The following is a 57,671-nucleotide window of genomic DNA, read 5'->3' on the forward strand; positions in this document are numbered from 1 at the left end:
GGTCTGTCTTGTTAAGAATCAGCACGGATGCGCAGCGGATTTGCTCCTGCATCAGCCGGTAAGTGGCTCCCTGCTGTGAGCGGTACAGTTCAAGCAGATGCGCCGCATCGACTACTGTAATCAGCCCCTTCAGCTCCACCTGCTGATACAGCGAGGTTTCCGTCACCGCATCGACAATTTCCAGCGGATTAGCAGCGCCTGTGGCTTCGATGATCACCACATCCGGCTGCTCTTTTTTGACTAATGTGGTCAGCTCTGTACTGAGATCACCGCGGCTCGTACAGCAGATGCACCCGCCCAGCATTTCGGCCATCGGGACCTCCTGCTCCACCAGCAGCCCGTCCAGATTCACTTCACCAAGCTCATTCATAATAACCGCAGGACGCAGACCCTGGCCTTTCCAGTGGTCCAGCAGCCGCTGCAGCAGCGTTGTTTTGCCGCTCCCGAGAAATCCTGACAATATGTACACCGGCAACGCCTGTTCCATGTTTCATCGCTCCCCCAAAAATCCGTATGGTAGCGAGTGTACTACAGTCTGCGTGCACAAGCAAGATGCATGGGGGTAAGGGCCAGCAGCCCGCAGCAGGCAGGTTTATTTTTTATTGCATTTACAACAATATTAATATTGTATATACTTTGTAAATGATTTTAAGATCAGAAAGGTTGGATAACAATGAACGTACAGGCTATTACGCTGCCGGAGGATTTGGAAGCTGCTTTTTCAATCAGAAAAAAAGTATTCGTTGAGGAGCAGGGAGTTCCGCTGGCGGATGAATTTGATGCGTTCGATGCACTGGATAGCCAGTGCCGGCATATTCTCGCCTACTATGACGGACAGCCGGTGGGAACAGGCCGGATTCGCGCTTTTGACGGAAAAGGCAAGCTGGAGCGGATCTGTATTCTGGCACCCTACCGCAAATTCGGAATCGGCAAGCTGATTATTTCCAGCCTTGAAGAACTAGCTGCCGAGAGAGGTTTTACCGCAGTCAAACTGCACGGGCAGACACAGGCAAAGGGATTCTATGAAAAGCTTGGCTATCAGCCTGCATCGGCGGAATTTATGGAAGACGGCATCCCGCATATCGTAATGAGTAAAGAGCTTGCTGCTGTGCCAAAATGACAAGCTCCCGCCTGAGGACTGCCCTCCTGTTCATTTGCGGTATTTTTATACTGACTCTTGGTATTTGTCTGACCATACAATCCGGACTTGGCGCGTCCCCTTTTGACGCAACTTTAGTCGGCCTCTCCGGCAATGTCGGTCTAACTGTGGGCAGCTGGGAAATTCTGATCGCCATCCTGCTGACCTTATGTAATGCTGCTTTAACCAGACGCAGACCGGAAATGTTGGGCCTGGCGACTGCTTTTATAACAGGCATTGGAATCGATGTATGGTTATTCTGGCTTAGCGATCTTGTTGAGCCGCGGCTGTGGATCAGCAGACTTGGCTGCTTCGCTGCAGGCATAGTTGTGACGGGCTTAGGAACGGCCGTATACCTGCAGGCCAACTTCGCCCCCGCCCCTTTAGACCGGATGACACTGGTTCTGCAAAAGCTTACGGGCCGCAGCATCTTTTTTACCCGTACGATCCTTTATTTTGTGTTCCTGCTGGCAGCTTTAATCTTTAACGGACCTATCGGAATCGGCACTCTGCTGACCGTTTGCCTGGGCGGATTCATCCTTAATTACTTCATGCTGCTTATCGGGAAGGCGGTAAACCGCTTTTCACTGGAACAGACCTTATAAAGACTGGTATTATGGGTAAATAAGAGAATAGGGATTTGATTTGGACTCTAGGAGTGGATTATATGTCATCTGTCGAAGAACACCGCAAGCAAGCGCCGCAGACCGTGGCCTGTTATGTTATTACAGTTTCGGATACACGCACGATGGAAACGGACACCGGAGGACAATTGCTGGCGTCAATGCTGGAGGAAGCCGGATATCAGGTCATGGGCCGCACTATTGTGAAAGACGATTATGAGGAAATCCGTGAGCTGGTCTATAAAAGCTCCGTCCACTCCGGAATCGAAGCCGTGCTGCTGACCGGCGGTACGGGGATTTCGCCCCGCGATACCACTTATGAGGCTGTTGCATCACTGCTCGACAAGTCGCTGCCTGGCTTCGGCGAGATTTTCCGGCTGCTCAGCTTTACCGAGGATATCGGCTCAGCAGCGATTCTCAGCCGGGCTATCGCCGGCACGATCGGCAATACAGCGGTCTTCTCGATGCCCGGCTCGACAGGGGCAATCAAGCTGGCCATGAGCCGGCTGATCGTTCCCGAGCTGCGTCATGTGATGCGGGAGATTTATAAGAAGGAGTAGCAAGACATATAAAGAGGCCGGGAACGCATCTGTAGATGCAGTTGCCGGCCTGTTTATTGTGCGAATCGTCCTGTATGCGGCTAATGTGCGGCATGCAGCCCGCCTAGCAATTGCTCCAGCAGTGCTTTAACCTTGTCAGTGTATTTGCCCTTCTCTTTCTCTAAAGAGGTGTAGAGTCTCGCAGCAGGAGCCTCTGAAGCCTGTGCTATGCCTTTAGTGGGCTTAATATATGCTTGCTGATTGTTATCTGTACCTGCTAGGTCTGCTATTCCGGCAGCCAGTACAGCCGCCAGCAGTATGACCGCGACTCTCATCGAATCTTCCTCTCAGCGTGATCTTTATAGGTTTAGCATGGCTGAGAGAAACGATAATTATTCAAAGGGCCTTTAAGGGGAAACACACTTTAAGGGAATTAACAGCCAATGCAGCTATTCCCCTGGAGGCTCCTCATGAACATCTGTATCGGGCGCTGTTGTGACCCAGCTTGTAAACGCCACCCTCAGTCCGGGTCTGGTCGGCGCACAGAGCATCGGGCCTGCCTGTACATCTGACTCATAAGGAAAACGGGCGACACGGATCGTCCGCCATGGATGCACACCGGTTCTGGCTCTGAGGATAACGGCATCCTTGAGGCGTGAGGCGCGGATGGTTACGATCTGTCCGGCCCATTCCGGCACAGGTGACAGGGACCAATCGGAGTACTGATCCGTGACCACTGCACCTATGTGCGGCACACCGTCATTGATTTCGATTCCGGCCTTGATCCACTGCAGCTGGCTGTGCCACAGCATGATTCCCGCCTGGTCATACAGCTCGGTAAGGCTTCCTGCCTCAAAGCTCACCTCCACCGCAGTCTGCTTCTCCCAGCCCGCAAGCAGCGCATGCCCGTTATCATGCTGAAAGCCGTACATGGTTTTCTGCCAATAGTCACTGCCCTCCACAGCCTGAACGATCAGCCTGCCCTCCTGCTCTGCCACGGAATGGGGCTCAACACTCCAGATTCCGTCCTGCCAGTTCATCTTTTTCATCGCCAGCACACTCCTTTACCGGATTTCAGTTGAATGAATTGCCGAAGCTTAACTGTACCCCCTATTAATGCTACTCTATCAAATTCGGCTGAAAATGCAGCTTTCCTTCATCTGCGCAAGTGAAAAATAAGTCCGCAGGCAAAAACACAGCCTGACAGAGCTCTGTCAGGCTGTGAATGATTATGCTATAGGATTGCGGTGCTGCTTACAAATCAGGGTGCTCGTGCTTAGCGACGAGCTTGCTCCAGCGGCGCTGAACCTCGCCCTCGAAGCTGCGCAGCGCAGGTTCGTTCTCCGGCTTGAGCAGATGGCGGGTTTTACCCATCGTCTTCAGCCAGGCGGACACTTCAACCCGTTTGTTCTTGTCTTCCGGATTGTAGGTAATATTGGTGACGCCCTGCTCTACCTCATACAGCGGGAAGAAGCAGGATTCCACAGCCAGGGAGACGATATTCGTCCCTTCCTTGTCCTCGCTCATCCAGTTCAGCGGGCAGGCAATCAGAATTTTACCATAGACCAGGCCTTCATTCTGGGCGTACCATTGGGCTTTTGCCGCTTTCTTCAGCAGATCCTGCGGATAAGCTTCACAGCCGGTGAACACATAAGGAATATTGGTGGCAGCCATAATCTGCGCCGTATCCTTGTGCTGGGTAACCTTACCCTGCTGTGTTTTGCCGATGCTCGATGTGGATGTGCGGTGACCGAGCGGAGTCGAATACGACTGCTGTGCACCAGTGTTCATATAGCCTTCGTTATCGTACTCGACGATTATCATTTTGTGGCCGCGCAGGGCGGCGCCGATGGCAGGTCCCATTCCGATGTCCATCCCGCCGTCGCCGGTAACCATCACGAAAGTAAAGTCTTCCTTGAGGCCCAGGCCGTCCAGCTCGCCGCGGCGTTTGCGTTCCCAGAACATCTCTACTACACCGGACAGCGTAGCGGCACCGTTCTGGAACAGGTTATGAATAAACGTTGATTTGTGGGAGGAATACGGATAACCGGTTGTAGTTACCATCGCGCAGCCTGTGTGATACAACGCGACGATATCTCCTTCAATCCCTCTGAAGAACAGCTCAAGTCCTGAGAAAATACCGCAGCCAGGACACGCGCCGTGACCCGGCGACAAGCGTCTCGGCTTTTTCATCAGACTGCGTACTGGCGGTACCTTAACAGCCAGCCGGCCGGTTTCTTCATTCTTGGTAACCGTGATCAGCCCGGACTTCAGGGAATCGAAATCCATAGGCTTCAGCAGACGCTTAGGCGCTTTGTCCGCTTCACCCGGATTGTGGCCGTAATAATCGAACGGCACTTCAACACGGTCAGCGACTACAGCATCAATAGCCAGCTGGAAGAAATGATGTCCGTCTTCTGCATAGAAGTCTTTGCCGCCCAGCCCGTAAATCCGGCTGATGACTTTGGTTGTGGTGTTGCCGTAAGTGAACAGGGCAGCCTTGATTTCATTAACCATATTGCCGCCGTGTCCGCCGACGGAATCTGCACGGTCACCAACGGTAATGGCCTTAACATTCTTCAAAGCATCCGCAATCTGCTTCTGCGGGAACGGGCGGATCATGTTCGGCGAGATTGCTCCGGCTTTGATGCCCTGCAGGCGCAGCTGGTCGACAACATCCTTGATAATCTCGGACGCGGAGTTCATCAGGAAGACCGCTACATCGGCGTCATCCATCCGGTACTGCTCAATCACCTCATAGTGGCGGCCGGTCAGCTCGGCAAACTCCTGGGCGATCTCTTCGAACACTTCTCCGGCATTGTACATCGCTACCGACTGCTGATAGCGGTTGTTGATATAATCCGGCTCATTCATGTAAGGACCAACTGTAACCGGATTGTTGCGGTCCAGCGTATCAGTGAAGCCCGTAGGCGGCTGTTCGCCTACAAAGTTATGAACATCCTGACGGTGGGCAAAAGCCTGTACACGGCGCTTCTGGTGGGACGTGAAATACCCGTCAGATGCAACCATGACCGGAAGACGGACCTTCGCATGTTCAGCCAGCTTAAGTGCCATCAGATTCATGTCGTAGACCGATTGCGGGTCACGGCACATCAGGATAGGCCAGCCGGTATTGAGTGCAAAATACAAATCGGAGTGATCGCCGTGAATGTTCAGGGGACCTGAGATCGAGCGGCAGATCAGATTCATAACCATAGGCATACGCGTACCTGCTTGTACAGGCAGCTGCTCCAGCATGAACATGTAGCCCTGCGCACTTGTTGCGTTGAATACACGTCCGCCAGCAGTGGATGCCCCGTAACAGATCCCTGCCGAGCTGTGTTCACCGTCTGACGGTACGAGCATAATATCATGCTGTCCGCTTGCTTTCATCGAATCAAGGAACTGGGCTACCTCGGTCGACGGCGAGATCGGGAAATATCCCATAACGTGATAGTTGATCTGATGAGCCGCATAGGCCGCCATCTCATTGCCTGATTCATAGAGGAATTTCTGCTCTACTTTGGCAGAACCTACTTCTTTTTCATAATCAATAGCCATTGTTCATTCCGCCCTTCTTACCGGATTTATAATTGCGAGACCAAATCAAATGTATGCTTCACAGTGTGGCTGTCGGCATAGCCTTCCTTCTCAAGGATGCTGGACAGGGCCGAGGTCGGGCAGGCGCCTACGCATTTCAGGCAGCCTTTACAGTACTGGTAGTCGATGCCAAGCAGGAACATCTGCGAGCGGCCCTTGCGGTCAAGCCGTTCCTCCCAGACGAAGCACTGGTCCGGACAGACGGTATCACACTGTGCACAGTTGATGCAGGACTCCTCCTCATAAGCCGGAATCATGCCGGAACGGGAAATGCTCAGATTCTTCAGGAAGCTGTTGCCGGGATTCACAATCGATCCGCCCATCGGCTGGGTTTCGTAGCCAAGCGCCGAAATGTCGGAGCGGACGTATTCAGGCATGCGCTCCCCTGCCGGCAGCTCAAAGTGCATAAACTTCACTTCATTGTAGCCGCGTTCAAAGGTAGTAATAGCAGACTGCACAGCCTGCGGATATTTCTTGCCGAGTGATTTCTCGATAACACCCTTCATCGTCTCTGTGTCGAGGAACGGACAGAGACGGAACAATGCACCCAGCATCGCCATGTTGACACGGTTTTTCTCTTTCAGTGCAATGCTCGTTGCATCGATCACAGCAATAGTACCAGCTTTCATTTTCAGCAGTTCTTTGAGTTCTTCCGGCGTCTTGGCCGAGTTCACAAGAACGGTGCTGTCTTCGCCGATCCCGCTGGTTACATTGATAGTCTTGGCAAGCGCTTCATGAAATACGCCGACCACATGCGGACGCTCTACCGGAGAGGTATCCCGGATATGCGTATCCAGATCACAGAACCGGATGTGGGCCTTTACAGCCGACCCCTTCTTCTCCGATCCGTAAGATGAGAAGCTGACGCCGTTAAGCCCTGCTCCAACAACGCCCGCTTCCGCGAGCATTTTACCGGCAAGGTTAGCTCCCAGTCCTCCAATGGACTCCAGCCGGATTTCAAAGAATCCCAGACTGTTTACTTTTGGTAGTTGTACCACCGACATAACCCCTTTCTGAGTGTCAAGAATAAAACAATCCTTTTGACTTTTTTGAAAATTGTAACTTGATATTGCTAATACGCATGTGATAAATCTTGCATTTCCACGGTTTCGGGAATCACAATAATTTATAGATTTTGATCGATTTCTTTATACGCGACAGTGCCGCGTTACCTGAGGAGAAGATAACCTGCCATAGAAATTGCAAAATGTGAAATTTGTGTGTAATCCGTCATTTTAAAAAGCTCCGTGGATACAAGGTCCTTCTTAATTTAGCAATAAAATTAAAAATTAAGATGTTAAATTCATCACATTTTTCGACTGAGAACGCATATCAATGACAGCGGCGTCAATGATCTTTATAGCTTTTGGCAGGGGATTTTTTTACATGCAGTGAGTCTATGTATCCGCTTTCAGTCTTGATAACTACTCTTTTAACACATGCAAAAAGCTGCCCTGCACGCATGACTTGATTGCGGAAGGACAGCTTCATTTAAAAGTATTTGGTTGATAGTAAATCTTCTATTCGTTATCCAGCTGCATGTGCTCGGCGATCAGCTGCTGCTTGCGGTTCCATACCTGCTCACTTAGGTTAACACGGTATACTTCGGGATTCAGCTTACGCAGGTATTCCGGCCAGAACAAATCGAGCTGCTGCTCATGATAACGGCGGATTTCCTCAAGCGGCGGCAGGGAGTAGACCTGGAACCCGTTCACAAAAATAGGCTCCAGCATCAGCAGCGCCTCATACTTGTCGACATTCTTGCGCAGGTACGGATGAAGCGGATTAAACAGCTTGATCCGGGCACCGTTACGCGGGGCCGGCTCGTCAGGGTGATTAATGTAGTCGGCCATCGCTTTGCCGTTTGTACCGACAATGCGGAATACATCCTTTTTGCCGGGCGTGGATACCTTCTCCGGATTGGAGGAGATCTTGATGGTCGGGATCATTTCGCCGGTTGCCGACTCAATCTCCACCAGCTTGTACACCCCGCCCAGTGACGGCTGATCGGCTGCGGTAATAAGCTGCGTACCTACACCCCAGGTATCAATCGCCGCTCCCTGCAGCTTCAGGTCCATAATCGTGTTCTCGTCCAGATCATTGGAGGCTACAATTTTCACGTAGTCCAGACCGGCCTCGTCCAGCATTTTGCGCGCTTGAATGGACAGATAGGCCAAGTCCCCGCTGTCGAGACGGATGGCATTCATTTTCTTGCCCGCAGCTTCCAGCTTCTTCGCGGTATTAATCGCATGCGGCACACCGCTGCGCAGTGTATCGAAGGTATCAACAAGCAGCGTAACGCCGTCCGGCAATACCTTGGCATAAGCGTCGAAGGCTTCCTGCTCGCTGCTGAAGCTCTGCACCCAGGAGTGGGCATGCGTGCCTTTGGTCGGGATGCCAAACATCCGGCCGGCCAGCATGTTGGAGGTAGCGTGGAATCCGCCGATAAAGGCAGCCCGTGCGCCCCATACCGCCGCATCCGCCTCCTGCGCCCTGCGGGTACCAAACTCCAGCAGGATGTCGTTAGGAGCCACCTGCTTGATCCGTGAAGCCTTGGTAGCGATCAGCGTCTGATAGTTCATAAAGTTCAGGATCGCCGTTTCAACGAGCTGAGCCTCCATAATCGTGCCTTCAACACGTACCAGCGGCTCATCCGGAAAGACAAGCGCCCCTTCCTTCATTGCATGAATGTTTCCTTTGAAGTGAAACTGCAGCAGCTCCTCAAGAAAAGCCGGCGCATAGTTCTCCTCCTGCTCTGACAGATAACGGATATCGTCTTCCGTGAACCGCAGGTCTCTGATATATTGGGCAATCCGCTCCAGTCCGGCAAAAACGGCAAAACCGTTCCCGAACGGCAGCTTGCGGAAGTACGCCTCAAATACCGCCTTGCGCTTATGGGTACCGTTCACCCAGTGGGCGTACATCATGTTTATCTGATACTTGTCTGTATGTAGAGCAAGCTCTCTTCTCAAATCCTCATCTCCTAGACCTGTCTTATTCTGCATCGGCACGCACCACCTGTGCTCCGAGGCTGCCCCGGAAATGACCGAGCGCCCATGCATGCCCGTCTGCATTAAAGCTCGCCACCGCATCCTCGTGGATCACAATGCCAAATCCTTTATTGTAGGCATCGACCGCAGTATGCAGCACACAAATATCAGTACAGACTCCGATCAGATGCAATTCCTGTATTCCCCGCTCACGCAGCTTCAGCTCCAGATCGGTGCCGCAAAAGGCGCTGTAGCGTGTTTTGTCCATCCAATAGACAGATCCCTTGTTTTCTTCATAAACGGCCTTGAGGCCGCCGTACAGCTCCCGTCCGGACGTATCCCGCAGGTTATGCGGAGGAAACAGCCTGCTCTCGGGATGATACGGATCTGCCGCCTCATGCAGGTCAACCGCCATGACTACGTAATCGCCGCTGTTCACAAACTGTTCCGTCAATTCATTGACTCTGGGTGCAATATCAATTCCCGGCTGCCCGACAGGCAGACTGCCGTCAACAAAATCATTGGTGAAATCTATCACGATCAATGCCTTCATTGGATAAGCCTCCTTTAGTATGGTAGGACGGTGGTTAAAATACTATATCATGTATAAATAGATAATAAAGGCTCATGGTCAGTGAACATATAGAGCTGCGCAGGCCGCTGGGAGTACTGGTTCGAGCTGACCGGATTGCCCGCTTCATCACGCACTTCCTTTAATATACCCTGTCTGCTGCGTGTTGAAGTGATTTTGCGGATAAAATTAGGCTCCTTGAACTCCGGTACTACGGTCTGAATGACCTGATAAAGCTCACTCAGCGTAAAATGCCGGGGCAAAAACTGCCGCGCAATTGTCGTCTGCAGCATCTGCTGCTGAATCCGCAGATAAGCATCTGTAATAATATCATGATGGTCAAACGCCAGCTCCAGCTCTTCCAGCGCTTCCTGCAGCGTAAACAGCCCGACCTCGCCGGCATCATCCGAGGCTTGTCTCTGCTCCAGCATCCACTCCTCCACCAGCGCAAAAAAAGCATGGCTGATAATCCAGCCGCGCGGATCACGTCCGGGAGTGCTGTATACACCGAGATACTCCAGATGTCCGCCGTCAACCCCGGTTTCCTCTTTCAGCTCCCGCTTGGCCGCATCATAGATGGACTCATCCTCCTGGCAAAAGCCTCCGGGCAGCGCCCACATGCCGGCACACGGCCATTTTTTGCGCCGGATCAGCATTACCTTCAGCTCGCGCAGGGGAAGGGTCTTCGTAACCGTCTTCCGTTCCCGCTTCGTCAAAGTGAACATCACAATGTCGGCCGGAACTCCATCCGGGGTGCGATACTTTTTAGCGTTGTAGGTTTGTTCCACGTTCTCGCTCACTTTAGATCATCCTTTACCGCTGTCATTGTTAACTGTCCGTATCTTTTAATGTACCAAACCTGCTCTTCTAAAATCAACAAATCCGGCACATTCAGATGTAGATAAAGGGACGGATCTGCATCCGCCCCCCTCTATAACCTAAATCAGTCTCCGCAGGTAGACGGCGGCGCATCCGTGCCGGCCTCCACATTGATTTTCTCCGAGACGGTGTCCCGGATGACCGAAACGACCAGCTGCAGCAGGTAGTTGATATCGCTCTGGCTCTGCTGGAACTCATTTACCACCGGAATGCCGTCGATCTCATCCTGCAGGTCTTCGATTTCCTGTTCAATCTTCGCTACCATTGTTTTATTCCCGAAGCTTTCAAAGGCGACAATCTCCTTCTGCTTCTTCTTAATAGTAGCAATTAGCCCCTGCACCCGTTCGTGATTCTGGATTTTGAGCTCTGCCTGCTGAAAATGCTGCACCTCTTCACTGGTCGAAATCAGCGCTGCAAGCTCCTTCGCTTTGCCCATAATATCCTCACGCACAATCAGATCACGGGTATCGAAACTCTGCATGCCGTATTTATTCACATTCGGACTGTCCTGGCTCACGCTCATCGCCCCATTTCTCTATAAATTTAGAGGACTACTGCTGCTTCCGCTACATAATCCCCTTTAATATACCAGGTTTTGGTATCGGTAATTCTAACCTGCACAAAGCTGCCGATCAGCTCCTTGGGACCTTCAAAATGAACAAGCTTGTTGGCACGGGAGCGTCCGGAGAGTACACTTGCATTATTCTTGCTCTCCCCCTCCACCAGCACCTCCACCAGTTCACCCAGCATCCGGTCGTTGCTGACGCGGCTCTGTTCCTTAATCAGATCGTTCAGGCGCTTCAGCCGCCCGTTCTTCACTTCAAGCGGAACATTATCCTCCATTGCTGCAGCCGGCGTACCCTCACGCGGCGAGTAAATAAAGGTATATGCCATATCATAACCTACTTCACGGACAAGGGATAGCGTCTCTTCGAACTGCTCCTCGGTTTCGCCGGGGAAGCCGACAATAATATCCGTGGTCAGCACCGCATCCGGCACACTGGCTTTTAGCTTATAGACCAGCTCCAGATAGGCCTCACGCGTATATTTACGGCTCATTTTCTTGAGCACCGCTGTGCTTCCCGACTGTACCGGCAGATGGATATGCTCCGTCAGATTGCCGCCTTTGCCCAGCACCTCAATTAATTTATCGTCAAAATCGCGGGGATGTGAAGTCATGAAGCGGATGCGCGGAATATCAATCTTACGCATATCATCCATCAGATCCCCGAATGTATAGTCTAAATCGGTAAAATCTTTACCGTATGCGTTCACATTTTGTCCGAGCAGCGTTACTTCCTTGAAGCCCAGGCGGGCCAGTTCACGCACTTCGGTGATCACGTCCTCCGGACGGCGGCTGCGCTCTTTCCCGCGGGTGAACGGTACGATGCAGTAGGTACAGAACTTGTCACAGCCATACATGATGTTCACCCAGGCGCGCATGCCTTCCCGCTTTTTGGGAAGATTCTCAATAATGTCGCCTTCCTTGGACCACACCTCAACGACAAGCTCCTTGCTGAACAATGACTCCTTGATGATCTGCGGCAGACGGTGAATATTATGGGTACCGAAGATCATATCAACGAAGCCATGTTTCGCCATGATCCGGTTGACAACGCCCTCTTCCTGGGACATACAGCCGCAGACGCCCAGCAGCAGACCCGGCTTCTCCAGCTTCAGCGTTTTGAGGTGGCCCAGCTCACCGAAGACTTTATCTTCGGCATTTTCACGGATAGCGCAGGTGTTCAGCAGAATAATATCCGCCTCATTCCGGTCTTCCACCGGCTGATAGCCCATTTCCTCCAGCATGCCCTTCATCGTCTCGGTATCATGCTCGTTCATCTGGCAGCCATAGGTGGCAATAAAATAGTACTGCTGCTTAAGGCTGTTCATTTCACGGAATTGCTCCATAATCCGGATCGTTTCAGCATCTTCAAAGTTAATGACCTCGATCTCCTGCTTGCCCCGGCGCTTGCCTTCCTTGTAATCCGGGTTGGAGTTGATCTGCACGGTCCGGCCTTTGATTCTGTAAGTGGTTTTGCCCTCTTCTTCACTGATGACTTTGGCATCAGAAAAATCAAAATACTTCGAGTAATCCTTCGAACCGCCCTGGCCGGATTTTAAGTCCGGTGAGTTATTCCCCATTGTCATGTTTTCACGTCCTTTATAATGAAAGCTTCAGTAATCAAATACATTTATTTTATTATCGCCAATAAAAAATTATAGCATAAATAATGGAGGCGTATCCATCCGGCAGTGCAGACATACGAATAAACCTCCCCGCGGAGTCAGCAGGAAGGCTCTGAGTTATATATAAAGTGAGCGGAGCACCTTCATTTGCGGCGGATATACATCCTTAAGTACACCATTTCAAGCTTGGACTTCTTGACACAGATAAAAAACATCTTCATTTCAGCAAATCATCTCCCCGTGAATATAGTTTTACTTCAGTCTAACAGGATACCGTTACAGTAACGTTACACTTTTCTACAATAAACCGCATATTATGATAAAATACCAGCTTTTTTTGAATACATAGATACATAGATGAAGCGGCCAGACAGAGGAGCACAGAAATGAAGCATACTTTGGAGAGCGGTTTACAATTGCATTACGAATATAAAACGGCTAAACAGGCTCGCGACAATACTCGTACGCTTGTCCTGATTCACGGGATGGGCTTCGACTTGACCTCCTGGGACCGGATTATTCCTTATATGGAGGATGAATTCCACCTTCTGAGATATGATTTCCGCGGACACGGGCTGAGCGGCACAGACAGCATCGATCTTTCCGGGCTCGCCTGGATCTACGTTGAGCATCTGGACAGCCTGGTGTGCCGGCTCGGAATTGAAAGCTTTGATATTGTCTCCCATGGTGCAGGCTGCATTATTGGTCTCTACTATACTAAAGTGTATCCTGCAAAAGTAAGCAGTAATGTCATGCTGTCACTGCCGCTGTTTAATTCAAGCAGTACAGCCAGCAAGTATGCGGACTATCGTAAAAATCTGCTGAAGCATCAGTCCATGAGTGCTTTGGCCGGCCACGTCATCCCGAACGCTACTCTTTTTCAGCCGGGAACACCGGAAATGGACAAGCTGTATGCAGCTTTTTCCAAAGTAACCTTTGACAGCTATATAGAGCTGCTGGATTTCTTTGCCGGGGCCCATGACGAGATTATGGAGATGTTCAAGGCGCATACAGGCTCACTGCTGCTGCTGACAGGAGAACGCGATCCGATGTACCCGCCGTACCTGTCCGGCCTGATTGCCTCGGCGAATCCGAACTGCCGGTTTATGACCGTCTACAACGCATCGAACATGCTGTTTTACGATCAGCCCGGGGAGACTTATAAGCAGATCAGGATGTTTTTTGACAGTGAGAAAAGCTCCCGCTTACCGCTTGACCCATATTTGTCTGAGCTGCATGCTGACTTTATCGGTCTGGTGAACGGGGATGTACAGCCTCAGACTTTGCCCCTGCAGCCTGTTAGGACTGCAGACTATGCAGAAGACTCTGCTGACTCCGCTGTTCCGTCTGTCCGGCTGAAGGTATCGCTGCTGACATCTTTTCAGGTCTTCGTCGATGAGACGCAGGTGCTTAGCGGCTGGGGCAGGAGACGTGCCAAGGAGCTGCTGATTTATCTGCTGCTGCATCCGTCTGCTGCCCGGGATCAGCTGTGCGAGGACCTGTGGAAGGACATGGAGCAGACCAAGGCCCGGAACCAGCTGCGTGTCTGCCTCAATCACCTGAAGCAGCTGCTTAATAATGAAGAAACGCAGCTGCTTTACAGCGACAACCAGCAGATTATGCTGCAGGGTCCGCTAGAATGTGACTTGCTGGACCTGCTTGAGAATACCAGGCTGGCGGTTAAAGAAACTGACCTTGTGCGCAAGAATGATCTGATCCAGAATATTTTCCCGCATATTGATGATCCTCTTTTCCGGCATCTGGACCAGGACTGGAATCTGAATTTGCGCACCCGGCTCGAAATAGATCTGGTTGCTCTGGCTCATTATCAGGCGGATATGCTGGCTAAGCTCGGTAAATACACAAGCGCAATCGCCTGTCTAAAATATGTCATCCTGTTCAATCCGGAAGAATATGATACCTACGAGCGGATTGCCGCACTTTATGAGCTGAACCGGCAGAAGCGGGAGGCCAAAGCCTGGCGCGCCAAATGGGCAGAGCTGCAGCCTGCCAAGGAGCCGACCGCCAAATAGGCCGGGCGTTTTACTCCAAATACATACGGGCATTTTTCCCGCCATAAAGGGAACATTAAAAAGAAAACATTAAAAAGAGCTTCCGCCGTTTGTACCCGGGATCTGGCTGACCAGAATCTCCAGCAAACGGTTGAAGCTCTTTTGTGCGCAGGATGTATTACATTACTCGCTATAAGGAAAAGAAATTAGATTAACGTTTGGGTTGCCGCCGGAGTAAACGGCATAATCGCCTCATTGCGCCCGCTCTGCACTTTGGCCGGCCATTCTGGATCACTGAGCAGTGCCCTGCCTACTGCCACGAGATCAAATTCCCCCTTCTCCAGCCGCTCCAGCAGCCGGTCGAGATTATCCTCCTCGTGCTGGTCAGCCCCACCGCCGGTAAATTCACTATTAAGTCCTACAGAGCCAACCGTAATGACCGGTTTGCCTGTAATTTGCTTCGTCCAGCCGGCCAGATTCAGCTCCGAGCCTTCGAACTCAGGCAGCCAGAAGCGGCGGGTGGAGCAGTGGAAAATGTCTACACCGGCATTGCTCAACGGTGTCAGGAACCGGGCAAGCTCGTCCGGTGTACGGGCCAGCTTGGCCGTATAGTCCCCCATCTTCCACTGGGAGAACCGCAGCACAATCGGGAAATCCGGGCCTACAGCACGGCGGCAGGCATCTATAATCTCAACGGCAAAGGTCGTACGGGCTTCCAGGTCACCGCCGTACTCATCCGTGCGCTGGTTGGTCTTTTCCCAGAAAAACTGGTCGATCAGATAGCCATGGGCAGCATGCAGCTCGATTCCGTCAAAGCCGATCCGCTTGGCATCCGCTGCGGCTTGCGCGAAGGCTGAAACAATTCCGTCAATCTGCTGCTTGGTCATCGGCTCTGTAACCGGCTCGCCGGAGAGGCTGAGCCCGGACGGCCCGATCGGCAGCGCCTCCGCATTCGGCAAATCACCGATGGAGCGTGCCATGCCGACATGCCAGAGCTGCGGAATGATTTTGCCTCCGGCTGCGTGTACTTCCCTGACTACCTCCGCCCAGCCTTCCAGCGCGGCTTCACCGTGGATATTCGGGATGTTCGGGTGGCTGACGGCTGCAGGGTGATTGATAGCCGTACCTTCGGTAACAATTAGTCCGACTCCGCCCTCCGCCCGTTTGCGGTAATAAGCAGCCACATCAGGACCAGCCACGCCTTCCGGCGAAAAAGCGCGGGTCATCGGTGCCATAACAATCCGGTTATTAAGCGACAGCGAGCCTGTCTGAAAAGGAGTAAACAATAGATTTGTATTCATATCGGGCCTCCATTACATAATATGATTACTTAAAGTAAGTATATTATGCAGGTTGCGGAGAGTAAAAGCAAATGACACTGCCAGATCCGGGTCTGAAGCGCATTTTACTTAGCTGCTAAACCAGCAGAGCAGCTTACCGGGCTGGGGCAAGCCTGAATGGGCCCGAATCAAAGGCATTTTTGCCTTTGATTTGGACGATTCGGCCTGCGGGGCTCGAATCAAAGGCATTTTTGCCTTTGATTTGGACGTTTCGGCCTGCGGGGCTCGAATCAAAGGCATTTTTGCCTTTGATTTGGACATTTCGGCCTGCGGAGCCGGATTCAAAGGCATTTTTGCCTTTGATTTGGACGATTCGGCCTGCGGGGCCGGATTCAAAGGCATTTTTGCCTTTGATTTGGACGGTTCGGCCTGCGGAGCTGGAATCAAAGGCATTTTTGCCTTTGATTTGGACGATTCGGCCTGCGGGGCCTGAATCAAACTTTGACGGCTCCGGCACGACAAGCAGACAAAAAACCGGACACCCGCAGAAACTCTGCGAATGTCCGGTTTTACTATTATAAATGATATCCTACAAGTCCAGAACGCCTGCTTTAGGTGTTACGCGGAAGGCTGCGGCCAGGTCAGCCAGCTGCTGGTCGGTAATCGTTTGTTTGATTTCTCTGCCGCCGATCAGGTTGTAGATGATCGCTGCTTTTTCAATCGTTTCTACCAGGCCGAAGGTAGCGTCCATAGTGGCACCTGTCACGAAAATACCGTGCTGCGGCCAGATGACTACGCGGTAGTCCTTCATCTTGGCGGCTGTTGCCCGGCCGATGTCGCTGCTGCCCGGAACCATCCAAGGGATAACGCCGATGCCGTCAGGGAAGACAACCAGACATTCTGTGCACATTTCCCAGAGCGTCTTGGTGAATTTCAGCTCATCCAGCTCATGGGTGAACGTCATAGCAATCACATTGGTAGCGTGTGTGTGCAGAACAATGCGGTGCGTAGGATCAACCTTCAGGCGTTCAATGTGGCTCATGAAGTGGGAAGCCAGCTCGCTTGTCGGTACAGCGTTGTTGCGCAGACCCCATAGAACTTCAACACTCTCACCTGTAGCGGACACGCGCAGCACGCCAAGGTTCGCTTCCGGGTCTTTAATCACGTTGCGGAAATATTTGCCCGAACCTGTAACGATAAAGTATTTGCCTGCAAGCTCAGTTACAGGGAAAGTAAGCTGAATGGTGCGCAGCGGCTCACGGATATTAATGTACTTGGCCACTTCTTCTTCGTCCAGCAGATAGCTGATGTTACCGCCGTTCAGCTCATCCCAGCCCAGGGACCACATGTGGTGGGTAATTTCGGACATTTCCTGGATAAAAGGGGCTTCGGTACCCGCGATGTAGCCTTTCGTTTCAATAACGGACGTACTCATATATAATCTCTCCTTTGAATGCAGATCTGTTGGTAGTAGATATGACAACCATTCAAAAACTCAATTTATTATTGTTTGATATATAAATAGCCTTATCTTGCAGACAGTACTTCTTTCTCGTAAGCCTTCACATCAGCCAGCCAGCCTTCACGGACAGGTGTGTTCTGGGAAGCACAGTAGTAATCCCAGATTGCGCCGAACGGATAGGACTTGAATTCTTCTACCAATGCCAGACGGGAAGTATAGTCGCCTTCGAGTTCGATCTTCTTCAGTTCAGCAATCGGCTCCAGCATAGCGCGCAGCAGGGCTTTGATTGTGTTGCGGGTACCAATTACCCAAGCTGCTACGTGGTTGATACTGCCGTCGAAGAAGTCCAGGCCGATGTTCGTGCGCGGCAGCAGATCTCCGCGAACCAGCTCACGGGCGATTTCCAGCAGCTCGTCATCCATCGTTACTACGTGATCACTATCCCAGCGGACCGGTCTGCTCACATGCAGCAGCAGCTGCTCGCTGAACATCAGGATCGAGGACAATTTGTTTGAAATAACTTCAGTCGGGTGGAAGTGTCCGGCGTCAAGGCAAATGGCTTTGCCGCGGGTCAGACCATAACCCATATAGAATTCATGCGATCCGACAACATAGCTCTCGGAGCCGATGCCGAACAGCTTGCTCTCAACAGCATCAATGTTGTATTGCGGGTCAATCTCTTCACTGAATACTTCATCCAGCGCATCACGCAGGCGTGCACGCGGCGCCAGGCGGTCAACCGGAGTATCCTTGTAGCCGTCCGGTACCCAGAAGTTAGTTACGCAAGGCTGTCCCAGCTCGCGGCCGAAGGACTCGGCGATTTTGCGGGAAGCTTTGCAGTGCTTGATCCAGAAGTTACGGATCTCTTCGTCCGAGTGGCTCAACGTGAAGCCGTCAGCAGCCTTTGGATGGGAGAAGCAGGTCGGGTTAAAATCAAGACCCAGCCCCTGTTCTTTAGCCCACTCTACCCAGTTCGCGAAGTGGCGCGGCTCCAGCTCATCCAGATCCACCTTCTCGTCAGTGTCGGCATAGATCGCATGCAGGTTGACTTTGTGCTTGCCCGGAATCAGCGACAATGCCTTTTCCAGATCCTTGCGCAGCTCATCCGGCGTACCGGCACGGCCAGGGTAGCTGCCGGTTACGGCGATACCACCGCTCAGCTCCTTATCCTTGAACAGGAAGCCCTGTACATCGTCACCCTGCCAGCAGTGGAGGGAAATCTTGATCTCTGCCAGCTTCTCCAAGACTTCATCCACGTTGATGCCGTGGGCTGCGTATAATTTCTTAGCTTCGTTATAACTGTTGATGATGCTCTGATCCATGTTGGGGTCCTCCTAAAAGTTTTGTGTGAGCATCTGCTCCATTGATTTTGCTTCGGACAAAACTGACTTCGAAAGCATCTGCTTAGTTTTGTGTGAGCATCTGCTCCATATGTCTTTATTTATTGACTGCCGCCTGCAGCGGATACTGCATGCAGGGCGTCCCAGCGGGCCAGCAGGCCCTCAAGCTGCGGAAGCGGGCGCGGCAGGTATGACTGTATTTTAAAGGACTTGCCGATGATCGTCCGGGCTTCGCGGATATCCGCAACTTCGCCGGTATGAATCAGCTGGATTGCGAGATTACCAAGCGCTGTCGATTCAGTAGGACCCGCCAGTACTTCCCGGCCGATAATATCGGCTGTCAGCTGGCACAGCAGCGTGTTGTTCGCGCCGCCGCCGACGATCTGCAGCACTTCCACCGGTCTGCCGGTCAGCTGTTCCAGCTCACCCAGATAACTGCGGTACGAGAGTGCCAGGCTGTCGAAGATGCAGCGGGCCAGCTCGCCCGGCGTTACCGGTACAGGCTGTCCGCTCTCCTGACAGGCCAGGCGGATCTCTTCGATCATGTTGTCCGGGTTCAGGAACCGCGGATCGTTGCACGGAATCAGACTGCGGCAGCCTTCAGCAGCTGCTGCCAGCTCAGCCAGTTCGGCGAAGCTGTAACGTTCCCCGTCCAGTCTGCGGACCTCCTGAATCAGCCAAAGTCCCATAATGTTCTTAAGGAAACGGTAGGTTCCATAAGCGCCCCACTCGTTAGTATAATTCGCCTGCATCGCCGCATCGGTATTGACCGGATGATCCAGCTCAACACCAAGCAGTGACCATGTGCCGCTGCTGATATAAGCAGCAGACCGGTCATCCTGCACAGGCACACCCAGTACGGCTGAAGCCGTATCATGCGTAGCAGCGCAGATGAGTTCACAGTCCGGCAGGTCATATTGCTGTTTCAGCTCATCTTTGATGCTGCCAAGCACTTCGCCGGGCTCAGTAAGCGGGGCGAACTGCTCTCTTCTCAGATGAAGCAGGGACAGCAGCTCTGCATCGTATTCGCGTTCTGCAAGATTAAGCAGCTGCGTCGTCGAAGCATTGGTAACTTCGTTAATCTTGCGTCCGGATAATCTATAGTAGAGATAATCCGGCACAAGCAGAATCTGGTCAGCTGCCGCCAGTTCTTCTGCGTCATGTGCGTACAGCTGGTATAACGTATTAAAGGTTAATTGCTGGATACCCGTCTTGGCGTATACCTTATCCGGTGAAATCAGCTTGGCTACTTCCTCCATCACCCCGTCTGTCCGGCGGTCACGGTAGGCGTAAACCTCCTGCAGACGGTTCCCCTCAGCATCCAGCAGCACATAATCCACAGCCCAGGTATCAATCCCCAGCGTGCATTTACTGATGCCGGCTGCCTTGGCTTTTTGCAGTCCGCGCAGGATTTCTTCAAACAAATAATCAATGTCCCAGAAGCAGGAGCCGTCACGTTCGGTAAACCCGTTGCTGAAACGGTGAATTTCCTCCAGCGAGAGACTTCCGTCTGCAATGGTGCCGAGCACAAGCCGCCCGCTGGAGGCGCCGATATCGACGGCGATATGATAGTTCATAGGGAATCTCCTTATCTTGAGATTAATTTAGAGAATTTTGCGGAACAAGGCGATAACTTCTTCTTTGGTTGGAATAAAAGGGTTACCAGGCGCACAGGCGTCTTTCATTGCATTTTCGGCGAGCAGATCAAGATCTACCTCGTCAACCCCAAGCTCAGACAGCTTGGCCGGGATGCCGACTTCCTTGGACAGCTCCTTGATCGACTCAATAACAAAATCTGCGCACTCCTTGTCAGATTTACCTTCTACCTGGAGGCCGATTGCCTTGGCGATTGCCCGGAACTTCTCAGGCACATATTTGGCATTCTCTTCTTCCACATAAGGCAGCAGCATCGCATTACATACGCCGTGCGGCAGATCATACACACCGCCAAGCTGATGCGCCATTGCATGAACGTAGCCGAGTCCGGCATTGTTGAACGCCAGTCCGCCCAGGAAAATCGCGTAAACCATCTGTTCGCGCGCTTCAATGTCATGGCCGTTCTTCACGGTCCGTGCCAGGTTACCGAAGATCAGTTCAACAGCTGCCAGTGCTGTAGCATCTGTAACCGGATAAGCTCCCGGTGTAACCAGCGCTTCAATCGCATGGGTTAAAGCATCCATACCGGTTGCCGCTGTCAGCGCAGCAGGTTTATCGACCATCAGCTCAGGATCATTTACGGAAAGGGTGGCGATGCTGTTCTTATCGACCATTACCATCTTCACCTTGCGTTCTTCGTCAGTAATAACATAGTTAATGGTAACTTCACTGGACGTTCCGGCAGTTGTGTTCACCGCAACGATGGGCAGCGATTTGTTCTTGGACTTGTGAACTCCCTCGTACTCCGCAATATGTCCGCCGTTGGTAGCAACGATGCCAATCGCCTTGGCTGTATCCTGCGGTGAACCTCCGCCGATCGAAATCAGGTAATCACAATCATGCGATTTCAGGAAATCAACGCCGTCGTGAACATTTTTACAGGTTGGATTCGGCTTTACTTCATCGTATACCACATATTCAATACCTGCTGATTCCAGTACTGCCAGCAGTTTACCGGCGATTCCGCTCTGCATCAGGAACTTGTCGGTAACGACCAATGCCTTCTTCAGATTCAGCTCTTGAATGTATGGAGCGATTTCCTGCAGACAGCCTTTGCCCATAATGTTAATAGAAGGAACATAATAAACATGAGTACTCATTAATTGACCAGCCTCCCGATAATGTTGTTGCACAGTTGGTTATCTTCTTCTCTGTAAGGGTTATCCCGGCTGCGGCACCTCAGGCTGGTCTCTGTAGGATTCGCAGCGGACCTTGCTCAGGCGCTTAATCTTATGAAGCATGCGCTTTCAAAGAGAAAATGAACACTCTTATCGTAGCTTTATAATTCTGTGTTGTCAACAAATAAAATATTATTTATGTTGTTTTTATTTGTTTACTGTTTGTAACACGCAGATTATAATGAATATTATAATAAATTTTGTGTGGTTTTCGTCTGTTTCATTGCAAAACACAGATATTTAGGTCTATATTTATAGATAACTATTGAGATTGAAGAGAATAGCTCCGGAAAGGTGATTACAAATGCTGGCTGCCGAAAGACGCAACAGAATTATAGATCTAGTGCATCAGGATAAACGGGTACTGGTTTCCGACCTGAGCCGCATGTTTGAGGTAACAGAAGAAACGATCCGCAGGGATCTGGAGAAGCTGGAGAAGGACGGGATTGTCAGCCGGACTTACGGCGGGGCCATGCTCAACAGGCACACCAACGAGGACCTTCCATTCGTAACCCGCAATGCGCTTAATACCGACATCAAACGCAACATCGCGCTGAAGGCGCTTGATCTTATTAATGACGGGGATACCCTGATGGTTGACCCCAGCTCTACCTCTTTTGAATTTCTTAAATTGCTAGGTAATAAAAACAACCTGACGCTCATCACCAACTCGATCAATATTTTGCAGGAGTTCGCGAATTCCGGCATGAACATCATTTCCACCGGCGGCGCCCTGCGTCACCGTTCCCTTTCGCTGGTCGGTCCGGTCGCCCATGATACGATTCAGCGCTACAATGTGGACACGGCCGTCATCAGCTGCAAGGGGATTGATATGGACCGGGGAATTACCGATTCCAACGAGCCGGAATGCGAGCTCAAGAAGTATATGCTGCGTCAGGCAGAGAAGGTTGTGCTGCTGGCGGATCATACGAAGTTTGATAAGACCGCTTTTACAAAGCTGGTGGAGCTGAACCGGATTGATGTGCTGATCACTGACCGCAAACCGTCTGAGGCATGGCTCAAGCGGCTGGCCAAAGAGAATATTGAGGTTCTCTGCTAGGGCAGCGATTGTGTTTCTTCTATTATATGTGTATCCAAAAAAAGGACATTCCCCCTCTTCCCGGGAAATGTCCTTTTTAAGCTGTACTATAGCCTGCTGTATCAGGCTTTGGACAGCATAATATTCAGAATCGTCTCATCGGTAGCGGCAAGCCCTTCCTGGACGAGCCGTTCCATGTTGGCAATCGTATCCTCTACCTTTTCAAAAATAACTCCGTCATTGTCTGACGGCGAAATATTATTCATCGCCAGCGTAGCCGCCTGGATTGCCGCATTGGTGGCGGTGGAAATTTTGAGCGCACAGGTGGATTTGGCCCCGTCGCAGATCATGCCGGACAAGGAAGCAATGGTATTCTGGATGCCATGCTTAATCTGATCCAGGCTCCCGCCCATCAGATAGATAATCCCGCTGTTCGCCCCGACACCGCCGGCAATCCCTGAACCGCACAGCGGCGAGAGCCGGCCGATATAATGCTTGACATGGACGGTGACCAGATTGCTGAGGGCGATGGCCCGGGCCAGCAGCTCATCATTTTTGCCCATAAGCTCGGCCAGTTTAATGACAGGCAGCGTAGCTGCGATTCCCTGATTGCCGCTGCCGGCCGTCGTCATTACCGGCATGGCACTGCCGTCCATCCGCGCATCAGAAGCTGCAGCCGTTGCGGCGATCACGGAATTGGCAACATCGTTGCCGAACAGGTTGACCGCTGAGCGCTGACTCATTTTTTTGCCGACCTGAAGTCCGTAATCTCCCCGCAGTCCCTCATCTGAAATGGCCTTGTTCATTCTGGCGCCCTCCAGCAGAAACTCCAGATCAGCGAAGTCTGTATTACAGACGAACTCATAGATCCCTTCCAGAGAAACGGCGTAGTCTTCGGGACTTAGCTGCTCGTCCTCCCCGCAATCCCCTTTATCCTTATGGATATCAATCGGGACTCCATCCTTTTCCAGCAGCACGATATTAGTATGTTCCTTGGCAACAACCGCTGTCGCCCGGTGATTCGCACTCTGTACTCTGGCTTCTATATACAGCTTCTCCGGGGTATCCTTTAATTCTACCGTCAGGAGCTTCCGGTCGATAATCGCATTCGCCTGGACCAGCTCATCTGCTGTCAGTCCGGAGAGAATCTCCAGCTTCCTGTGGGAACGATGGATTACCGCGCCAAGTGCCGCTGCAATCGGCAGTCCGGTCTGTCCTGTACCGGGAATACCGACACCCATCGCATTTTTAACAATATTACCGCTGAGGAACAGCTGAATTCCTGTAAGGTCCTCCTGAAGCAGCTCTGCCGCCAAAGAGACCGCATAGGCTACGGCAATCGGCTCCGTGCAGCCTTCTGCCGGAACGATCTCCTTCTTCAATACTTCAAGTAAGTTAACCATATATGGTCCCCCCTTTTTTCTCTGGTTGTCTGTCTGAGCTATCTCTATATACTACATCAGACTGAAGGCCGAGGGAACCGTTTATTCAGCGGGATGGCTGGAAGTTACTGTGTGCTCAAGCCCATTATCTGGCCGCCTCAAGCCGATAACCTAGCCCGCGGACGGTTTCAATGCGGAAGCCGGCCGATTCCGCAAACCGCTCACGCAGGCGTTTAATATGTACATCCACCGTGCGGTCATCCCCGGTGTAATCCATTCCCCAGATCTGCTCAATCAGCTGGCCGCGCGTAAAGACCTGACCCGGAGTGGAGGCAAGCTTATACAGCAGTTCGAACTCTTTTAGCGGCAGGGTTAAAGCTTCTGTCCCCCAAGTCACTTTATAAGTCAGCCGGTCCAGAACAACATGGCCAAGTGAAATCGACTGTGTGGTGCCGATTTTATAACGCTTCAGCAAGGCCCTCACCCGGACGGTCAGCTCTAGCGGATCAAAGGGCTTAGTCAGATAATCATCTGTGCCAAGCTCGAAGCCTTTAACCTTTTCCCAGGTCTCCCCTCTCGCCGTCAGTATAAGCAGGGGCAGGTCCGGGCTAGTCTTTCTCAGCTCCTTGCATAAGGTCCACCCGTCCATCACCGGCATCATAATGTCCAGAATGACCAGATCAACCGGCACCGAAGCATAAACGTCCAGCGCTTCTTTTCCATCGGCCGCCTCAACAGCAGTAAATCCGTCATTGCGCAAAAACAGACAGACAAGTTCGCGTATGTTCACATCGTCGTCTGCAACCAGTATAGTAGCCATCCGATTCCTCCTCTTCCCCTCAAAGTAATCATTATACTATAAGAGCTTGCTTTTCAGATAACCCCTCCCCGGAATATCAAAAAGCGCCAAACTCCAATTCCCGCTCAGGGCATTGAGATTTGACGCTTTGTATATTACACAGGCAAGGCCTGTATTAGTTCTTTTCCACCGCATGTCCGCCGAATTCATTACGCAGAGCAGCAACTACCTTACCGGTAAAAGTATCTGTCTCCAGCGAACGGTAACGCATCAGCAGCGACATCGCAATAACCGGTGTGGCCGCCTGCAGGTCAAACGCTGTTTCCAGTGTCCATCTGCCTTCACCGGAGGAATGCATAACGCCCTTGATGTCATCCAGCTTGGCATCCTTCGAGAAGGCGCGCTCTACCAGCTCCATCAGCCAGGAACGGATGACCGACCCGTTGTTCCACACGCGGGCAACCTGCTCGAAATCGAAGTCGTAGCCGCTTTTTTCCAGAACCTCAAAGCCCTCACCGATGGCAGCCATCATGCCGTATTCAATCCCGTTATGAACCATCTTAAGGAAGTGGCCGCTGCCGGATTTGCCGGCATACAGGTAGCCATTCTCCACAGAAGTATCACGGAACAGCGGCTCAGCCACAGCCCAGGCCTCCTCGTCTCCGCCAATCATGTAGCAGGCGCCATTGCGGGCACCTTCCATACCGCCCGAAGTCCCGGCATCCAGATAGTAGATCCCTGATTGTTCCAGCTCGCCGTGGCGGCGGATCGATTCCTTATAATGCGAGTTCCCCGCTTCAATAACAATGTCACCTTTGGACAAGAGCGGAGTCAGTTCGGCAATTACAGAATCAACAAACTGATGCGACACCATAATCCAGGCAACCCGCGGGGCATCGAGCTTGCCCACCAGCTCTGCCAGGCTTGCTGCCCCGGCAGCCCCTTTGGCGCCCAGTTCGGCAACTGCAGCAGTATTAACGTCATATGCCACAACCTCATGTCCATGCTCCAGCAGATTCTGGCCAAGATTGAAGCCCATTTTACCCAGTCCGATTAGTCCGACTTTCATTAGATATCCCTCCGGTATTTTTTCAAATGTTTGTAATGCCAGTTACGGTCAACTTATGCTCCTGCCTGGAGCGCCTGCTCATCCGGTCCGGCGGATGCTTCAACGTCTTCCTCCGGCTCATCCAGCCACCAGTGGTCTTCGCCCAGCAGCTCATCTGCTGCATCTGGACCGTTAGAACCGGCGGCATACGTATGAAGCGGAAGCTTGCCTTCCTCAACAGCCTCAATAATCGGCTGCACCCATTGCCAGCTCAGCTCTACCTCTTCCCAGTGAGCGAAGAAAGTAGCATCACCGAGAAGCGCATCATAGATCAGATTCTCATAAGCTTCCGGCAGATCGGGATTGGCCGAATTATGGCGAATGCTTACAGGTTCAAGCGCTCCATGCTGACGCGGATTTTTGGTATTCAGCTGCAATGAAATGCCTTCCCCGGGGCCGATCTCAATGACCAGCAGATTCGGATCAAGCGGAAGCTTGTCTCTGTTTACGTTATGAGAGTCATTAAACGGTTCTTTGAACTCAATAACGATTCGGGTTGATTTCTCTTTCATGCGTTTGCCGGTGCGGATATAGAATGGCACGTCACTCCACATCGGATCATCGATCCGCAGCCGTGCGGCAATATACGTTTCATTCTGTGAGGAGGCCTCGATGCCCGGCTCACTAAGGTAGGCCGGGACCGCTTTACCCTTAATCCGGCCTGCACCGTATTGCCCGCGTACCACATGCTGCGACAACTCTTCCTTCAGCAGCGGACGCACAGAGCGGATAACATGGCGTTTCTTGCTGCGGACGTCGTCGGGACTGCTGTCTTTTGGCAGCTGCATGGCCATCATCATCAGCAGCTGCAGCATATGGTTCTGGAACATGTCACGCAGCGCACCTGATTTGTCATAATAGCCTGCCCGTTCTTCAACCCCTACAGTCTCTGCGGCTGTAATTTGAACGTTAGCAATGTAACGGTTTTGCCATAAGGCCCGGAGCACCGGATTAGAGTACTTAAGCACTTCCAGGTTCTGCACCATCGGTTTGCCCAGGAAGTGGTCGATCCGGAAAATCTCTTCTTCGCGGAACGCTGCATTCAGGCTCGCATTAAGCTCACGTGCGGACTGCAGATCCCGGCCGAACGGCTTCTCGATAATCAGGCGTTTCCAGCCCGTTGTGTCGCCCAGACCGCTGTCATGAATACCCGCGGCAATCGGACCGAAGAACTCAGGACCAACCGACAAATAGAACATCCGGTTACCCGCTATATCCAGCTCCGCTTCCCGCCGCTGCACATGAGCCAGCAGCTTCGTATAATCCTCCTTACGTCCAACATCCAGCACACTATATTCAAAAGCCAGCAAAAAACGCTGCAGCCCGGCCGAATCCGTTACAGGACGGCGGGAAAAGGTACGCAGCGAGTCCAGCACCTGCGCCTGAAACGTTTCATTGCTAAGCTCTCTTCTGCCCAGGCCAATTACGGAGAGAGGACCCGAAAGCTTGCCATCGGCAAACAGATTATATAGAGCCGGATAGATTTTGCGTTTCGCCAGATCCCCGGTAGCACCAAACAGCACAAATGTAGATGATTCCACTTTCATTCCTCCCGTTATTATATAAATTTTATTAGGTTACTATTAATTACTCATAAACTCGACAAAATTCATCATACGCCTGCAAAATCCATTCGTCAACCTCATTTCGACATTTACGAAAAGTACTTATTTTCACGAAGTTTTTGCTATGGTATAGTTAGTGGGGTATTAATAATAACTGCTAAGGACGGATGTGCGATGGATCAGGAAATCAGGCCGTTACTTGCCAAAGTAGAGCATGCTTATCATATCGTCGGGAAAAAATGGGTTAATTTCATCTTTCATGTACTAATGGAAGGCCCCAAACGGTTCAGCGAGCTGCACACCCTCATTCCGGATCTGAGCAAACGCATATTGAACGAGCGGCTGAAGGAGCTGGAGGGCTGCGGCCTGCTTACCCGCACCGTAATCCCGGACCGGCCGGTCCGGACGGAATATTCGCTGACACCAAAGGGACAGGAGCTTGGGGCAGCGCTCAGCCATGTGGAGAAGTGGGCGGTTAAATGGCTGTGAGGGTCCCGTCTGCACGGGATCAGCTTTATAAAAATACAAAAAAGGAGCAGGACATCGCGTCCCGCTCCTTCTCTTTTTAGAACCCTCTGCCTGCTGCCTAAAGATCTGCCGATTGGTACTCTGCCAGCACCACTTCCGGTGTAAGCACATTGTTATAAATCTTCAGCTCGTCGATCAGCCCCTTATATGGAGCATCCCAATAATTCACTCCAAGCGTGAAGACCCCGTTGTTGTTCTTAAAAGTATCCGGGAATCCGCTGCCCGAGTACTTTTCCTCCCCGTTAATGTACAGTTTAACAGTCCCGTTATTGACCGTGAAGGTGACATGTGTCCAGGTTCCGGCAGGGATCACGTAGCCCGCGGTTGCCTCATAGACTGCGTCTGACCAGAGTATGGTGGCATCCGATGGTCCCTTTGGAACCAGACTGATCCAGCTGCTGGTGGAGCTCGCCCCGAAAAAGGCAGTCGTATAGGTTGTTAACTGTTCAGGTTTCAGCCACATCGAGACGGAATAGGAGTTGCTGTGAATCAGTCCGTCCGGCAGCCTGATTCCGGAAGCCCCGTCAAATAGTGCTGCCTGGCCCATTATCCCATCCCCGTAAGTAATACTGCCGACAGTAGCACTGCCGACCAGCGAACCTGTTACTTTCCCTTCGTCTGAGAGCTGTAGAGAATCCTTAAGGTTTCCGTCAAAAGAGTACACTGCAACCCGGCCGTCCGTAACCTTAACCGTATAACTGGCCGTTACATTGCTTCCGTCTGTGGAAGCTGCGGTAATGATTGCATCCCCTGCCTGCTTTGCCGTCACCGCTCCGGATGCACCATCAACCTCGGCAATCCCCGGCGCGCTCGAGGTCCAGGAAAGAGTCTTGTTCCCGGCATTGGCCGGCAGGATGGAGACCACTGGAGCAAAGGTATTGCCGGCAGCTATGCTTGTAGCAGCATCAGCAAAAGCAACCGCGTTCACCTTCACATTGGCGTCAGGTTCCCCGTTCACAAGCCAGCCAATGGCTTCAGGCGTGAGCGCTTTTTCATAGACGCGGAACTTATCAATCATTCCTTTGTATGGTGTATCCCAATAGTTGACGCCGAGTGCAAATACACTATCTTCACCGTCAAACAGGTCAGTAAAGGACGTTCCTGAATATTTCAGCACTCCGTTCAGGTATAGCTTAACTGTTCCATCATCGAAGGTAAACGCAATATGCGACCATTTGCCGGTCGGGATCTGCAGGCCGGCATCCGCATCCAGCCAGGTTTCACTGCCGAACCACACCCGGGTCGTTGCCCCGCCGTTGCCGTAAGGCAGCAGGCTCATCCAGTTATTCGTGCTTTTGGCTCCAAAAAAGGCTGCCGTGAACGCTGTCAGCTCCTGCGGATTCAGCCACATGCTGAACGTATAGGCGCTGCCGTTAATCAAACCGTCCGGCAGCCGGACACCGGAGCTCCCGGTAAGCTTGAGCGCCTGTCCGTCCTGGCCGGCTGCATAGTCTACGGTCCCATCCGTTGTATTCAGCAGCTTGCCGGTTGCGCTGCCGTCAGGCTGACGCCCTGTGCTCTCCGCCAGACTGTCTTCAAAGTCATACGCTGCCACCAGTCCGTCCTCCAGCAGCGTGCTGCCAAGCTGAATGACGACTACCGTAAACGACTTCGTGACCAAGGTATCACCGAGCTTAATCGTTGCCGTAAGCTGAACCTCAGCATTGCCGCTGCCCGCCTGCGGCCGGGTAACCTTGCCGTCGGCTGCAACAACCGCCGGGCTGGAAGATGTCCAGGTAATGACAGCCCCGTGCACGCCGGAAACCGGCAGTGTCAGATCTTTATAGACCTTGCTGGTATCGCCAAGCGTCAGGCCGCGGGCAATATTCGCCGCCAGCTCTTCATCGCTGAGCAGACGGATGGCACTGCCCCAGACAGCGATCCCCTGGTCTGACATCGCTGTAAAGGCCATCACCTGTTCGTTCCGGGTGGAATCCCACTGCTTCACGAATACACCTTTGTACAGGTGCTGCACAGTGCTGCCGTTTTCTGTTTCGTCAATCAGCAGATGGGCATAATAATCGCCTGTCAGCCCCCAGCTGCCGCTTACCGCCCCTGCCAGTGTTCCGTCTTCCAGCAGTTCGACATCGACCGTCGGCTTGATTTTGGCCGAGGTATCCTTGCCGTGGTTAACGAACTGGTAAGATCCAATAACATCAGCCTGCTGAACCTTGGCAAGCGTCTCGCCGGAATAACGGTGCGGAGCCACAACCGGCCAGGCGTCCTCGTTCATGAACATCTGATGCACCCGCACCTCATGGGTCTCTCCGCGCATCGGGAATCTCGTATGGAAGAAGTTGAAGAGCTTGCCTTGCTCTTCATCATAAAAAACCGAATTATGACCTGAAGACACATACCCGTATACCGGGAAATCGGCCTCGCCGTTCAGATTGCTGAACAGGAAATTGCCGATCAGCTTGTTACCGATGTTCGAGTGATCACCGTCCGTTGACAGCACGGCATTCTGCCCTGCCGCATCCTTGTAAGGGCCATCCGGATTTACGGAACGGAACAGCCGCATATTGTAGCCGCCGTCAGCAGCCAGCCCGCCGTAGGTTACATACAGATAGTAATAGCCGGTTGTCTGGTCATAAGCGATATAAGGACCTTCGCCGGATTTGTAATTTCCGCCGGAAATTTTGGTGCCGAAGTAACGGTCGATGATTCTGCCGTCTGCGGTAGTCCCGTCTTTACCTGGATAAATCGGCTGTCCGGTGGCCGGATCAACCTCCAGCAGGAAGATGCCGCCCGACCAGGAGCCGTAGGTCATCCATAGCTTGCCGTCCTTGTCATAGAACAGAGTCGGATCAATCGCATTGGTATATTGCTTGTTGTTATAGGTGCCGTTGGCATTGAACCAGGCCGGATTCATGCCTTCCAGCGTTCCTTTGCCAATCAGTGTCTGAATGTTGGTATTCGTCCACTTTTTGTTGACGGTGCTGCTCGTATCATACTGCTCATCCAGCGTAAATCCGGAGTAGATTACAGTGCCGCCGTAAACATACGGGCCTTCAATCTTCTGTGAGACGGCAAAACCGATCGCAGATCGGATATAGGTGGATGAGGTGCTGTAATAAATCATATATGCGCCTTTAGTGCCGTCCCCGTTCACATAATCCGCATTCCAGAACACATCCGGCGCCCAGACGGAGAATCCGCCTTTGCTGTCAGAGTCATTCTCCCCGGCCCAGGCAAAGGATTCCGCCAGATTGGTGGACAAATCACCATAAAGCGCATTGTCCGGTGTCTTGTAGCCGTTAGTGAACGTACTCCAGTTCAGCAGATCCTGTGATTTGGCTGCCTCAATATGTGAGCCAAAAACATAATACGTCCCGCCGTCCTTCACTACCGAAGGGTCATGCACGGATACGTTGCTGAACACCGGAGCTGTCGGGGCCGTGGACGCCTCCGGGGTAGCTGACGGAGTCGCTGCCGGCGTTGGCGAGACCGCAGGGCTTGGCGTAGCCGTCGGCGATACAGAATTTCCGCCGCCGCTCACCTGAGCTGCCGTAGCTGTAGCGGTCGCTACCGGCTTCTCCATCCTGATTAAGCTGCTGTATTTCGGATCATAGCTGACCTTGCCGCTGCCTTGAACCGTAATCTGTCCGTTCAGATTAGGAATCAGATTTCTGACCTCACTTCCGGACTCCACACGCAGCGCTGCCAGGCGGTTAAGTGTCAATTCTCCGATCAATCCGCTCACCAGCACAAGCTCCGGCCCGCCTGCAGCATTGACTACAACGGAGTCGAAGCTGCCGCTAAGCCGGACCTTCGATCCTGCAGGCAGAGCAGTCTCAAGCTTAACCCTGCTGAAGCCCGCTCCGCTAAGCGCGGCATCTTCTTCCAGGCTAACGCCGGATTCCACCGTCGTGTCCGGAATGGCGCTGCTGCCCTTCAGAGCAATCCGCAGCTTGCCGTCCGGCTTATCCGCAATCAGGGCTGCAGCTGAAGTATTGTTCAGCACAACGCTGTTCTCTCCGCCGCCGCTGACCACAATTTTGCCGGAAACCTTCACGTTATCCAGCAGAATATCTCCTCCGGCGATCCCTTCGGTGAGATACAGATTACCTGAAATATCAGTATCCTTAAGAGTCACACCGGCTGTACTGATCACCAGATTCTTCGCCTGCAGCTGTGCGTAGCTGCCGCTTTGCAGGATGATTTCCCCGGATAGCCTGCTGATCATCCGCACAGCTTCCGCCCGTGTTACCGGATGTCCGCCTTTAAAGCTTCCATCCTCATAGCCGCTGAGGAATCCATCGCTCAGCAGGGTAAGAACAGCTTCCCTGCTCCACTCCGGGAGCGTTGCAGCATCCTGCGGTCCTGCCGCAGCTGCAGCAGCATCGAGCCGGTACAGCCGGTACAGCATAACCGCCGCTTCCTGGCGGCTGACTGTCTGCTGCGGGCGGAAGGTTCCATCACTGTAACCTGACACATACCCTGCAGATACCGCTTTCATAACTTCGCTGTAGTACGCTTTTCCCTGCTCCAAATCGCTGAAACTGTTTGCAGCAGCCACTGTCTGCAGATTAAACAGCCGGTTTACCAGGGTGACCCATTCTGCCCGGGTAATATTCTGATCCGGCTTGAAAACGCCGTTTCCGTACCCTGACAGCAGCCCTTTGTCCACCCATGTCTGTAAATCGCCTGCTGCCCAGTGACCTGTATAGTCGGGCGCTGTAACCGCCTGCTGCTGTCCGGCAGCATTGCCGTCCTTTACTGCTCCCGAAGCCCCCAATGCCGGGGAAGGAACGAGCAGCAGCAATGCAAGGAGTGAAGATGTCAGCCTGCCTGTCCATTTGTTCAAAAGAAGATCCCTCCGTTTCTAAAATAGGCCTAAACCGGTCATTTCAATTGCCCGTCTGGTTAATTAGCAGCATCTATGGTACGGGACAGCACCTCCTTTTATCCGCTATAAATGAAACGCTTTCAATAGATGCTCGAAAAAAAGTCCCTGATTGGTTTTGTTTTATTTTAAATAAATATAAACAATAAACCTCAAGAAACTCTGTAACCGCTTTTATTTTAATGTTTTTATCATGTATTAGTCAATTATAATTTTTAAATAGTATGAATCTTTTTATATTTTTATTTATTAATTATAACCTCCAAAAAAAGAGCAGTTGCCCACCCGGATAACCGGGCGAAGCGCTGCCCCATTTAAATACCTTTATTCTGCCTGACCGCTAACCGGAAATGTATTACGCCTTACTGCTTCTCCTGCTCCAGGATCACCTGCTCAATCCCCAGCATAATCAGCTGCAAGCCGAATTCAAAGGCCCGGTCCGTTCCCATCACCTCGAACAGCCCGGTCGTAAACATTCTCCGGAACAGTCCTGCATCCTGCTCACTCATTGTGTCCAGCTGCCGTTGCAGCTCCTCGCCCGGAAGCATTCCCTGATCTTCTTTGATGATTGCAGAGACATTACGCTCATGCTGGTAACTGTCCAGAACGAAAAAGAAAACATAGTTCATAATCGTGGTAGCCGCTTGCAATTTCTGATCCGGCTCAAGCGGCGTCTCCTCCACACAGAGCAGCATTTGGTTCGTAAACCGGATGATGTCCGGCTCATGGGGCAGCGTCATCATCATGAGCTGTGTCGAGCAGGGATACCGGCTGAGCACACCCCGTACCGTCACCGCAAGTCCCGTCAGCTGCTCCTTCCAGCCCCCTTCAGATTGGAACTCCTCCAGGATTATTTTTGAAATCTGATTGGCCAGGCTCTGGTAGAGCTTCTGTTTGCTCTTGAAATACCAGTACAGAGAAGGAGCCTGAATCCCTACCCGGTCTGCCAGCCGTCTCATGCTGAATTTCTCGATGCCATCCTCTCCAAGAAGCTCCCAGGAGGCTTCCAAAATCCGTTCCTCCGAAACTTGAGGCTGCTGCTTTTTCATCATTATCCGCCCTTTTATCTAACAGTGTAAGTTTTTGCTTTACAAGTCCCTATGCCCATGATATCATCTAACACTGTAAGGTTCAATCTAACACCGTTAGATAAACACTTAATAAACCGGAAAGAAGTGATTGAAATGGATGCAGAAAACCTCCATTACTTTGAGAAAGCCCCTGTTGCCAAAGCCGTAGCCCACTTCGCTGTACCTATGATGCTGGGCATGTCCATGAGTGTTATATATTCCATCCTGAATGCCTATTTTATCGGAACACTCCACAATACTGCGATGTTAACCGCACTCGCACTCACCCTGCCGCTGTTCGCCATTATTATGGCGCTGGGTAATTTTATCGGCATGGGCAGCGGTACCTTCATCTCCCGATTGCTGGGTGAGAAAAAATTTGATGATGTGAAGCATGTATCCTCATTCGCTTTTTACAGCAGTCTGGCCCTTGGTCTGATCGTAATTGCTGCCGGCCTGCCGCTTATCGATTCCATTGTCCATAGCCTGGGGGCAACGCCTGAGTCCTTCGGTTTTACGAAGGATTATGTCAAGATTATGCTTATCGGTTCCCCGTTCCTAGTATTATGCTTCACGCTGGAGAATATTGTGCGCTCTGAAGGAGCAGCTGTTACGTCAATGGTTGGCATGATTCTCAGCGTTGCGGTAAATATTATTCTTGATGCGTTAGTCATCTTTGTTTTCCATTGGGACGTAATCGGTGTTGCTTCAGCGACTGTCATTTCCAACCTCGTTGCGAGTGTATACTATGCCTTCCATATGGGATACAAAAGCAAATTTTTAACGGTATCCGTACGGTGGTTCAAGGTTACCAAAGAAATTTTCAGCAATGTCTTTAAAATCGGAGTTCCCGTCCTTATTATGAGCATCTTTATGGGCGCTATGTCGCTAATTCTCAACCATTATCTTGTGGAATATGGCGATTCGGCGGTAGCCGCTTACGGCATTTCATCCCGCTTACTGCAGTTTCCCGAGTTTATTATCATGGGCTTGTGTGAGGGAGTCGTACCGCTGATCGCTTTTTCTTTTACAGCCAACCGGTTGCGGATGAAGCAGACCATCGGATTTACGGTCAAAAGCATTGTAGCCTTAGCTGTTGCCTTCGGACTCATCGTCTATCTCATTTCCGGCCATTTAATCGGCTTGTTCACGAATGACCCGCAGTTAATTGAGATGGGCAGCTACATTCTGCATGTGACCTTCTTATCCTTGTTCATTTCGGGTACGACTGCATTGTTTACGGGGATTTTTCAGGCAACCGCGCAAGGGACTGCGGCATTTATCATGTCCATTATTCAAGGCGCAACACTCATTCCTGTGCTCTACATCGCCAACCGCATGAGCGGTTTCCACGGGGTAGTCTGGTCACTCGTGATAGCGGACGCTGCCGCTTTCCTGGTCGGAGCCGGCATGCTGTATATTCTGCGCAACAAATTACAGCCGGATCTGGAAAGCCTGGCGCACTGAAGAATGCTTTTCAGGTAAAAGAAAGCCCGTTCTCGCCTGCGGATTGGCGGAAACGGGCTTAATCTTTTTAATTTGTAAGATCCAGCTTCTTGGTAAGCAGGATTTCGAGCGGCTGCGAATCAAGGATTAAACAGCCTGCGTCTTTATATCCCAGTTTTCTGTAAAAATGCTGGGCTCCTTCATCGGCCTGGGTAGAGGTCATCACCATATCATACCCCTTTTGTTTCATTTGTTCCTCCCAGAACTGAACAACCTCCGCTCCTGCCCCCTTGCCCCGATAGGGTTCATCTACCCAGATCAGGTTCATGAACGGGATATTGTCCCAGAAGTAACCATACCTCATCCATCCAATCCTACTTCCATCCTCGTCCTGTAGGATATAGATTTCATTTGCCTTTATTTTTGCCGGTATCAGGTTCTCTGGAATATGCCGGTCACGATCTTTTATGTATTCATTGTCAGATTCAGTTGCGAAAGCGATGTGCATGGTTTGACCTCCTAAACTATTTTGTGATTTTACATCCAGCCCATAACCGCCCCGCCCAGCGCCCCCGTTAACACTACGATCCATGGCGGCAGTTTCCAATAAACCAGCATGCTAAACAATATCGCGGCAAAAGCAAAATCAGCAGGCGCCAGAATGGAACTGATCCAGATCGGCTGATAAAAAGCAGAGATTAATATACCTACTACGGCTGCATTAACGCCCATTAGAGCACCTTTTGCTTTTGGATTCCGGCGTATGCTGTCCCAGAAAGGCAGGGTTCCCAGGATCAATAAAAATGCAGGCAGAAAAATAGCAGCTGTCGCAAGCAGCCCTCCGGCCCATCCGTTCATTACAGCACCCAGATAGGAGGCAAAAGTAAACAATGGCCCCGGAATAGCTTGAGCCGCTCCGTAACCTGCGAGAAATGCTTCTTCGCTCACCCAGCCCGTTGTCACAAATTCCCGTTCAAGTAGCGGCAAGACGACATGACCTCCGCCAAACACAAGCGCACCGGAACGGTAAAAGCTGTCAAACATCGCAATCCAGTGAATGGAGGTAGTCTCTCTGAGGAGCGGAAGGAGAATGAGCAGTCCGAAAAACAAAACCAGGCATACGATTGCCAGGCTGCGCTTAACCGGAAAACTGATCCTATCATCTGATTCAGCCGCCTCTTGGCTATAGATAAGGAAACCAAGTACAGCTGACAGGATAATAATCCCAACTTGAGTATACGCTGTCTGCCACATTAATGTAATCACCAATGCCAATAATGCAATTGCTTTTCTTTTTAAATCCGGAGTCAGTTTCTGGGCCATACCTGTAACGGCGTGGGCCACAACGGCGACAGCCACAATTTTCAAGCCATGAATCCAGCCTGCGCTGCTTACATCCAGCCCCTGAAGGATCAAGGCAAACAGCATTAATGCAATCACAGAAGGCAGCGTAAATCCGAGAAAAGAGACCACTCCCCCGAGTACTCCAGCCCGCATAACCCCCATACCAATCCCCACCTGACTGCTGGCCGGACCCGGTAAAAATTGGCATAACGCCACTAAGTCAGCATAATTTTTCTCGTCCATCCATTTCCTTTTACGGATGTATTCATCATGGAAATAACCAAGATGTGCTACTGGGCCGCCAAATGAGGTAAAACCCAGCTTGCCTGATACCATTAAAATTTCGAGTAAGGATTTAAATAAACCCCGTTCGCTCACTACCGGCTTGTTCACTTCCATTCTCCCTCCGCAATCAATCTTATGCTTATATAGGATGTTACCTGTATACAGGCATCCCCACAACGATTTAACTAAAAAATTACACTCCGCTTACACACTCTTACAATATCCATACAAAAAGACCGTCAAAGAGACGGTCCTCATACCTGAACATACTAGAATCACGATTCTAAAAGCAAACGACGGTGGATACATGGAAAACTGTAACTGGTAATCAGATGCCCTCGACGATACGTTTCGAACGTAGGGATACTTGCTTGAACAGCTCATCTTCGTCGATAGTCAGCAGCTCTCGGCCTTTCATCAACACTTTTCCGTTTATGATGGTCGTGTCTACATCCGGTCCGTTAGCGCAATAGGCGAGCAGCGAATAAATATTGTGGACCGGCTGTAAATGGGGTTTTCTCAGATCGATCAGGATGATGTCCGCTTTTTTCCCGATTTCCAGCGTGCCCACTTCATGGCCTATGTTCAACAATTCCGCACTTCCAGCTGTCGCCATGCGAAGGGCATCCAAAGCGGGAAGCTTCGCGGGGTCTCCGTAATCCAGCTTTTGCAGCCAAGTTGCAGCTCTAATTTCGGAAAACATATCTAACGTCACAGCACTGCCAGCTCCATCCGTCCCTATCCCTACGGTAATCCCCTGTTCGATTATATCCGTAATCGGCGCAATCCCGCATCCAAGTTTGAGATTGCTTACCGGATTATGGGATACGCCTCCCCGCATCCCCTTCAAATACCCGATGTCGCGGCGGTTAAGATGAACGCTGTGCGCCAAGAGCACATGAGCCTTTTCAAACAGACCGAGGTGATACAAATATTCGGTTGGCGTTTGATTGTACTGTTCCCGAATCTTGATTACTTCCTCTTTGGTTTCCGCAAGATGCGTGTGTATCGCAATGTTCTCCTGCTCCGCAAGCGCGATTACCTCTGCGAAGGGCTGGGGAGGAACCGTATAGGGGGAATGGGGTCCCAGCATTGTGGTAATCCGGCCATCGGCTTTACCGCTCCAGCGACGGATGAGATCAACCGCCTCAGACATTCGCCGGCCTCCGTCCTTTTCAAGGAAGACTAATCCCCGGGTTAAAGAAGCCCGCATGCCGACTTCTTCTATCGCAGCAGCAATTTCATTCATGTGGATATACATGTCGGCAAAAGCAGTCGTACCCGATTTGATCATTTCGGCCATTGCGAGCTTTGTGCCCCAGTAAATGTCCTCAGGCGTCATTCGGGATTCAGCGGGCAGCATTTTCTTGTCTAACCAGTCCATAAGCTTGAGGTCGTCGGAAAATCCTCTCAATAAGCTCATCGGGGTATGCTGGTGAGCGTTAATAAGCCCAGGCATCGCTGCCATACCTTCGCCGTAAATCACTTCATCGACTTCAGCGGTAATGTCAGTCTGAATGTCCGATATGCGGTCTCCGTCAATGAGAATGTCTCCTACAAATGGTCCATTGCTTTCCATGGTTAAGATGGTCGCGCCTTTGATTAATTTTTTCATCATGACAGCCTCCCTTTCTGGCTTTATACTAAACCCTGACGTAAAGTGAAGGTCAAAGGTGGTTTCTCATGAAAATAAAAGAGGTCTCAGACAGGTTAAAAATATCGCAGAGGGCCATCCGTTTCTACGAAGAGAAAGGCCTCATCGCTCCCTCCAAACAAGATGATAACCAATACCGTATGTTTGACGAAGAAGACATTTGGCGCTTACAGACAATCATTGCACTACGGGAATCGGGGATGGCGGTTAGCGACATTCAGACGGTGTTGTCGGATATCGAAGTCCGGGGAAACAGCCAATTACAATATTTTTTGGAGCTGCAACGGTCCGTCATGTTCTCCAAGTGGGTCGAGATGAAACAGATCATAGAAACGACAGACAGCATGATTGCAAGCCTCAAGCAAAACCGGGCGCTTCCGCTGGACGACATCTATACTCTTGCGGAAGGTTCAAGAAGGTTGCGGGAACAGCGGGCATGGGAGGATAAGTGGGGATTTGACCGCTTGGCCAGCGTTCACGATCAGCTGGTGCAGGAAAACAAAAGGAAATATAAAGATTACGAGGAGGCGCTTAGCCTCATAGTGGAGTGGGTGTCGCCAATCCGCGGGGAACGGGGACTTGATATCGGAACAGGAACGGGGAATTTGGCTGGAAGACTGATTGATGCAGGTGCGGAAATGACTGGAGTCGACCAGTCAAATGAAATGTTAAAGGAGTGCCAGCGCAAATTTCCATCGATAGAGACCAAGCTTGGCAATTTCCTGGCGTTGCCCTGCCTTGACGGGAAGTTTGATTTTGTTGTTTCGAGTTTTGCCCTGCATCACCTTACGGACGATCAAAAGCGGATGGCTATTCAAGAAATGCGCAGAGTATTGAAACCGCATGGCCGGATCTGCATTGCGGATTTAATGATGGACAGCAAAGAAGGGGCAGCTGGTGAGAATGACGAGAATTATATTCCGATTTATGAACTCGTTGATTTATTTGAAGCCAACGGATACATCACAAAACATCTTAAAATGAATGAACTGCTGCATATCCTCTTAGCCGTATCTATTCGATAAAGGCGAAACCTTCCCCTTGCGTTAAGGTTTGTTGTATTGGCAAGTTCATACTGCAAAATCATGAATTTCTGCAGCACTGTTCCGGCAAGTCCAGTCCGCAAATTAGGCTTCCCGCGGACTCCGGTCCGGCGCATACTGCCCCTTATCCGCGCGGCCCTGCTCCAGCCGGATAAGGCTCATTATTTCCTGTTCATACGCGTCCAGCATCCCGAGAATCTCGCCCGTGTCCAGCTGTTCGCTCCAGGCGAGCTGAATAAGAAAGGTGTTCCTGGCCTCCGGCTGCTCCGGCGGGGACAGTACCCAGCGCTTCAGTTCAGCCCGCCCTTCCGGGGTTATGGTGTATATTTTTTTGGAGGGCGAGCTCTCCTGATGCTGTACTTCACTGGTCACCTATCCTTCCTTCAGGAGCTCATATAAAAAAAGCCATGCGCGGGAAACGGCACACGGCTGTTCATCATCACAAGCCGGGCACCTGGATACCATTCCAGCCGCTTACCCCGCATTGTCCGTATTCATTACTGCCTGCGGCAACCACTGTGCCATCTTTTCTGAGACCAACAGTATGAGTGCAGCCTGCAGCCGCTGCTACAATATCACGCCAGCCGCTTAACTCGGATTCACCATACTTATTCCAGCCTGTAGCCGTCACTGTACCATCCGCTTTAAGACCCACCGTATGATGACTTCCTGCCGCTACCGCCATAATACCGTTCCAGCTGCTTACCTCGCACTGGCTCTCTTTATTGCGGCCCGCGGCTATAACCGTGCCGTCTGGTTGAAGCCCCACCGTATGCAAATAGCCGGCAGCTACTGTTACAATACCGCGCCAGCCGCTTACATTGGACTGGCCGTACCGGTTATTGCCTGCAACCATCACCGAGCCGTCTGACCGGAGACCGGCAGTATGCCAGTCCCCTGCCGCTACCGCCAGAATGTCGCTCCAGCCGCTTACATTACATTCGCCTTCCTGATTCCGGCCTGCGGCAACCACAGTACCATCTGCTTTCAGCCCGACAGTGCGGCGCCAGCCGGCGGCGACCGCCACTATATCGCCCCACCCGCTCACCTCACATTGACCGTGCCTGTTCCACCCGGCGGCAACTACGGTACCGTCCGCTTTTAGCCCGATGGTATGGGAATTGCCGGTATGCGCGTTTCCGGCCGCAATTGCTACTATGTCACTCCAGCCGCTTACATCACATTGGCCATATTTATTATCTCCCGTCGCCGCCACTGTGCCATCCGCCCTCAGTCCGGCAGTATGACGATAGCCCGCCGCCAGAGAAAACAAGGCTTGCCCAGCATTCATTCATCCCGCTCCCTTCATCATCATCAGATGCTACCGCTGTTACATTCTTCCCCATTAAACCACAGTGACCGGATATTTACTGCAGCCAGCCTGAAAAGTGTGCCTATCGGCAGCATGGCATAATCCCGCCACAGCTTGTATACTTGTACAAAAAAGGAAAGGCGGTCATCTTCCTGATTTATTTCATTAAATTTCTCTACAGCTTCCTTCTGCCGCCGGGCCTGTTCGTCCTGCTGTTCGCGGCGGCAGCAATCTGGATCTGGCGCAAAAACCGCCTGCCCTCCATCACCTTGCTGATGCTTACTGTACTGCTCTACCTGTCCATGACGCCGTGGATGTCTGATTTGCTGATGGGCAGCCTGGAACGCAAATATGCCCAGCCGTCCCAAATCGACGGCGATGTCATTGTGATTTTAGGCGGCGGTGCGACGAGCGGAACACCGGATATTGACGGCGAAGGCAATATATCCGGCCCGGCGGCCAACCGGCTGCTGACTGCAGCGCGGCTGTACAGAGAATCCGGACTGCCGCTGCTGTTCACCGGCGGTCAGGTGTTTGCCGACAGCGGCAATGAGGCGGATATTGCGAAACGCCAGCTGACCGGCCTTGGCATTCCGGCAGAGGATATCCTGACCGAGAACAAATCGCTTAACACCGAGCAGAACGCTGAATACACCGCAGCGCTGATGAAAGAGTATGGCCTCAGCCGGCCGGTGCTGGTTACCTCTGCTTTCCATATCGCGCGCGGCATAGAGGAGTTCCGCAAGACCGGATTGTCTCCGCAGGCTTACCCGAGCGATTATAGAGTCAGCCCGGGAGGCTCCTTCTATCTCTCCAAGCTGTTCCCTTCCCCGGGCGCCATGGAGTCCACCGGGGTTGCCCTGAAGGAATATCTTGGCCTGCTGGCAGCCGGATTGTAAAGTCCTGTTACCTGGGACCGGCAAGGCGGCTATAAAAAAAGCAGTGACCGGAGGCCATATCTCCGCACCACTGCTTTTTTTGGCTTGCCTTCTATTTGACTAGATCACAAAACACCGCGCCCGTCATACCCGCCAGCTCCTGCGGAACCAGCTCCATCTGCATACCGATTTTGCCTGCGCTGACCGCGATCGTATCGTACAGCTCCGCGCTTTCCTCAATAAAGGTAGGATACAGCTTCTTCATCCCGACCGGTGAGCAGCCGCCCCGTATGTACCCTGTCCATTTCAGCAGATCCTTGAGCGGCAGCATTTCAATCTTTTTCTCCCCCGCAGCCTTGGCCGCCTTCTTCAGATCAAGCTCCTCGCCTACCGGAATAACAAACACATACAGGTTCGGTCCGCTGTGCGCAACCAGTGTTTTATAAACCGTCTCCGGGTCTTTACCAATTTTGTCCGCTACAGCTGTTCCGTGAATCGCCCCGTCCTCATTGTCATAATGATGCACCTCATAGCTGATGCCCTTGGCATCCAGCATCCGTAGCGCATTGGTTTTATTGATCTGCAATGTCTTTCACCCTTTCTGCCCTTCTCTCTTTATCCAATCCCATTAAACTGTCTAATTATGTATTAAAAGCTATTATAACACGCGATTTTTACCGTTCAATGCCGCTGTTCTGCTGCAAACCTGAATTTTGGCGTGTGCCTGGCCATAGTCTATAATAAAATCAGGCTTGTCCCATTACCCGCTTTGGAAAGGAGCTTGTATGCGCACTGCCTTTGATGCCCATCTGCACATTATTGATCCCCGCTTCCCGCTTATTGAGAATCAGGGCTTTTTACCGGAACCCTTCACCTGCCGGGATTATCTGGACAGTGCCGGGGAGCTTGAACTGAAAGGCGGCGCCGTGGTCTCCGGGTCCTTTCAGGGATTTGACCAAAGTTATTTAATCGACTCACTGCAGACACTCGGGCCAAATTTTGTCGGAGTAACGCAACTGCCCCATGATACTTCCGACGAGGAGCTGCTGAAGCTGCATGCCTATGGCGTAAGGGCTGTCCGCTTCAACGTCCGGCGTGGAGGCTCGGAAGACTTGTCACAGCTGGATTACATGGCCAGAAGAGTCTATGAGCTAGCCGGCTGGCATACGGAGCTGTATATCGACTCGGTAAATCTGCCGGACATCGTCCCGGTTCTGGCTGCCCTTCCTGCGGTATCCGTGGATCATTTAGGGTTATCGCAGGACGGTTTTCATCATCTGCTTGCCCTCGTCGACCAAGGCATCCGGGTAAAAGCGACCGGCTTCGGACGCGTCACGCTTGATGTGCCGCAGGCACTCAGTGCAATAGCTGCGGTTAATCCGGACGCGTTAATGTTCGGGACCGACCTGCCATCTACTAGAGCACGCCGCCCCTACCACCCTGCGGATATTGAGCTGATCTATGAGACGCTCGGTGATTGGCTTGCCGATAAAGCTCTTTATCAGAACGCAGCAGACTGGTATCTCAAAAAGAGATGATGGACTGCCTGCCGGGTAATAACAAAAACCCTTGGTTTCCCAAGGGTTCAGTTATTGTAACGGCACTCGGCTAAGCCGTCTATCCCGTCTAATCGCGCGGATAATTAATTGCCATAATATCCATAAAAGGAACCTTGAGCAGTTCCCCGCCAAAGCTTACATGCACCTTACCGGTCCGTGAGTCCATTCCGGTAATCTGCCCGCGTACCTCTTCTTCTTTTCCCCATACGGTCAGCACAATGACTGACTCCTCCTGCATTGCTTCCGTCAGCTGGTTGCCAAGCTCCTCCAGCACAAATTCATCTCTTGTCGGCCGTTTGGCCACTTTCGCTTTTGCCACGCTTTACCTCCATTAAGCCATTCCTGGGATTCCTTTTAGCAGCTGTTCAGCAGCTATAATGAATGCTCCTAAATATTATAACATGTACTCCCCGGGCAGCAACCCGCAGCGCAGCAAAAAGAACCGGACAGCAGCCCGGTTCCTCTAATTGTACAGCATTATTACAGTACTATTGAATAGTGGCGCCGATATTAGTCCCGCTTGGCGTACCGGAACTAATCAAATCGCTGCCTGAGGCCAGCTTCAGGAAATTACCGAGGCTGAAAGAGCCATCCGCGTTACGCACAACCGCAGGAGTCAGGCTTACGAAATCAGCACTGCTGACCACGAGCCCCTTGGCATTGGTGCTGGCGTTATTCTTCCACCATACATTAGTGCCGGAAACATCCGTTCCGCTCGTCTTGTCGCTCGATGCTCCGGCAAAGCTCAGGTTATTCGTGAAGACATGGGTGCCTGCATCAAAAGCAAAGTTGCTTCCGCCATTACTCCATGATGTATTATTGGTCATTTTGATGGAACCCGGGTTACTGTTATAGGTGAACCCGTGCTTTTTGTTCTGGAAGGCAATGCTGTTGGTTACAACATGGTTCACGGAAATGGATTCCCCGCCCAATTTGAAGCCGTTGCCGTCGCTGTTTGAAGTGGAATTGCCGTCAGAGGTTTGACCGTTCTTGTAAGCAATGCTGTTTTTAATGGTTACGACACCGATCGGCCCCGTATCCGACTTGGTGTACAGATCCCAACCATCATCCGTATTCCAGGCTGCAATACATTTATCGAACACATTACCGGGCCCAATGGTCAGCTTGGCGGCAAATCCATCGGCATCCTCCCCGTTGTCCGGGTCAAAGTTATCATGGGAGTATACGCCGATAATCTGATTGTAGCTCGGCCAGTCGCTCATGCTGGAGGCAGACGAGGCATAACGGCTGATCTGCAGGCCGGAATCCCGGTTATGGTGAGTCTCCACATTTTCGATAATATTGTAATTACCGCCGATAAAGACCCCGTTGTCTCCGGCTCCCTTGACTTCAAGTCCTTTTATATGCCAGTAATGGCCAAAGATCTGCAAACCGCGTTCAGTGGATGCAAAGGCTTGTGCGGAGAAATCAAGGACCGGCTTTTCACTTCCATAGGCAACGATGTTTTTGCGTGCACTGGAGGTGCCGCTGTTGTCCCGCTCAATGGTTACCGGTGAAGAGAAGGAATACGTACCGCCGCGCAGGTAAATCGTGCCTCCAGCAGCAACCCGGGTCAATGCTGATTGCAGCGTAGTCGGGCTTCCAATCGTACCTGCATTGGCTGCGGCACCGTTAGCCGCGACATAAAGCGCGCCGGAAACCGGAGTTGCAGTCGGGACAACGGTAGGTGCAGGAGTAGGGGCTGCTGTCGCTGTTGCCGAAGGCGTTGCTGCCGGTGTAGGAGCTGCTGTCGGACTGCTGGTAGGTGCCGTTGTGGCGGCCGGCGTAGATGTAGGAGCAGCAATGGTATCGCTTACAATTACGTTATCGAACTTGGCAGCCGTCTTGTAGGCGATCAAGCCAACACCGCCGGAGGTTAAATTGTTATCGTGTGCATTTAATTGAAGCACATTATTCACATACATGCTGATCGAATCTCCGTCCAGTTCCAGCCGGATGTTATACACCGTTCCTGTCGTGATGGAATAGGGTTTCGTTGCGAGTGTACTGCTCTCACCGCCGAACTTTTTACGGATTTCCAATGTTCCGCCGTTCGAATTGGAGATGGAAGCCGCATAGTAATTATTCCCGTCCTTATAACGGCCGCATACATACGTGCGGTTATTGCCGTTAAAATTATCGATTTTCACATCAGCCTTGACACTATAGTCCGTCCAAGAGCCGTTGCCTGCCGAGGTGCGCCCTTCTGAACTGCCGGATTGATAATATACATAAGAGCTGCCGTCCTTGACTACTGACCAAGTACCTGTCGTGCTGGTCCAGCTGCCGGCGCTGCCGGACTCAAAATCATCACTGAAAACGTTTGCCGCATGTGCCGACGGTATACCCCATTGCAAGCCGCCGAGAGCGAGTACAGCTGAAAGCGCAATACATGCAGTGAAGGAAAATCTCTTTTTTATTTTCACGTTAACATTTACCTCCAGAGTATTATTTGTTTTTTCAGTAGCAGGTTGCAGCTGTAGCTTTTCCATGTTATTCTTGCTGTCTTTACTGACAAAAGGATGTAGTGTCCATCGCATTCCTCCTTAAAATCGCAAGATGCAGATTGCTGCGAAAAGCATTTTTCCGCAGGAGTCATCTTAACTTCCACTATAAATCCTTTTTTAGGATTGTACAGATGCTTTCGAGGTAATTTATTACATATATGTGAATGTATTTAGTTTTTTGTTCTTTCTCTTTATAGAGAATGTGATGCGCTTCTAAACATACAAAAAGCTGTCCCGGAAGGGCAGCTTCAAATGTTTCCCTATTCAGCTATTACGCATCCGTTCAACCAGTCCGGTATATACCTTGTATTGTTCTTCCCACGCATGCTTGCGGTCGCCGAACTCCTCACCATTCAGTAACACTTCTATAACATCCAGACAGACATGCCAGCCAGAAACCTCCGGGCACCTTTTGCACACTTGCGGTCATCCGGGTTCCTCCAATCTGAGTGATTACTCCATTTTGAGGCTCATGGCTCGTGCAGATCAAACTAAGTGGAAATTCGCCACCTAATTGTTAGTTATCAACCGGAAAGAAGGACACTAAGTGGAAAAATGTATCTTAATTTCACTTATTTCGGTCCAAATAGGGCTTCCGGGCCGAAATAAGTGTCGTATTTACAACTAATGTCCACCATTGTTAATAAACATTAAAATTAAGCAGCGAAAATCCAACTAATGTATCCGGATCACTTGTATCCGGACTCTGAAACGCACACTATGAGATGTTCTCCCGAAAAGATTAGCACTTGCTGGACAAGTAATCAAACAGCTCGCAGCTGCTACACCTTGTAATCCGCTAAGCTAACTATATTTCCGTTAATTGCAGTAACCGGCCTTTTATCTATACCGGCTTCAAGCCGTAGCAGATCACCGCTTAGGGCAGTGTATTCCACCGTCTGCCCGCCACCGCTTTCAACAACGAACGCAGGCTTAAGCGCTGATATCACAGCGGCAAACTCAGCCAGACTGCCAATGCCCTGATCCGCTGCCTCGTCTCCAGTGAGAGCTTCAACCACCACGCCGCCCGGCATTCCTGACGCTGTTACTTCCAGATAATCCGCCCGGCGGGTCAGCTGATAAGTATCGGACAGCCAGACGGAAAAATAAACGCCGCGAACCAGGCCGTAAAGCGCCTGTTCCTGCTCCAGCCACTCTCCGATTGGCAGTACACCGATAACCGTGTCGTCTGTCCCTTCAGGCACAGGGAACAACGTTAACACAGTCCCCTTGTGGTACAACACTTCCATATACGGGCTCTGATGGCGGGGATCGCCTGTACGATAGCCTTCACCTGGATGGAAGAAGTAGAGCCGGTTGACCTCTCCTTCCCCGCTGACCGGCAAAGAATAAGCCCAGCGGAGCTGTTCATTATCGAACTCCTCTACCCGCTCCCACAATCCGCCCGCCGCATACGTGTCTGTAATATAAGCGTATGAATGCAGTAATGGCTGCTCTTGAGAATCGTCCGGATTTACTTTTTGCGTTAGCTTCTTCACCTCTACTGGCTCGCGGCGGTTTAACGCCGTTTCCCGGGCCTGCGCCGGAGCCTCGTAGAACAGAAAGCCGGCATATTCCGTGCGCGGCATACTCCCGGTCAGCGGAAAATCGCCGAACTGCACATAATCATGCAGCACGTTGCGGTCAGCCGGCACATCATGCGGCCAGCCGCGGGAATGGGCACCGACCCAGGCTCCGCGCAGATAGAAGTCTGCCCGCACCTCCCAGAGGCAGTCAAGCATCTCGCCAAGCAATGCCCGGACTCTGCTGTCCGCCTCCAGCTCCCAGGCGCAGGTGAACGCCTGCACCCAGTGCCAGAACCACGGCAGGCTGCCGTATTCCGGCATCCCCTTTGCCCGGATATGCTCCAGCGTCTGCTCCAGACTGGCTATGCCATCTGCACGCAGCACCTCATCCCCGAACAGCTGGCCGAAGATCAGCTTGGCAGCTGTATATTTCGCTTCGTGGTGCCCGTAATGCACCACTTCTTTACGGAAATATCCACTGCGGTAAATATGCCCGGTTGCTGTATGCAAAGCTACTCTAAGTGCAGCGCTCAGCAGACAGTTATAGTGCTTGCAGAACCAGACCAGCAGGCTGCCCATAATTTCTGCCGGCAGCTCATGAGGCGCGGCTTCACGCGGCAGCGGGCTCAGGCCGAGCGGCCAGTGGCCGTACAGCCGGGTACCGGGCTGCCGGTTCTGCAGCAGCACCGTTTCGAGCAGCACTGCCTCTGCTTTGTGCCGGGCCTGCTCCCGCTCTTCTTCAAGGAGCATTGAATCCTCTACAGCGGCCGCGAACAGATAGGAAGCATAATAGAAGTTATTCCGCACGTCATCGTGGAACCACAGTCCGCTATCCAGCAGCGGCAGCGCCTGCGCCTCCAATGCTATTTTCCGAATGATCTCCCGCTGTCTATGTGCATAAGGATTATCTAATTTATAGTGTAGCTGAGCCGTCATCATTTTCCCCTCCCAGGGTATTATTTCCATCCTATTGTGCACGCTTTCCGTTCATATGGCAATCACAAAAAACAACAAATAAACTAAAATAAACAGACTAAAAAAGATTACCTCTTGCCAAATGAACGTAAATGGATTAAATTGTACCTATACGAACGAAAAATACGTCAGCGAAGGGGATTGAATCCGTAATGGAAAGACGTTTTGCATCACACCCGAATGAAGTTAAGCAGTTTGACACTGAGCGCCTGCGCAAGGAGTTCCATATCCCGGTTATTTTTGCTCCAGATGAACTGAAGCTGGTTCTGACTCACGAAGACCGCATGATCGTGGGCGGAGCCAATCCGGTAAATGAAGATGTTGTACTCACCACTGACTTGAAGGAGCTTGGGGTAACTTACTTCCTGGAACGCCGTGAGCTGGGTGTTATCAATGTCGGCGGCCAGGGTTCGATCGTTGTAGACGGTACTGAATATGAGATCGGTTTCAAAGAATGTCTGTATGTGGGACAAGGCGCAAAGGATGTTGTATTCAAAAGCGCTGACAGTGCCAAGCCTGCCAAGTTCTATCTGAACTCTGCTCCGGCTCACCAGTCCTACCCTACTACCAAGACTACACTGGAAGAATCCGAATCCGGCGCACTCGGCGGACTGGAAAATTCCAACGAACGTACTATTCACCGTTTCATCCATACTAACGGCGTACAGAGCGCTCAGCTGGTAATGGGTATGACGCAGCTGAAACCGGGCAGCATGTGGAATACAATGCCGTCCCACACTCACCCGCGCCGGATGGAAGCCTACTTCTACTTCGATCTGCCGGATGATTCCATTGTGTTCCACCTGATGGGTGAGCCGACTGAAACCCGCCATATCGTAATGCACAATGAGCAGGCCGTCATTTCCCCAAGCTGGTCGATTCACAGCGGCGTAGGTACACACAACTATACCTTCATCTGGAGTATGGCCGGTGACAATAAACGTTACGATGATATGGACCCCGTAGGCATGAAAGAATTAAAATAGAAGAAAACCAACTACGGAAAGACGAGGCAGGCGGATGAACCCGATACGGCGACACGAGATGATTATGGAAGTTATGCTGAACCAGAAGGATGTAACGGTAAATGAGCTCAGCGACAGGCTGCAGGTCAGCGGAAAAACAATCCGCGAGGATCTCAGCAAGCTGGAGGAGCAGGGATTGATTGTACGGGTGCACGGCGGAGCCGTGCTTGCCCAGAGCGATCAGTTCGGAATTCTCCCCGTAAAGAACCCGCTGGATAAATATTCAGACGAGAAAACGGAGATTGCGCTGCGAGCCATTTCCCACATCGAACAGGATGACATCATTGCACTGGACGGCGGAAGCACGACGCTGGAGATTGCCCGGCGGCTGGACAATATGTCTCTGACGGTGGTTACCAATGATGTGTACATCATCAGCGAGCTTGTTCCAAAAGACAACATCCGTCTGGTCGTCCCCGGAGGGTACCGTGTCCGCAATATGCTGGCAGGCCCCGAAGCCGTCTCCTACGTGCAAAAGCTAAATATACAAAAAGCATTTCTGTCGGCTACAGCCGTGCACATCGAGCACGGACTGTCTATCTACACCGGTGACTTAATTGACTTCAAGCAGGCGCTTGTATCCACAGCCCGCAAGGTGTTTGCTGCCTGTGACCATCACAAGTTCGGACAGACTGCGCTGCGCACCTTCGCTTCACTGCAGGAAGTCGATGTGCTGCTGACAGACAGCGGCCTGTCCCCTGAAACGGCGGAGCAATTCCGTAAGTCAGGCATCACTATTGAAGTCGGCTAAGCAGCCGGATACAAACCGAATTCCACACCATCCCCTAATTTAAAGGAGCGAAATATATGTCATCATTATTCAGTCTTGCAGGCAAAACAGCAATCGTAACCGGAGCAGCACAAGGTCTGGGTCAAGGGATCGCCCTGGCCTTTGCCGAAGCGGGTGCAGACGTTGTATCCATCTCGCTCAATGAGAGTAATGAAACAGTAGCTGGCTGTGAAGCTTTTGGCGTCAAAGCCATGAGCATCTCTGCTGACCTGAGTGACCACACCAAGCTGCAGGGCGCATTCGACCAGGCTCTGGAACTGACCGGCAAAGTGGATATCCTCGTTAACTGCGCAGGCATGATCCGCCGTACTCCAGCCAAGGACCACAGTGAAAAAGACTGGTTCGACGTAATCAACCTCAACCAGAACACTGTATTCCTGCTGTCCCAGATCGCAGGCCGCCACTTCCTGGAAAGAGGCACAGGCAAAATCATCAACATCTGCTCCATGCTGTCCTACCAGGGCGGTATCAACGTTCCTGGCTACACAGCAAGTAAACACGCTGTTGCCGGCTTGACCAAAGCTTTTGCTAACGAATGGGCTCAATACGGCCTGAACGTTAATGCTATTGCTCCAGGATACATGGCTACTGAAAACACTGCGCCAATCCGTGCGGACCAGAACCGTTCCGATTCCATCCTTGAGCGTATCCCTGCTGGCCGTTGGGGAACTGCTGAAGACGTTAAAGGTCCTGCAGTGTTCCTGGCTTCCGCTGCTTCCGACTACCTGAACGGCCATATCCTGGCTGTAGACGGCGGATGGCTGGCCAGATAATATCGCTTCATTCCTCCGGATGAAGGAGCTATCACATACACTTACACCCGCATGCCTCCGGCATGCGGGTGTTTGGTTTTAAGCAGCTGCTTATTCACCGCCGGAGAATGAGACGAATTCCTCAGGATGATCGCGGATATAACCGGCAATAGCTGCCAGACTTTCTTTTGATACATGCCGAAAATCCTCATAATAAGCTGCAATCTGTTCCCCCAGCTCCAGGTCCTGCTCCAGATCATTGAAGGCAGCCTCACTCCACCCCCGGCCCAACCGGTTATTTCTTAGCTCCAGCGTATTTCTCGTCTCCTCCAGCAGCCGGATCATCGCTGAATCCCCAAAGAACAGCACCCCCTCCTGTATCTCGTCCCAATAACCGGGCATATCAAGGATGTAGGACAACCATGCATAATACTCTGCTGCTGATTTGTGAGCATGGTCATAGAATACCCGGAACATGCAGAGCGCTCTCTGTCCCGGGCCCAGCTGCCGGATTACCTCCGCTTTGAGTTCAGGCGATTTGCCGCGGATCAGCATAAACACCGGTTCCATACAGGAACGGCCGAGCATGTATCACTCCAAGCCTCAAACGTCCCGCGGTCCATTTTAGCCAAATACATTATATCGCTCCCTCCGCTCGGTTCTATTTCTGCAGCAGCTTCAGCACACGTCTGATATGCTCCACTGCCTCTATACTCTGATTATCCTGCGGGTTAATTATAATTTTATCGGTAATAATGATCAGGCCTTTATCGTAATACACATGCTTTTTCAAAGCATCTGCTACTGCTCTAAGCGGCACAAAGGTCCGTCCATTTAAGATTTCGGCATCTGAAATAACGGTCTTCTGATTCATATATATTACTGTCGCTTCCAGCTTTTTGAGATCAACCGCTATATTGGCACCAAAGTTAGCCGAAATGAACTTCAGCGGCACCATCGTCCGGCCATCCCGGATATAGGGCTTAACCTTGTTATTGTTTTCATCGACCCACGTAAGCTGGTTTCTCGCCAACACCAGATAATCTCCAACCGTCAGCACAACCCCATCCTTCAAAATCGCATCCGTCAAGGCGTTTATGGCTGTCCATTCTTCTTGATACTGACAAGGACTTCCTTCATATAAAGACATATATTCAGTAATAATAGCTACCGCTTCCGGCCGCAGATCTTTGGTCAGCTTGGTATTGTTAAGGACCTGATCCGTAATAATCCAGCCGCAGTCCATATTCTGCTGGGAGGCGGCCAGAGCCTGAATCAGGGCGGCTGTCTGGCTGTCCGGTAATGCCTTATGTGCTGCAGTAATCCAGGTGATATCCGGGTCGAGGTAATGATCCAGCACCTTCAGGTAGCCGATCACAAACAGCTCCTGTGCGCTCAGAGTTGACTTGTCCAGAGAAGCAGTTGATTTACCATACACCAGCTGCGCATATTCCTCAGCATAATCCCTGTCTGACCAGGTCAGGTCAGAATATAAAGCATTGATCACAGCCGCTTTCACATCGAGCGGATTGCCGGGGAGGGCCAGATAGTCCGCTACAGTGCGGTTTAGCCCTGATTTTTCAGCTTCAGCTACAATCTCAACATCCAGATAGGCTTTGTAAATAGCTGTGGAAGTAACGGGAGAATCCGCATATACAAGGGCTGAACCGCTTCCGGTAAAAAAGACCGAGCACATAAGGGCTGCTGCAATAATCAGCTTACATAAACGTGAACTCTTCATTGTATTCATTGTCGTGCCTCCTTCATGTTATGTGACAGAATTTCTGGCGCTGGCCTCCCGAGGCATAAAGCTGCATTCTGCCGGCTAAGCATTGCCTGTATCACAAAGGCTGTGCTATATTTAGCCGATGAACACCAGGTTGTAAAATTATCCAAAGGAGTACCGCGCATGAACGATGAATTACTGACTACGTTTGATGAACACGGAAAGATTACCGGCTCTGCTCCCCGCAGTGTTGTACACCGTCTGGGACTGTGGCATGAAACCTTTCACTGCTGGCTGGTCAGCCGTGAGCCGGATGCCGGCTTGTCCATCTGGCTCCAGCTGCGCAGCACGCAGAAACGGGATTACGCCGGACTGCTGGATATTACGGCAGCCGGTCATCTGCTCTCCCACGAAACCACGGAGGATGGCCTGCGTGAGCTTGAGGAGGAGCTGGGAATCACTGTGCCTTTTGCTGCGCTGCATCCGCTTGGTATTATTCCTTATACAATGGATACTGAAGGCTTCCTGGACCGCGAACGGGCTAATGTCTTTCTGCATGAAACGGCCTTACCGCTCAAAGCCTTTAATCTGCAGCCTGAGGAGGTAGCCGGCCTCGTGACCGCCAGCTTCGCTGATTTCCGCGGCCTGTGGGAAGGCAAGCTACCTGCCATCCGGATCCGCGGCTTCCGTGTAGAAGGAGACCGCCGCAGCGCTATTGATGAGGAAGTTGGGACCGGCAGCTTTGTTCCACATGAGCAGACCTATTATAGGAAGATTATTGCAGGCATTGCGGATGCATTTACTTAATTATACCAAACTACAACCTAGATTATGGAGATTGTCATGAATAAAACCCGCCTCAGCAAATCCTTTTACTACTTATGGGGTACGCAATCTGCGGCTAACGCTGCAGATGTCCTCTACATAATGGCATTAACCGTACTGGTGCTGGATCACACCGGCAGCCTGATTTCGGCTACACTGGTTCCTCTCTTCCGTTCACTCTCTCAGATGCTCAGCGGACTGCTTGCGCCGCTGTTGATTGAGCGGTTCAGGCTGTCCAGCTTGCTCCTGCTGTCACAGTCCGGCCAATTCCTGCTCTTTGCCGCAATGGCAGTCTACCTTGGTATGCAGGGCAGCAGCGCTTCGCTACCCATTGTGTTCGTGCTGATCTTTGCCATGTCCTTTCTGGATGGCTGGACTGTGCCGGCACGTAATGCCCTCGTACCGCGGCTGACAGCCTCCAGAGAAGGACTGCTCCGGGCCAACGGCCTGATGTCGGTGAGTGACCAGATTGTGCAGTTCGCCGGCTGGGGGCTGAGCGGCCTGATCATCGTCTGGATCGGTACTACCTATACCCTGCTGCTAACGGCGGTCATCTACGCTCTCGCCGCCCTGCTGACTTTACAGGTCAAAGAACCTCTGACGGCTAAGCCTGCGGACGCTGGTTCTGCTGAACAGGCGGAAACAGATCCCCCCCTTCCCTCCACATGGGCTGTACTGTCTGAAGGCTGGAAAATCATCTGGCACACGCCAAGTCTGAGGGCGCTTACCGCTATTGATGCGATTGATATGCTCGGGGGTTCCGTCTGGGTTGGTGCGTTTACCCTGATTTTTGTACAGCAGGCTCTGGGACAGGGCGAGGAATGGTGGGGATTTATTAACGCTACCTATTTCGCCGGTACGATCGGCGGAGGATTCCTGGTCATCTCGGCGGTGCGCAGAATCGGCAGCAGCCTGCTGCGTTACATGCTGATCGGCATGGCCGGCTATGGTCTGCTTACCTTTCTGTATGCGGTCAATACCAATCTCATTCTTGCGCTTGCGCTCGTCCTCCTGATGGGGCCTTTTGCCGAGATGAGCATTGTAACCCGCCGCACACTTGTCCAGCATAGCGTGGACAGCACACAGCTGCCCAAGGTATTGTCCGCCCAGGCGACAGTGCTGCATCTGTTCTTCTGCATCTCGCTGCTCGGGATGGCCTGGGCGGCTGAGACGTTCGGCATCGTCAAGCTGTATATTTTTGCCGCCGGCCTGACCTGTCTGGCTGTTGGAGTTGGGATGGCGTTTGCAAAATCGCTGCGGAAAGTGGAAGAGCGCGAGTTTCACGGACATTGAAAAGGGCCATCCTTGAGGGATGGCCTTCTCTTTTTATCACAAGAAGGAAAAGTACACTCTTTATTCTCCTTTCGTCCTTACTTAGATCAACGCGTCAAAATGTCCCTCCGAATCCACTGTAGCCGTCCGGGGATCGGTCATACCGATACCTCTGAGGCCTCCCTTCCATTCCGTGCGCGGGGACGGTGCCTGATTTACAGGAAAAGCAGATACAACATCAACAGAAGCAGTACTGCCGACCTTTTGCGCGAGCTGTACCTCTAATAACCGGATTTGCCGCTGCAGCTGTTCCTTACGGAAGGAATTCTGTTCGCCGCCCTGCGTAGCGTTCACCTTCTCCAGCTCCATCATCAGCCGGTCCCGCTGCTTTTCCAACGAACTGACATCGCTCTGTGTGCCGCCGTAGGCTGCAATCGTCTGCACCCGGCTCACGCCTGATATCATCTGTGCTGCCATCATCGATCCCCCGCTTCCTTGGCTTTCACCTATTTATTCTTATTACCCGGCTGGCACCCTCATGACAACAAAGGATACATTAGCGTATATTACGCATTTGAAGTGGCCCCTTTTTACGACATTGCATTATACTCCTGTGACTGCCAGAAATAGAACTGCTGTCCGGAAAAATTACTGAAGAACAGTTCAGAACACGGATTATATCCGAGCCAAATAATATATCGATTAAGGGAATCAGTTTGAAAATCAAGCTTCTTAACTCTCCTTAAAATTTCAGGTTATGTGCTTTTTTTGCAAAAAGCGAACGGTTAATTCGTTCACAACATCGGCGTGCTCCATTGTCAGGGAATGGCTTGCCCCGGCAATCACATGAGCCTCAAGATCAGGTATCAGCTTTTTGGCATTTGCCATTGCCTTTCCGGCCGGGTATATTACCTCTTTATCACCTATCAAGAGCAGAGTGGAAATATGATAATTACGAAATTCCTGTTGTTCAAAAACAGAGGGCATTAGCTGAAGAAGCGGCTTTGCATGGCTGTAACCTGAAATGACCTGTGCCCGGAATACAGGATGCAACGGCTCTCCCTTGCCAGAAAACCATAAAAATGCCTGATCAATCCGCTTTTCGGTGTGAAACAATAATGCAGGATAAATTTTCGCAAAAAATGTCAAGCTCATTTTATGAAACGTTCCGGCAGGGGCATAGAGCAGCAGCTTTGAGACACGTTCCGGGTGAGCCAGTGCAAAATTCAGGGATAGAAATCCGCCCATCGAATGACCCGCCAAGTCTGCCTTGCTGCATTGCAGAGCGTTCAAAACCTCAAGCAGCCACTGGTTGGCAGCCTCCCTGTTTTTTATGGCAACAACAGGTTTGCTTTTACCAAAATCGCCCATAACATCAACAGCATATACGTATCTTTCCTGGATCAGATGCTTGATATTTGGAAACCACATCGTACTACTCATCGTCATTCCATGCAGAAGAATCAGCGGCTCCTTACTTGAATCACCAAAACAAGTCACATATGTATCTCCGAAGGTCGTCCCGATGTAGCGTGACATCCCGTTCAACTCGAAGCATTCTAAACTTTTATCATAGCAATGGTAGTATTCTTCTTCGGCCGCAACGCTTTTAAAAATTGATCCCATTGTCCACCTGCTCTTCCGAACTAAATTTTTCTGCTTAATTTCAGTTCAAAATCCGGTTTAGTCACGTAATCCATATACTCCGTTTTCCCGTCAAAATCCAAATAGGCCTGATACCGTGCGCGGATAGCCGGGGCTGTAATCCAATCAAGCACCTCATCCTTCGCGACCCAGCGGCAGTCTGATGTCTCGTCTGATGTACGCAGCTGTCCGCCAACAGGCTGACAGATAAAGTCCAGCATCACCTTCGTCGGTACAGTAGTCACGCCGTCATACCATTTATGAACGCCGGTGTTAGAGACAACTCCATATAGCTGTGAGACGTTTACGTCGATTCCACTTTCTTCATTGATTTCCCTGATCAAAGCATCGACAAGGTTCTCACCGATTTCAACCTGTCCCCCCGGGCACACCCAGCCCCCATGATAAGTTTTCACCAAAAGGATCTGTCCCTGTTCATTCTCCACAATGCCGCTAACAGCGACGATATGCGTTGGCCAAACCATATAAATCCCTCCAATCTATTTACTTTTTATAGAAATTAATGGTATATGCATCATATTCGTGACCTTCTCTAAAAAACCTTTTGACTAAGCATTTTCTTTTACTATACAGGCCTATAACTGTGATTTTCTCGTTGCAGACAAAAGGACCATCCCCCTCATCCAAGATGTGGAATATGGTCCTTCTGTCTGCGTATTGTTTTCCTGCGATAAAAATACCTTTTACAGGCTCTCTATTCCTTTATTAACAATGTACGGACCGGAGCCCAATGTAGAATGCTGATGGTCTGCCGGCTGCGCCAGAATTGGCGCACCGCCCTGAGGTTCCGGCTTAGCGACATATTCGAAATCGCCGGTTCCATCCGGCAGCGGACCGCTGGCCCAGCGGCCTTGACTACTCTCTTCACCTTCGGAGAGATTCAGGAACTGGCGCGTTGCCGGCTCCACTGTGAGCTCACGCGGGAAGGATGCCGGAGCGATAATACCTTCCATTTCCTCAATTTCGGCGATGGCTGCTTTCCACTGGTTCTGGTGCAAAATATCGCGGGAGATCATAAACGAGAGCATATCACGGATACCAGGGTCAGTGGTCTGCTCATACAGCCGCACGACCTGCACCAGCCCCTGGGACTCTGCATTAAGATTGGCTCTGAAGTCAGCCAGCAAATTGCCGCTGGAGATAATATATTTACTGTTCCATGGATAACCGTTACTGTCGGTCGGAGCTGCACCCATGCCGGATACGATCAAATGCTGCGGGTTGGTTCCGCCAAGCACGGCTGCAATCAGCGGGTCTTGAGCAGCAGCGTCCAGCTCGGCAGCCGGAGCGCC

General features: G+C 51.5%; 51 protein-coding genes and 1 pseudogene (2 of these 52 cut by a window edge). 16 read left to right on the plus strand and 36 right to left on the minus strand.

The annotated features are described in order from the left end of the window. Nucleotides 1-487, minus strand: partial view of a GTP-binding protein gene (locus NST84_RS16870; RefSeq protein WP_342561337.1) — the beginning only. Its footprint begins 530 nt before the window's first position; only the first 487 of its 1,017 coding nucleotides appear in the window; its start codon is at nucleotides 485-487; its stop codon lies off the left edge, out of view. 186 nt (nucleotides 488-673) lie between these two features. On the opposite strand from NST84_RS16870, the gene NST84_RS16875 reads away from it, so the two are divergent. The 3 genes from NST84_RS16875 (at nucleotide 674) to NST84_RS16885 (ending at nucleotide 2,321) form a co-directional block, all read left to right on the plus strand. Beyond that, nucleotides 674-1,120 carry a GNAT family N-acetyltransferase gene (locus tag NST84_RS16875; RefSeq protein WP_342561338.1) on the plus strand — a complete coding sequence of 149 codons (447 nt, stop codon included), beginning with the start codon at nucleotides 674-676 and terminating at the stop codon, nucleotides 1,118-1,120. After that, on the plus strand, nucleotides 1,117-1,743 hold the full coding sequence (locus tag NST84_RS16880; protein ID WP_342561339.1) for a YitT family protein: 627 nt from the start codon (nucleotides 1,117-1,119) through the stop codon (nucleotides 1,741-1,743). The genes NST84_RS16875 and NST84_RS16880 overlap by 4 nt, the downstream gene beginning before the upstream one ends. Before the next feature lie 62 nt (nucleotides 1,744-1,805). Then, entirely contained in the window at nucleotides 1,806-2,321 is a 516-nt protein-coding gene (locus NST84_RS16885) for a MogA/MoaB family molybdenum cofactor biosynthesis protein (RefSeq protein ID WP_342561340.1), read from the plus strand. Nucleotides 2,322-2,401: 80 nt separating this feature from the next. On the opposite strand, the gene NST84_RS16890 is transcribed toward NST84_RS16885, so the two are convergent. From NST84_RS16890 to miaB, 9 genes are all read right to left on the minus strand, one after another. After that, nucleotides 2,402-2,635 (minus strand): hypothetical protein, encoded by a 234-nt coding sequence (locus tag NST84_RS16890; RefSeq protein WP_342561341.1) that lies wholly within the window; start codon nucleotides 2,633-2,635, stop codon nucleotides 2,402-2,404. 114 nt (nucleotides 2,636-2,749) lie between these two features. Then, on the minus strand, nucleotides 2,750-3,349 hold the full coding sequence (locus NST84_RS16895; protein WP_342561342.1) for a DUF1349 domain-containing protein: 600 nt from the start codon (nucleotides 3,347-3,349) through the stop codon (nucleotides 2,750-2,752). Between the two features lie 205 nt (nucleotides 3,350-3,554). After that, nucleotides 3,555-5,861, minus strand: a complete 2,307-nt coding sequence (locus tag NST84_RS16900) for a thiamine pyrophosphate-dependent enzyme (RefSeq protein WP_342561343.1) — start codon at nucleotides 5,859-5,861, stop codon at nucleotides 3,555-3,557. A gap of 26 nt (nucleotides 5,862-5,887) precedes the next feature. Further along, nucleotides 5,888-6,898: a 2-oxoacid:acceptor oxidoreductase family protein gene (locus NST84_RS16905; RefSeq protein ID WP_342561344.1), complete on the minus strand. Its 1,011-nt coding sequence runs from the start codon at nucleotides 6,896-6,898 to the stop codon at nucleotides 5,888-5,890. A gap of 522 nt (nucleotides 6,899-7,420) precedes the next feature. After that, complete coding sequence (locus NST84_RS16910) at nucleotides 7,421-8,905, minus strand: nicotinate phosphoribosyltransferase (protein WP_342561345.1); 1,485 nt, start codon at nucleotides 8,903-8,905, stop codon at nucleotides 7,421-7,423. Beyond that, nucleotides 8,895-9,443, minus strand: a complete 549-nt coding sequence (locus NST84_RS16915; protein WP_342561346.1) for an isochorismatase family cysteine hydrolase — start codon at nucleotides 9,441-9,443, stop codon at nucleotides 8,895-8,897. Before NST84_RS16915 ends, NST84_RS16910 begins: the two co-directional genes overlap by 11 nt. A gap of 47 nt (nucleotides 9,444-9,490) precedes the next feature. Next, nucleotides 9,491-10,261: an NUDIX domain-containing protein gene (locus NST84_RS16920; protein WP_342561347.1), complete on the minus strand. Its 771-nt coding sequence runs from the start codon at nucleotides 10,259-10,261 to the stop codon at nucleotides 9,491-9,493. Between the two features lie 143 nt (nucleotides 10,262-10,404). Next, nucleotides 10,405-10,863 carry a YlbF family regulator gene (locus tag NST84_RS16925; RefSeq protein WP_342561348.1) on the minus strand — a complete coding sequence of 153 codons (459 nt, stop codon included), beginning with the start codon at nucleotides 10,861-10,863 and terminating at the stop codon, nucleotides 10,405-10,407. Between the two features lie 20 nt (nucleotides 10,864-10,883). Beyond that, nucleotides 10,884-12,491, minus strand: coding sequence for a tRNA (N6-isopentenyl adenosine(37)-C2)-methylthiotransferase MiaB (gene miaB, locus NST84_RS16930; RefSeq protein ID WP_342561349.1), 1,608 nt, complete (start codon nucleotides 12,489-12,491; stop codon nucleotides 10,884-10,886). A 425-nt stretch (nucleotides 12,492-12,916) separates the two neighbouring features. Here miaB and NST84_RS16935 point away from each other — a divergent pair, with 425 nt between their 5' ends. Continuing rightward, nucleotides 12,917-14,563, plus strand: coding sequence for an alpha/beta fold hydrolase (locus NST84_RS16935; protein WP_342561350.1), 1,647 nt, complete (start codon nucleotides 12,917-12,919; stop codon nucleotides 14,561-14,563). A gap of 185 nt (nucleotides 14,564-14,748) precedes the next feature. On the opposite strand, the gene NST84_RS16940 is transcribed toward NST84_RS16935, so the two are convergent. Further along, on the minus strand, nucleotides 14,749-15,843 hold the full coding sequence (locus NST84_RS16940) for an NADH:flavin oxidoreductase (protein ID WP_342561351.1): 1,095 nt from the start codon (nucleotides 15,841-15,843) through the stop codon (nucleotides 14,749-14,751). A gap of 190 nt (nucleotides 15,844-16,033) precedes the next feature. On the opposite strand from NST84_RS16940, the gene NST84_RS16945 reads away from it, so the two are divergent. After that, nucleotides 16,034-16,315, plus strand: a complete 282-nt coding sequence (locus tag NST84_RS16945) for a hypothetical protein (protein ID WP_342561352.1) — start codon at nucleotides 16,034-16,036, stop codon at nucleotides 16,313-16,315. A gap of 96 nt (nucleotides 16,316-16,411) precedes the next feature. Here NST84_RS16945 and rhaD read toward each other — a convergent pair whose 3' ends face one another. The 4 genes from rhaD to NST84_RS16965 all read right to left on the minus strand — a co-directional run bounded on the left by rhaD (nucleotide 16,412) and on the right by NST84_RS16965 (nucleotide 21,380). Next, the gene (gene rhaD, locus NST84_RS16950; protein WP_342561353.1) at nucleotides 16,412-17,257 is read right to left on the minus strand and encodes a rhamnulose-1-phosphate aldolase; all 846 of its coding nucleotides are present in this window, start codon (nucleotides 17,255-17,257) and stop codon (nucleotides 16,412-16,414) included. A gap of 92 nt (nucleotides 17,258-17,349) precedes the next feature. Next, entirely contained in the window at nucleotides 17,350-18,606 is a 1,257-nt protein-coding gene (rhaA, locus tag NST84_RS16955) for an L-rhamnose isomerase (protein ID WP_342561354.1), read from the minus strand. Between the two features lie 119 nt (nucleotides 18,607-18,725). After that, a complete protein-coding gene (gene rhaB / locus NST84_RS16960) occupies nucleotides 18,726-20,201 on the minus strand; it encodes a rhamnulokinase (protein ID WP_342561355.1) in 1,476 nt (491 codons plus the stop codon). A gap of 27 nt (nucleotides 20,202-20,228) precedes the next feature. Beyond that, the gene (locus NST84_RS16965; protein ID WP_342561356.1) at nucleotides 20,229-21,380 is read right to left on the minus strand and encodes an iron-containing alcohol dehydrogenase; all 1,152 of its coding nucleotides are present in this window, start codon (nucleotides 21,378-21,380) and stop codon (nucleotides 20,229-20,231) included. Nucleotides 21,381-21,762: 382 nt separating this feature from the next. On the opposite strand from NST84_RS16965, the gene NST84_RS16970 reads away from it, so the two are divergent. Then, nucleotides 21,763-22,518 carry a DeoR/GlpR family DNA-binding transcription regulator gene (locus NST84_RS16970; protein WP_342561357.1) on the plus strand — a complete coding sequence of 252 codons (756 nt, stop codon included), beginning with the start codon at nucleotides 21,763-21,765 and terminating at the stop codon, nucleotides 22,516-22,518. Nucleotides 22,519-22,619: 101 nt separating this feature from the next. Here the strand turns inward: NST84_RS16970 and NST84_RS16975 are convergent, their stop codons facing one another. The 4 genes from NST84_RS16975 to zwf form a co-directional block, all read right to left on the minus strand. Beyond that, nucleotides 22,620-23,900 carry an L-serine ammonia-lyase, iron-sulfur-dependent, subunit alpha gene (locus NST84_RS16975; protein ID WP_342561358.1) on the minus strand — a complete coding sequence of 427 codons (1,281 nt, stop codon included), beginning with the start codon at nucleotides 23,898-23,900 and terminating at the stop codon, nucleotides 22,620-22,622. 124 nt (nucleotides 23,901-24,024) lie between these two features. Then, nucleotides 24,025-24,699, minus strand: coding sequence for a response regulator transcription factor (locus NST84_RS16980; RefSeq protein WP_342561359.1), 675 nt, complete (start codon nucleotides 24,697-24,699; stop codon nucleotides 24,025-24,027). 154 nt (nucleotides 24,700-24,853) lie between these two features. Next, complete coding sequence (gene gnd / locus NST84_RS16985) at nucleotides 24,854-25,747, minus strand: phosphogluconate dehydrogenase (NAD(+)-dependent, decarboxylating) (protein ID WP_342561360.1); 894 nt, start codon at nucleotides 25,745-25,747, stop codon at nucleotides 24,854-24,856. 53 nt (nucleotides 25,748-25,800) lie between these two features. Beyond that, nucleotides 25,801-27,327, minus strand: coding sequence for a glucose-6-phosphate dehydrogenase (gene zwf / locus NST84_RS16990; protein ID WP_342561361.1), 1,527 nt, complete (start codon nucleotides 27,325-27,327; stop codon nucleotides 25,801-25,803). A 198-nt stretch (nucleotides 27,328-27,525) separates the two neighbouring features. Between zwf and NST84_RS16995 the strand changes: the two genes are divergently transcribed. Further along, the gene (locus NST84_RS16995; protein ID WP_342561362.1) at nucleotides 27,526-27,840 is read left to right on the plus strand and encodes a helix-turn-helix domain-containing protein; all 315 of its coding nucleotides are present in this window, start codon (nucleotides 27,526-27,528) and stop codon (nucleotides 27,838-27,840) included. A gap of 97 nt (nucleotides 27,841-27,937) precedes the next feature. Here the strand turns inward: NST84_RS16995 and NST84_RS17000 are convergent, their stop codons facing one another. Together NST84_RS17000 and NST84_RS17005 are read right to left on the minus strand one after the other, a co-directional pair. Next, on the minus strand, nucleotides 27,938-32,686 hold the full coding sequence (locus tag NST84_RS17000; RefSeq protein ID WP_342561363.1) for a LamG-like jellyroll fold domain-containing protein: 4,749 nt from the start codon (nucleotides 32,684-32,686) through the stop codon (nucleotides 27,938-27,940). 401 nt (nucleotides 32,687-33,087) lie between these two features. After that, entirely contained in the window at nucleotides 33,088-33,774 is a 687-nt protein-coding gene (locus NST84_RS17005; RefSeq protein ID WP_342561364.1) for a TetR/AcrR family transcriptional regulator C-terminal domain-containing protein, read from the minus strand. Nucleotides 33,775-33,909: 135 nt separating this feature from the next. Here NST84_RS17005 and NST84_RS17010 point away from each other — a divergent pair, with 135 nt between their 5' ends. Next, nucleotides 33,910-35,262 (plus strand): MATE family efflux transporter, encoded by a 1,353-nt coding sequence (locus NST84_RS17010; protein ID WP_342561365.1) that lies wholly within the window; start codon nucleotides 33,910-33,912, stop codon nucleotides 35,260-35,262. 67 nt (nucleotides 35,263-35,329) lie between these two features. On the opposite strand, the gene NST84_RS17015 is transcribed toward NST84_RS17010, so the two are convergent. The 3 genes from NST84_RS17015 to NST84_RS17025 form a co-directional block, all read right to left on the minus strand. Beyond that, nucleotides 35,330-35,749, minus strand: coding sequence for a GNAT family N-acetyltransferase (locus NST84_RS17015; protein WP_342566460.1), 420 nt, complete (start codon nucleotides 35,747-35,749; stop codon nucleotides 35,330-35,332). A 29-nt stretch (nucleotides 35,750-35,778) separates the two neighbouring features. Further along, entirely contained in the window at nucleotides 35,779-36,984 is a 1,206-nt protein-coding gene (locus NST84_RS17020) for a chromate transporter (RefSeq protein WP_342561366.1), read from the minus strand. A 214-nt stretch (nucleotides 36,985-37,198) separates the two neighbouring features. Then, nucleotides 37,199-38,488 (minus strand): amidohydrolase, encoded by a 1,290-nt coding sequence (locus tag NST84_RS17025; RefSeq protein ID WP_342561367.1) that lies wholly within the window; start codon nucleotides 38,486-38,488, stop codon nucleotides 37,199-37,201. Nucleotides 38,489-38,553: 65 nt separating this feature from the next. Between NST84_RS17025 and NST84_RS17030 the strand changes: the two genes are divergently transcribed. After that, on the plus strand, nucleotides 38,554-39,549 hold the full coding sequence (locus NST84_RS17030) for a MerR family transcriptional regulator (RefSeq protein ID WP_342561368.1): 996 nt from the start codon (nucleotides 38,554-38,556) through the stop codon (nucleotides 39,547-39,549). Between the two features lie 102 nt (nucleotides 39,550-39,651). Here NST84_RS17030 and NST84_RS17035 read toward each other — a convergent pair whose 3' ends face one another. Continuing rightward, complete coding sequence (locus NST84_RS17035; RefSeq protein WP_342561369.1) at nucleotides 39,652-39,939, minus strand: hypothetical protein; 288 nt, start codon at nucleotides 39,937-39,939, stop codon at nucleotides 39,652-39,654. 67 nt (nucleotides 39,940-40,006) lie between these two features. Then, nucleotides 40,007-40,858, minus strand: coding sequence for a chromosome condensation regulator (locus NST84_RS17040; RefSeq protein WP_342561370.1), 852 nt, complete (start codon nucleotides 40,856-40,858; stop codon nucleotides 40,007-40,009). Between the two features lie 173 nt (nucleotides 40,859-41,031). Between NST84_RS17040 and NST84_RS17045 the strand changes: the two genes are divergently transcribed. After that, nucleotides 41,032-41,778: a YdcF family protein gene (locus NST84_RS17045; RefSeq protein ID WP_342566461.1), complete on the plus strand. Its 747-nt coding sequence runs from the start codon at nucleotides 41,032-41,034 to the stop codon at nucleotides 41,776-41,778. A gap of 91 nt (nucleotides 41,779-41,869) precedes the next feature. Here the strand turns inward: NST84_RS17045 and ybaK are convergent, their stop codons facing one another. After that, nucleotides 41,870-42,343, minus strand: a complete 474-nt coding sequence (gene ybaK, locus NST84_RS17050) for a Cys-tRNA(Pro) deacylase (RefSeq protein WP_342561371.1) — start codon at nucleotides 42,341-42,343, stop codon at nucleotides 41,870-41,872. 199 nt (nucleotides 42,344-42,542) lie between these two features. On the opposite strand from ybaK, the gene NST84_RS17055 reads away from it, so the two are divergent. After that, complete coding sequence (locus tag NST84_RS17055; RefSeq protein WP_342561372.1) at nucleotides 42,543-43,295, plus strand: amidohydrolase family protein; 753 nt, start codon at nucleotides 42,543-42,545, stop codon at nucleotides 43,293-43,295. Between the two features lie 88 nt (nucleotides 43,296-43,383). Here NST84_RS17055 and NST84_RS17060 read toward each other — a convergent pair whose 3' ends face one another. The 3 genes and pseudogenes from NST84_RS17060 to NST84_RS17070 all read right to left on the minus strand — a co-directional run bounded on the left by NST84_RS17060 (nucleotide 43,384) and on the right by NST84_RS17070 (nucleotide 48,285). After that, nucleotides 43,384-43,635: a YolD-like family protein gene (locus NST84_RS17060; RefSeq protein ID WP_342561373.1), complete on the minus strand. Its 252-nt coding sequence runs from the start codon at nucleotides 43,633-43,635 to the stop codon at nucleotides 43,384-43,386. Between the two features lie 169 nt (nucleotides 43,636-43,804). After that, a pseudogene (locus NST84_RS17065) lies at nucleotides 43,805-44,974 on the minus strand (right-handed parallel beta-helix repeat-containing protein); the annotation flags it as partial. Between the two features lie 1,631 nt (nucleotides 44,975-46,605). Then, on the minus strand, nucleotides 46,606-48,285 hold the full coding sequence (locus tag NST84_RS17070) for a hypothetical protein (protein ID WP_342561374.1): 1,680 nt from the start codon (nucleotides 48,283-48,285) through the stop codon (nucleotides 46,606-46,608). Nucleotides 48,286-48,476: 191 nt separating this feature from the next. Between NST84_RS17070 and kduI the strand changes: the two genes are divergently transcribed. The 3 genes from kduI to kduD are packed head-to-tail and all read left to right on the plus strand — an operon-like array spanning nucleotide 48,477 to nucleotide 50,912. Further along, complete coding sequence (gene kduI / locus NST84_RS17075) at nucleotides 48,477-49,310, plus strand: 5-dehydro-4-deoxy-D-glucuronate isomerase (protein ID WP_277472767.1); 834 nt, start codon at nucleotides 48,477-48,479, stop codon at nucleotides 49,308-49,310. A 34-nt stretch (nucleotides 49,311-49,344) separates the two neighbouring features. Then, a complete protein-coding gene (locus tag NST84_RS17080; RefSeq protein ID WP_342561375.1) occupies nucleotides 49,345-50,100 on the plus strand; it encodes a DeoR/GlpR family DNA-binding transcription regulator in 756 nt (251 codons plus the stop codon). 56 nt (nucleotides 50,101-50,156) lie between these two features. Then, nucleotides 50,157-50,912 (plus strand): 2-dehydro-3-deoxy-D-gluconate 5-dehydrogenase KduD, encoded by a 756-nt coding sequence (kduD, locus tag NST84_RS17085; RefSeq protein ID WP_342561376.1) that lies wholly within the window; start codon nucleotides 50,157-50,159, stop codon nucleotides 50,910-50,912. Nucleotides 50,913-51,002: 90 nt separating this feature from the next. Here kduD and NST84_RS17090 read toward each other — a convergent pair whose 3' ends face one another. Next, nucleotides 51,003-51,461, minus strand: a complete 459-nt coding sequence (locus NST84_RS17090; protein WP_342561377.1) for a hypothetical protein — start codon at nucleotides 51,459-51,461, stop codon at nucleotides 51,003-51,005. A gap of 91 nt (nucleotides 51,462-51,552) precedes the next feature. After that, nucleotides 51,553-52,641: a stalk domain-containing protein gene (locus NST84_RS17095; protein WP_342561378.1), complete on the minus strand. Its 1,089-nt coding sequence runs from the start codon at nucleotides 52,639-52,641 to the stop codon at nucleotides 51,553-51,555. A gap of 159 nt (nucleotides 52,642-52,800) precedes the next feature. On the opposite strand from NST84_RS17095, the gene NST84_RS17100 reads away from it, so the two are divergent. After that, on the plus strand, nucleotides 52,801-53,424 hold the full coding sequence (locus tag NST84_RS17100) for an NUDIX domain-containing protein (protein WP_342561379.1): 624 nt from the start codon (nucleotides 52,801-52,803) through the stop codon (nucleotides 53,422-53,424). A gap of 36 nt (nucleotides 53,425-53,460) precedes the next feature. Further along, entirely contained in the window at nucleotides 53,461-54,735 is a 1,275-nt protein-coding gene (locus tag NST84_RS17105) for an MFS transporter (RefSeq protein ID WP_342561380.1), read from the plus strand. Between the two features lie 81 nt (nucleotides 54,736-54,816). Here NST84_RS17105 and NST84_RS17110 read toward each other — a convergent pair whose 3' ends face one another. From NST84_RS17110 to NST84_RS17125, 4 genes are all read right to left on the minus strand, one after another. Further along, on the minus strand, nucleotides 54,817-55,191 hold the full coding sequence (locus NST84_RS17110; RefSeq protein ID WP_342561381.1) for a hypothetical protein: 375 nt from the start codon (nucleotides 55,189-55,191) through the stop codon (nucleotides 54,817-54,819). A 273-nt stretch (nucleotides 55,192-55,464) separates the two neighbouring features. Then, nucleotides 55,465-56,340 (minus strand): alpha/beta hydrolase, encoded by an 876-nt coding sequence (locus tag NST84_RS17115; protein WP_342561382.1) that lies wholly within the window; start codon nucleotides 56,338-56,340, stop codon nucleotides 55,465-55,467. Nucleotides 56,341-56,360: 20 nt separating this feature from the next. Beyond that, entirely contained in the window at nucleotides 56,361-56,843 is a 483-nt protein-coding gene (locus tag NST84_RS17120; RefSeq protein WP_342561383.1) for an NUDIX hydrolase, read from the minus strand. Between the two features lie 219 nt (nucleotides 56,844-57,062). Continuing rightward, nucleotides 57,063-57,671 carry the 3' portion of a manganese catalase family protein gene (locus tag NST84_RS17125; protein WP_342561384.1) on the minus strand. The gene runs 246 nt beyond the window's last position, so 609 of the gene's 855 nt are visible here — the last part of the coding sequence; its start codon lies off the right edge, out of view; the stop codon is at nucleotides 57,063-57,065.

Source organism: Paenibacillus sp. FSL R7-0345 (assembly GCF_038595055.1).
Taxonomy (GTDB): Bacteria; Bacillota; Bacilli; order Paenibacillales; family Paenibacillaceae; genus Paenibacillus_AQ.

Coding starts and splice junctions, on each gene's coding strand:
- NST84_RS16875 (WP_342561338.1), top strand. CDS start 674: ATGAACGTACAGGCTATTACGCTGCCGGAGGATTTGGAAGCTGCTTTT.
- NST84_RS16935 (WP_342561350.1), top strand. CDS start 12,917: ATGAAGCATACTTTGGAGAGCGGTTTACAATTGCATTACGAATATAAA.
- kduI (WP_277472767.1), top strand. CDS start 48,477: ATGGAAAGACGTTTTGCATCACACCCGAATGAAGTTAAGCAGTTTGAC.
- NST84_RS17095 (WP_342561378.1), bottom strand. CDS start 52,641: ATGAATACAATGAAGAGTTCACGTTTATGTAAGCTGATTATTGCAGCA.
- NST84_RS16965 (WP_342561356.1), bottom strand. CDS start 21,380: ATGAGTACTCATGTTTATTATGTTCCTTCTATTAACATTATGGGCAAA.
- NST84_RS17115 (WP_342561382.1), bottom strand. CDS start 56,340: ATGGGATCAATTTTTAAAAGCGTTGCGGCCGAAGAAGAATACTACCAT.
- NST84_RS16940 (WP_342561351.1), bottom strand. CDS start 15,843: ATGAATACAAATCTATTGTTTACTCCTTTTCAGACAGGCTCGCTGTCG.
- NST84_RS17110 (WP_342561381.1), bottom strand. CDS start 55,191: ATGGCAGCACAGATGATATCAGGCGTGAGCCGGGTGCAGACGATTGCA.
- gnd (WP_342561360.1), bottom strand. CDS start 25,747: ATGAAAGTCGGACTAATCGGACTGGGTAAAATGGGCTTCAATCTTGGC.
- NST84_RS16895 (WP_342561342.1), bottom strand. CDS start 3,349: ATGAAAAAGATGAACTGGCAGGACGGAATCTGGAGTGTTGAGCCCCAT.
- NST84_RS17025 (WP_342561367.1), bottom strand. CDS start 38,488: ATGATGAAAAAATTAATCAAAGGCGCGACCATCTTAACCATGGAAAGC.
- NST84_RS16995 (WP_342561362.1), top strand. CDS start 27,526: ATGGATCAGGAAATCAGGCCGTTACTTGCCAAAGTAGAGCATGCTTAT.
- rhaB (WP_342561355.1), bottom strand. CDS start 20,201: ATGAACTATCATATCGCCGTCGATATCGGCGCCTCCAGCGGGCGGCTT.
- NST84_RS16980 (WP_342561359.1), bottom strand. CDS start 24,699: ATGGCTACTATACTGGTTGCAGACGACGATGTGAACATACGCGAACTT.
- NST84_RS17015 (WP_342566460.1), bottom strand. CDS start 35,749: ATGCACATCGCTTTCGCAACTGAATCTGACAATGAATACATAAAAGAT.
- NST84_RS17010 (WP_342561365.1), top strand. CDS start 33,910: ATGGATGCAGAAAACCTCCATTACTTTGAGAAAGCCCCTGTTGCCAAA.
- NST84_RS16880 (WP_342561339.1), top strand. CDS start 1,117: ATGACAAGCTCCCGCCTGAGGACTGCCCTCCTGTTCATTTGCGGTATT.
- NST84_RS17090 (WP_342561377.1), bottom strand. CDS start 51,461: ATGGAACCGGTGTTTATGCTGATCCGCGGCAAATCGCCTGAACTCAAA.
- NST84_RS17055 (WP_342561372.1), top strand. CDS start 42,543: ATGCGCACTGCCTTTGATGCCCATCTGCACATTATTGATCCCCGCTTC.
- NST84_RS17020 (WP_342561366.1), bottom strand. CDS start 36,984: ATGGAAGTGAACAAGCCGGTAGTGAGCGAACGGGGTTTATTTAAATCC.
- rhaD (WP_342561353.1), bottom strand. CDS start 17,257: ATGAGTACGTCCGTTATTGAAACGAAAGGCTACATCGCGGGTACCGAA.
- NST84_RS17040 (WP_342561370.1), bottom strand. CDS start 40,858: ATGAATGCTGGGCAAGCCTTGTTTTCTCTGGCGGCGGGCTATCGTCAT.
- NST84_RS16970 (WP_342561357.1), top strand. CDS start 21,763: ATGCTGGCTGCCGAAAGACGCAACAGAATTATAGATCTAGTGCATCAG.
- NST84_RS17030 (WP_342561368.1), top strand. CDS start 38,554: ATGAAAATAAAAGAGGTCTCAGACAGGTTAAAAATATCGCAGAGGGCC.
- NST84_RS17100 (WP_342561379.1), top strand. CDS start 52,801: ATGAACGATGAATTACTGACTACGTTTGATGAACACGGAAAGATTACC.
- NST84_RS16890 (WP_342561341.1), bottom strand. CDS start 2,635: ATGAGAGTCGCGGTCATACTGCTGGCGGCTGTACTGGCTGCCGGAATA.
- NST84_RS16915 (WP_342561346.1), bottom strand. CDS start 9,443: ATGAAGGCATTGATCGTGATAGATTTCACCAATGATTTTGTTGACGGC.
- NST84_RS16925 (WP_342561348.1), bottom strand. CDS start 10,863: ATGAGCGTGAGCCAGGACAGTCCGAATGTGAATAAATACGGCATGCAG.
- NST84_RS16900 (WP_342561343.1), bottom strand. CDS start 5,861: ATGGCTATTGATTATGAAAAAGAAGTAGGTTCTGCCAAAGTAGAGCAG.
- NST84_RS17080 (WP_342561375.1), top strand. CDS start 49,345: ATGAACCCGATACGGCGACACGAGATGATTATGGAAGTTATGCTGAAC.
- NST84_RS16910 (WP_342561345.1), bottom strand. CDS start 8,905: ATGCAGAATAAGACAGGTCTAGGAGATGAGGATTTGAGAAGAGAGCTT.
- NST84_RS16885 (WP_342561340.1), top strand. CDS start 1,806: ATGTCATCTGTCGAAGAACACCGCAAGCAAGCGCCGCAGACCGTGGCC.
- NST84_RS17120 (WP_342561383.1), bottom strand. CDS start 56,843: ATGGTTTGGCCAACGCATATCGTCGCTGTTAGCGGCATTGTGGAGAAT.
- NST84_RS17105 (WP_342561380.1), top strand. CDS start 53,461: ATGAATAAAACCCGCCTCAGCAAATCCTTTTACTACTTATGGGGTACG.
- rhaA (WP_342561354.1), bottom strand. CDS start 18,606: ATGGATCAGAGCATCATCAACAGTTATAACGAAGCTAAGAAATTATAC.
- kduD (WP_342561376.1), top strand. CDS start 50,157: ATGTCATCATTATTCAGTCTTGCAGGCAAAACAGCAATCGTAACCGGA.
- NST84_RS17005 (WP_342561364.1), bottom strand. CDS start 33,774: ATGAAAAAGCAGCAGCCTCAAGTTTCGGAGGAACGGATTTTGGAAGCC.
- miaB (WP_342561349.1), bottom strand. CDS start 12,491: ATGACAATGGGGAATAACTCACCGGACTTAAAATCCGGCCAGGGCGGT.
- NST84_RS16975 (WP_342561358.1), bottom strand. CDS start 23,900: ATGGTTAACTTACTTGAAGTATTGAAGAAGGAGATCGTTCCGGCAGAA.
- NST84_RS17070 (WP_342561374.1), bottom strand. CDS start 48,285: ATGACGGCTCAGCTACACTATAAATTAGATAATCCTTATGCACATAGA.